The organism is Clostridium uliginosum (assembly GCF_900112485.1).
In the GTDB taxonomy this organism is placed as follows: domain Bacteria; phylum Bacillota; class Clostridia; order Clostridiales; family Clostridiaceae; genus Clostridium; species Clostridium uliginosum.
This window is the reverse complement of record NZ_FOMG01000003.1, coordinates 173,015-230,685: the sequence shown is the minus strand read 5'-3', so window position 1 is coordinate 230,685 and position 57,671 is coordinate 173,015. Positions and strand designations below refer to the sequence as shown.

Below are 57,671 nucleotides of genomic sequence, written 5' to 3'. Positions count from 1 at the left end.
CTCATTATTCTTTTTCAGAAACCTTAAATAATTCATCTCTTTTAGGTGGTTCTACATTTATTTCTTTTTGTCCATCAACTAGAATACCATCCTTTTTAGATATTTTTCCAATTATAGTTGCCTTGATTCCATTTTCATTAAGCTTTTCAATAAGTTTTTCTCCATTACTAGTTGTAATTAACATACTTCCAGATGAAATTAATCTTAATGGATCTATTTTAAATTCCTTTGCTAATTTTTTAGTTATCTCTAGCATTGGTATTCTATCTTTATATATCTTAAATCCTTTATCAGCTGCCATCGCTACTTCAAACAGTCCTCCAAGTAATCCGCCTTCTGTAATATCATGCATTGAATGTACTCCAAATAATCCAGATATTTGACCTTCTTTTAATACACTTATTCTATCTATTAGCGTTTTCCCAAATTCTAATTCTTTTTCTGATAAAACCCTCTTAGCACGCTCTTCATAATCATTTATCAAAATATAAGTTCCCTCTAAAGCTATATCTTTAGTAACTATTATTTCATCACCAAGTTGTGCACCTGCCGTCTTAATAGACTTTCCTATTAAGTTCTTTCCTATTGCTGTTATAGATATAACCATTTTATTAACAGCTGTAGTAACCTCTGTATGGCCTCCTATTATTTCTACTCCTATTTTAGCTGCTTCCTCATTAATTTCACTCATAACTTGATTTATTTCATCTAATGTTGAAGATGTAGGTGCTAAAATTGTAATCATTATAGCTATTGGTTCTCCGCCGGCTGATGCAATATCGTTACAATTTATATGTACTGCAAGTTTTCCAACATTTTTACTTGCACCAGTTATTGGATCAGTAGAAAATATCCCCTCACAATTTCCAAAATCTATAATTGCACAATCTTCTCCAACATCATTTCTAACTTTTACTTCTTTTCTCTTAATTGTTTTATTATCTAATATTATTTTTCTTAAATCTTCGAAATCTAACTTTCCTTCCTTCATTAAAAAAATCTCCTTTTATTTAGATTTTATGCACTATTTTCTAATATAACTCATATTAATTAATAATGTTAAAATTTTATGAGAGGTGAATATCTTGAGATATATAGGACCATTTTTTAGGATGAACAGTCTTTCTCAAAAGGAAATTAGTAGTCAACTTTTTTATTTATCAAAAGAATCAGTAAAAACAATCGTACTAAATTCAAAATGTGGTCTCCTAATGCCTATTAGAGTTTCTAAAAAGTCTTCTTCTACAAATGATATTAGCATATTAAATAATTTTTCTCCACTACTATGCTTATATAAGAAATCATCCCCTATGTTTATCCATAGCAAAAGTTCGCATGGATTTGATGAATCAACATTTAAGAAAGAAATAAATCCATCTACAAATGCCCTGATGACATTGTGTCTCTTAGAGTTAAGTGATTATTACTCTAATTATGGTAAAGATAATAGAAATATTGTTTCTTTTCAAAAGCCATTTAAATATCTTTCAAAGCAACAATTAAAATTTTATTCTAAAAATTTAAGAAATAATGAAGGAGTTTTTGTTGATAAAAAAAATATATCTGATGCTAATTCTAAAGGATTTAATCTAATAGATAAAGATATAAAATTTAAATTTTCAGATCAAGCTTTTATGATGGATGCATATTACTTATATTCCTTTTATAACAAATCTGATGTTGACAGTGCTGAATATAAAAATTTTGCTTATGAAATTCTAGATATGTTTAAGGAATATAAAGAATCTTTATACGATTTATCATTTAGTGAAAACTTAAGTATATTATTAGCTCTAAATATTTTCTATAAACATTCAAATAATAATGATGCCAAAGATCTTATTTTGAATTTAAGCGATTTCCTTACAAATAAATTTATGATGAAAGATTATTATGTAAATTCATTAGAGGATTGCAGTTTATTTGCTATATGCTTAATGGAATCTTATAAACATACAAAAATAATTTCTTTTAAAGAAACAAGTAAAGAAATTAATGATAAATTAATAAATATATATGATAAAGATAAAAATATATTTATAAAATTATATGATAAGAAAGATAGTAAATACTCTTGTTTGGAAATTAATTTTTATATTTTATCCCTAATTTTATATTCAAATGAAGAAGATAAAAATTCAGAGTTGAAACCTATCATATCCAGCATTTACAAAAAATTTTTTATAAACAGTGGATTTTTAACAAGTTGGCCTGAAGCTCCTACCTTAGACGAAGTAGAGAGATACAGAAAATTAAGTTTACATTCTGAAGATATGTTAGAAGAAACTTACTTTAGAATGCCTAACTTACCAACACCTAATAGTACTGGCTTAGCTCCTATATTTGTAAAAACTTTAAACTACTCTAAGAAAAAAGATACATTTAGCATTCCTAAAAATTCTTTTGAGAGTAATAAAAATATGCTTAGTTTCTTTCTTATACTTTACTTTCTTAAAGACGATGTGGAAAAAGAAATGGGCTTTGTAAAATTAAATAAAATTGAGGACCCTTGCCTTAGAAAAATAGATATCATTATGCCTGAACATAATGATGACAATATATTAGATACTCAAAATCCCGATAAACAAACACCTATAAACGAAGAATTAAATGAAGATATAACTGATTTATGTATAAATCAAAATTCCAATTTAAAATCTGATGATAAGCCCAGTTCTTCAAATATTACAAATAATATTAAATCCAAAAAATCTTTTAAGGCAAAATCTCATAATAATAAGAACAATTAGAGTTATTTTGAGTTTCTCATTAAATTATAAGGCACATAAAATAAAAGAAATAGCCAATGCTCTTTTCCTAGAGCATTGGCTATTTCTATAAATCATATTCTTATTTTATAGAAACAAAATCTATATTCCCATTACCATCTAATTTTATATTAGATATATTATTTGAAAATGCTATATTTTCATTATAAAACACTAATGGAAGTATTCTATAATTTTCAAACAAGTTACTCTCTATATTTTCATATATATTATTTTTTAAATTATAATTTTGATTCAATAATTTTTCTTTTTCAGACTCAGATAAATAATTATTAAGTTGTGAGTAAAATTCTTTTTTATTTAATGTATTAGCATCATTATTAATTAAAATCATATCATATCGCTTTTGTAATTCTTGATCTTCAAATTCCTCATCTTTTACCAAACTATATTTTATAAATATCCCTGTATTATTCTTAAACCAATTTTCAATACATCTACATAATTCTCTATTATCATTATTGTCTTTACATAGCAATGTTAGAATTTTAGCATTATTCCACTCTTCTTCTTTATTACTTATAACTTTTCTTGATTGAAGTTTAGTTAAGTCATTCTTATCTTCTCTAAAGTAACTTCCTTCTGCTAATTCAAATCTTTTATCATTTAGACTTTCATAGTCTTCTAAAGCCTTAGATACATTTTTGTATATATATCTTCTTCCTTGTAACGGTATAGTATCATTTTTATTATTAATAACTAAATATGCCCCCATTGTTTTTGGTACCGTTATTAATTTTCCTTCTGAATTTAATTTATTGAGTTCACTTTGAGGCGGATCTACAACAATATCTCTTTCTCCTATTTCAAATGAAGCCATAGATAATTCCACACTATTATCTTTTATTATGTTTATATTACTTATAGAATTGTTATTATTGTGTATGTTTTTTTTAAGTTTTATTTGCTGATCATCAAAAGAAGATATTATATAATCTCCACTATAAACTAATTTGTTATAATTATTTTTTATATTACTCCACATTATTAGATACTTTCTAATCCTATATTGTGGATTACTTAACTCATTTAAAAAATTATCATTTTTTTTATTTAATCTTATTATTACTCCATTATCTTTTATTGTTATTGCAACACCTTTTTCAAAAGTTGTTTTTTCCTCTTTAAAATCCTTTGCCCCATAAACATCTAACAATGCTGATATATTTTCCTCATCTTCTTCTTTCAACAGTTCCTTGAAGAATGTGACTACATCATTTGGTGTTATTTTTGTACCATCACTCCAAAAAATATCATCTTTAAGTTTAAACTCATACTCTATACCATCTTTACTTTGATTTATTTCATTTGCCAAAGAAGGCATTATTTTATTATCTATATCTTTTGATACGAGTCCCTTGCTTACTGAACATATAACATCCTCATCCCGTTTAGTTAATGTTGTTGTATTTTTTAAGTCTGTTGGAATTTTGCTAATTCCATAGGTTATTCCATGCTCTAAATCTTTATTTGATATACTATTTTTATCTATTTCTACAAATCCTAATAAAAAAGCAACTACTATAAAAGTTAAAGAAATAGGTATTAAATACTTTTTCACTTAAGCTCCTCCCTTCTCTTTAGTCCTTAGGCACATGAAAGAAAATAATAGACCAAAGATGCATCGTATATTTTGTCTTAAGATAAGTTCAACTAAATTCATCTGGAGTGTAAAGTTTCACTTTATGTCAGACAATGAGGCAAGTTCTGTTAATAGTGAGCTATTAGCTGAATTTGCCGACGTGAGTAGAGAATCCAAATCTATGATTTTGTGTGAATCACTTACTCAGCGAGTGTATACGAGTCGAGCTTCCTTATAATGCAAAATAGACATGCATACTGGTCTATTATTTTTTTGAATGTGCCTTATATTTAAATTATTAACACCATAATGTTTTTATAATCATTAATGTGAATAGTTTTTATGATATACAACACTTATTGTGATATAATTTAAATATATTTTTTAGGGAGGGTTTTTAATGCAATTTTTAACTGGTGCATTTTTAGTAGTATCAATACTATTTATGTGTGTGTTTATGTTTATAGGAATTTGGTTATTTATAGTTGCTCTTAAATCTCATCGTCAATTACGTTATCATAACTATATATTGGAAAAAATTTGTCAAAGGCTTACTTCTTTATGCGATAAAATATCTGTAAAGGATTTAAAAAATGATAATTATGATTATTTAATTGATGATGAAAATCACACTGAAATGGTTGAAGATGCTTCTTATGATAATATATCCGATTTTGAAAAAGCAGAAAAATTTAAATAAAAGCAACCTTATTATGAATACATATTCATAATAAGGTTGCTTTTAGGCATACTGGTCTATTACTTTTTTAAATGTACCTTTAATATAAAATCTTCTATTTTACTAAATTAACTATAAAAAATATCAAAGAAACTGATATAGTAAAACTAAAAACAGAATATATTATTCTTTTTCTACCTGTTTCATTAAGTATAAATCTGAGTGTCAGCATTGCCATAGTTATAGAAATTCCTAACTGTAATGGTAAATAAGAATTAAAGATTTGACCAACATAGTAAAATTGGTAACTTGTTAAAAATGTACATATAATTAAAATGCTTGTTAAAAATCCGCATATTAAACTTAGCCAATTTACTATTGTCTTCATCAAATTTCACTCCTTAATATTTCTTGAAATTCTTCCTCTGAAAGAATCTTAACGCCTAACTCTTGTGCTTTAACTAATTTTGATCCTGCAGCTTCTCCTGCAATCACATAATCAGTCTTTTTACTAACGCTTCCAGAAACTTTAGCTCCTAGTTCTTCAAGTTTAGCTTTTATCTCACTTCTAGAATAATCTTTTAAAAATCCTGTTGCAACAACAGTTTTACCTTGAAAAGCACTCTCTATTGTTTTCTTTTCAGAAAAAACAGGATTCACCCCTAAATTTAATAATTCTTGAATAGTTTGTAATACTTTTTCTTCCTTAAAAAACTCAATTACATCTTTTGCAACAATATCACCCACATCTTGAATTAAAACAAGTTCCTCAAAACTAGCATTTTTTAATCCTTCTATGGATTTAAAGCTATTAACCAAGTCTTTTGCTGTCTTTACTCCAACATTAGGAATTCCTAATCCATATATAAAAGCATACAATTTACAATTCTTACTTTCTTCAATAGCATTAAGTACATTTTCTGCTTTTTTCTCTCCAAACTTATCTAAATCCATTAATTCTTCTTTATTTAACTTATATAAATCTGAAATAGATTTAATATTTAGCTTTTCAAATAATTGCTCTGCAGTTTTTTCTGAAAATCCTGCTATATTCATTGCATCTCGTGAAGCATAATGCACTATGGTTTTAACTAGTTGTGGCTTACAAGAAAGTGTGTTTTCACAAAAATAATGAGCACCTTCTAAAATCACATGACTTCCACAAGCTGGACAAACAGTTGGTGGTTTTATCTCTACTGAATTTTCTAATGTTTCTTCTACTGTACCCATTATTTCAGGTATTACATCATTAGATCTTCTGACAAATACATCTGCACCTATCCTAACGCCTTTTCTTTCAATATCATCCATATTATTTAGTGTAGCTCTTTTTACTGTAACACCAGCAAGTTCTACTGGTTCTAAAATTGCTGTTGGTCCGATTCTTCCACTTCTGCCTACATTCCATTCAACATCTAAAAGTTTAGTTGTTGCCTCTTGAGCTTCAAACTTATATGCAATAGCCCACTTAGGAAATTTAACTGTATATCCTAAAAGTTCTCTAGTTCTGATATCATCTATAGCAAGCACCAATCCATCAATATCATAATTTAAATCAAATCTTATCTTTTCTATATATTCTATTTCTTTTTTTATATCATCAATAGATACACATAATTTTATATAATCATCAACTGGCAATCCTTTTCTCTTTATGAACTCCATCATATCTAAATAACTTTTAAACGGATTCCCTTCTTTATATCCTACATCATAGAAAAATGCCGAGAGGTTCCTCCTAGCTGTTTCTTTTACATTAAGATTTCTTAAAGCTCCAGCAGCTCCATTTCTTAAATTCTTTAAAGGTACATTTGAATTTTCGTTATATTCCTTTAAAGCTTCTTGAGTCATAACAGCTTCTCCATGAACCTCAAATACATCATCTAATTCTTGAATTTTTAGTGGAATTGATTTTATAGTCTTAACCTGTGCTGTTACATTTTCCCCGGTTTCCCCTGTTCCTCTTGTAGCACCAACTTCAAGCATACCTTCTTTATTGTAAGTTAAGTTAATTGTCAAACCATCAAACTTTTTAGTAGCCACATATTTTAAATCAGGAATATCTTCCCCTTGACTTCTCATTTCTTGAACGAACTTTACATTTCTATTATGCCAATCTTTTATTTCTTGTAAACTTTGAGCTTTATCTAAACTCCAAAGTTTTGCTTTATGCGTGTACTTATTAAAGCCATTTAAAACCACATCACCTATTCTTAGTGTAGGTGAATAAGGTAACACATATCCTGTTTCCTTTTCTAAATCTTGCAGTTCATAATATTCTTTATCATAATCCTTATCACTAACAGAAGGATTATCAAGCACATAATAATCATATGAATATTTATTTAATTTTTCAACTAGCTCTTTTATTCTTTCTACCTTATCCACAGTATCTACATCTCCTAAACTTAAACATTATCAAATCGCTTAACTATATCATCTTAAGCTTTGCAAATGACAGCAATAAATTTTTAACACCTTGTTTATCAAACGCAACAGTTAATTTCTTATCATTTTCAACATCTTGAACACTTACAATTGTACCCACACCAAAACTTTCGTGTTCCACTTTTCTTCCAAGAGTAGCTTCATTATTAGTTATATACCTTTCAATCTTGTCACTATTACTTATATTACTAATAGTTCCATGTTCTTTGGCAAAACTATTTCCACCGTTAATATTGTTTCTTAAACTATGTGGATTAATATAAGAATTGCTTTTAGATACATTAGGTTTATTCTTTGAAGTCATCTTATTTCCACTTACATACTCTTTTAACCCTGGCTTTATTTCATTTATAAAATCAGACTGAGCATAAGCAACTGTCCTACCAAATACTCTTCTTACCTCTGCTGAAGTCATAAATAAATTTTCTTTTGCTCTAGTTATTCCTACATAACATAGTCTTCTTGATTCTTCCATTTCAGATTCTTTTTCAAACGACATATTTCCCGGGAAAATACCATTTTCCATTCCAACCATAAATACTACTGGAAACTCAAGTCCCTTTGCACTATGAACAGTCATTAAAACTATAGTATCCTCCTGTTCTTCAATTTTATCAGTATCTTGAACTAGGGATACTTTTTCTAAATATGCTGATAACGACTTATCCTCACTACTCTTTTCAAAATCAACAGCATCAGATACTAATTCTTTTAAATTTTCAATTCTACTTTTATCTTCAATCTCTTTAGAGCCTTCTAATTGTTTCATATATTCAGTATCTTTTAATATTGATTGAATTAATACAGATACCTCCACTGTTTCACTTAGAGTCATTAAATCTTCCATTAAAGTAGTAAATACTTCTAGGTTAGAAACATTTCTTGGTGTTAATGTAGGAATAGTTCTAACTTCTGATAGTGCATCCCACATATTTAGTTCATAATTATTAGCAAATTCTTGAATCTTTAATACTGTTGCATCTCCAATACTTCTCTTAGGAACATTTATTATTCTTTTAAGACTTACATCATCTTGCGGATTAACAAGTACTTTTAAATATGCTAATATATCTTTTATTTCTTTTCTGTCATAAAACTTTGTTCCACCTACTATCTTATATGGAATAGCTTTTCTTCTTAAGCTTTCTTCAAATATACGCGACTGAGCATTAGTTCTGTAAAGAATGGCGAAATCTTTAAATTGTTTATCTTCTTTATCTTTTATATCTAATATTTGTTTCCCTACAAAATCTCCTTCATCACTATCTGAATAAGCTCTATACACTTTTATTTTACTACCTGGTTCTTGTTCAGTTCTAAGAACTTTACTTTTTCTATTTGCATTATTAACAATAACTACATTAGCAGCATCTAATATGTTACCCTTCGATCTATAATTTTGCTCTAATTTAATAACCTTAGCTCCTGGATAATCTTTTTCAAAATCTAATATGTTTTGAATATCTGCACCTCTCCATTGATAAATGCATTGATCATCATCTCCAACAACACAAATATTTTTATATTTACTAGCAAGTAATTTAACTAATTCATATTGAGCTCCATTAGTATCTTGGTACTCATCTACCATAATATATTTGAACTTATTTTGATAAAAATCCAAAACACTCTCATTAGTTTTAAAAAGTTCAACTGCTTTAAAAATTAGATCATCAAAATCAAGGGCATTATTTTCTTTAAGTCTCTTTTGATACATCTCATAAACATCAGCTATCTTTTTTTCTCTAAAATTAGCTTCATTTTCTCGCATAAAACTTTGAGCTGTTTTCATAGAATCCTTAGCTTTTCCTATTTTGCTTAATATTTCTTGTTCTGTTATATCCTTATCATTAATATTTAATAACTTCATACAATCTTTTACTAATACTTTTTGATCTGAACTATCATATATTGTAAAGTTACTCTTATATCCTATCTTATCTATTTCTCGTCTTAATATTCTAACACAAGTTGAGTGGAAAGTTGATATCCACATACTCTCAGCTCTATCTCCAATAAGAGATCTAACTCTATCCTTCATTTCTTTTGCGGCTTTATTGGTAAATGTAATAGCTAATATATTGTATGGTGCGATTGCTAAGTCTTCTATCATATGTGCCATTCTGTAAGTTAATACCCTAGTCTTACCAGATCCAGCACCAGCTAATATTAATAGTTGACCATCTACTGTTATTGCACCCTCATATTGTTCTTTATTAAGTAATGACTTTAACTCCATTTAGTTAGTCTCCTTTCTTAATCTTTAAATATTATAACATAGTAAGCTTATTATTTAATGTAGAAATTTATCCAATAGCTATCATACTTGCTCTCTAATTTTATTCTAAAAGTCACTTAAGACATTTTCATTTGCAATACTATTATTGCCCTTAGCAACTAAATATATTGGATTTTTTTACTTATGTAATTATTATTACCATTTAAGTACATAAAAACACAAATATAAAAAATGAATGGATTAAATCATAATTTAAAATTAATGATTTAATCCATTCATTCTTATTGAAATTTCTAATTCATTTCATAAATTTACCTATTTAGTACTCTATTTTATAAATTATTGACTTCTAAAATTTAGGTAAACATTTTCATTTGAAAACAAAAAAACGCAACCCTTGGGGCTAGGTTGCGCTTTAGCAATAAGCAATAAGCAATAAATAAAAAGGGGGCTATATAATTCCTTTTATTTATCCTTGCAAAATTATTATAGGATATTCTCATTCAAAATGCAAGTAATTTCACTAAAATTATTTAGTTGAAAATATGAAATGAATGATTTTATTGCAAAAAGATTTAATGTTCGTTAATAGCTCTTTAAAAGTGCTAATTCATTCTCTGTTAATTCTCTATATTCGCCTTCCTCTAATTCAATATCTAATGGAAGGCCTCCAAATTCTTCTCTTTTTAAATATACAACTTGTTTATTCAATGCTTCAAACATTCTTTTAATTTGATGAAACTTTCCTTCTTGAATAGTAATTTTCACTTCCGATTCTTCTTCCGCACTAGATATAATATCTAATTTTGCTTCTAAACATTTATATCCATCATCTAAAACTATACCTTCTTTAAATGCTTTTTGATCATTCTCGTCTACGTTCTTATTAATTTTTGCATAATACACCTTATCCACATGCCATTTAGGTGCTATTAGTCTATGGTTTAAGTCACCATCATTAGTTAATAATAATAACCCTACAGTATCTTTATCTAGTCTGCCTACAGGAAAAGGATTAAACGCTTGATGATCTACCTCTAATAAATCAATTACTGTCTCATCTCTTGAATCATGAGTTGCAGATATTACTCCAGCTGGCTTATTCATCATTAAATATATGTATTTACGATATAATATTTCTTCACCATTGATTTTAATACTAACATTCTCCGGATCAACATTTATTCCATTGTCTTTAACAATTACACCATCAACTTCTATTAATCCCTTTTTCACAAATGCCTTTACTTCTTTTCTACTACCATAACCTAAATTTGCAATTATTTTATCTAATCTTTCCATATGTTCACCTCTATAAATGATTTTTAATATTTTTCTAATTAATATATATGTTCTAATTAAGTTAATACATTTATAAACTTTTATTTAATTTTTATAATAAATCATATCTTTAATTAACAATATCTTCTTAGAATCATATATATCATAAATTTTCTATATAAGTTCCTCACTATAGTAGTTAAATCATAGTATTTATAAGTGTTCTAATATTTATATTAATGAACAAACTTTATTGGAACTTATATACTTTAACTTTTCATATGCCTTACTTAATATTTATATCTCTTTATTATTTGGCTATGTTTTAACAGAGTGTTGATATTGTTATATAATAGCAAACTGACATTGAAATTTATATAACAACATCAACACGGTTTTAAAACATAGCGTATTATTTAATTATAATATAGTATAAATTAAAAAAGTATAAAATGTATCTAACATTTTATACCTCTTAAATTTATATTTGTCAAGAATCTCTATCCTAATTTAATAGTTAAGAAAAATAACAAAATAGTACTTTTATATTAAGCTTATTATTTTATTATAAAAATCTTATATACCATTTTTATAATATGACATTACTTTAGGAACGTAATCTTGAGTTTCCTTTGGCATCTTATATAAATTTTCTGCTGAAGAAACTCCTCTTTTCTGCATTGTTCCTGGTCCAGCATTATAAGCCATAAGTGCCATCGCTATATCACCATTATATTTATCTATATATCCTTTTAATTGTTTTACTCCGCCTTGAACGTTTTGCTCTATATCATAAGCATCATTAACTCCATCTTCTTTACAATTTTCAGGCATCAATTGCATAAGTCCCATAGCACCTGCACCTGATGTAACAGTAGGATTAAAATCTGACTCCTGCTTAATGATTCCTAAAATCAAATTGGAATTTACACCATATCTTTTTGATGCTTCGTCTACTGCAGAATATATTTTTTTCATTGTATCATCATTAGTTTGTGAAGCTAAACTTGATATAGACGTATTGTTAATTGAATTTGAATTGTCATTTAAAATCATTTGCATATAATCTAATCTTTGACCTGGTGTAGTTTGTGTATTTTGTAAACTTTGCATTCCTTGTAACTTTTCGTTACCTTCAGATGTTTTCTTGGAATTGTCCATTAAAGCTTTCATCACTAATGCAAATTGTAACCCATCCTCACTATTGTTATCATCTGAATAACTTTTATTCGATTCTAATGCTAAAAGTTGATCTTTTGACATTGTACTTAAACTATCTATTCCCATAATGTTCCTCCATTTTTTTTATCTTATGCATTTAAAATAGTACTACTGAATAATTAACAATGTATATTTCTTAATCAGCTCTAACTTAGAGTATAGAGCTTATTTTAAATGCTTCATAAAACATCTCCAATAAATAACTGTCCGTCTTCTTGTCTTTTTTGTACTATACTGCTTCAGAAAAAGTGATTAATAACAGCAATATTAACTAGCTTCTCTTCCTTATCTAGTTAAAAAATCCTAAGAATCTTTGACTAGTTATTTATTTTTCAATATCTAATTAATTTTCGTATTATTTTATGAAAGCTTAATCTACTACTTTAAAAATAATTTCATCATAATCTTCATAACTTACTTTTTTATAATAACTTTTTGCTAATGCTAATATTTTATATTTACCTCTTACAAATGGTATAAAACTATAATATTGCTTTTTGCTGTAGGACTGTACTTTCCTCCAGTTACCATTCTCCATTAAATAAAATTCGTAACAAACATCTTTTCCGCCAGAATTTTTTACCTCAAATGTTACTTCTTCATTTATTTTCCCTTCAGGCTTATTTATTATTATTTTAGTATTTATAACCGGAGAAGCTTCACTTATATATAAATTCAGTTCTTTTTTAGAATCATATTCTTCTGTACATTTAACATTTTTTGCATAAACTTCTATTTTATATTTTCCTGATATCTTAGGAATAAATCTTAATTTCTTATTCTTTAAAAACTCTGTTTCTTCTACTGTATGACCATTAATTTTTGTTACATATTTCACTAAAACACTTTTAGTATTTTGAATAATAGATTCAAATTCTATACTATCTCCAACCACATAATTTTCTTTACAAGGTAAAATTATATAATCTATTTCTCCTGGCAAATACTCTCTTACCTTTAAATATACAAAAGTATGTGCATCATAAGATTTATCCGAATATCTATCTTTAACATTAATTTCTATTTCATAATCGCCTTTTTCCTCTGGAATAAAATTAACCCAATTAGCTTTACTATATACTGCATTTTCAACTTTCTTCTTATCTTTATATACTATAAATGAATAATTAAGTCTTGTCCCACCTTCTGCGGTTACCATTATGTTAACTTGTTCTCCAATTATAATAGTTCTTTCTTTATCAACTACTACATCTAATATTTTTACAGGTTTATCTCCCTTTTTTTCTATATTAAAATCAATTTTTTCAAAGCATTCATATTCCCCTTGATAAGATGCATCTTTAACAAATACTGTTACTTCATAATTTCCAGCTTCATTTGTATTCCATAAATATTCATCATTTCTAATAAATCCACTATCTTCTTCATGTGAACCTTTAACTTTATATCTATATACTAAATTACTGCCACCTTCTGCTACTATTTTAAATTTTATATCCGTACCAACAACTTGAGGTGAATTTAAATCTGCTGAAAATCCTTTAATTTTAATATCTTTATAGGATTTAACCTTATACAATATAACTGCCCTATCATCATATTCTTTATCAGAAAATATATCCTTTACAAAACATAAAATTTTATATTCTCCTGATTTTTCCTCTTTGTAAGTAACATTTTCCTTAGTAGAATAATCCTGTATACAAGTAGCTTTACCTTCTTTAGATATCTTATAAAATTTATATAAAATAGTTCTATTAGTTGGTCCCTCTGTTTCTACGTAAAATCTTAAATCCTCTCCGATAATCAAGTTATTATTTGTACACTTAAAATTTGTTATTTCTAATTTTTCAATATCACTAACATTTATTTTTATAGTTATATAATCATCAAAATTTTCATTCGAATTTGGTTTTTTACACTCTATTAAAAATTCCTTTTCTCCAGCATTATTTGCTGTATATAACAATGTATTGTCCTTAGTATAGTCTATAATAGGATCCCACCCCTGATATCCCTTTACATAGAATCTATAAAGAAGATCCTCTTCTGTTGCTTTTACCTTTATTGAACATTTGTCACCTATCATTAAATCATTCTTATCAACTGATACATTCTCTATAAATTTTATTGGATTTTTATTACTTATCAAATAATTTTCTTTAGCTAGATAATCAAAAGACTTTTTCCCATTCTTTTCTCTTGCTTGTACCATAATTATATATTCCCCTTCACTTTTTGGCTTCCAAAGGCACTTATTGTCATCAGAAAAATCTTGTATAGTATTCCATATACCATTTGAACCAATAATAAATTTATATTCTATATCAGCTGTTTTTTTATTTATTTCGCTTAAAATACTTATTTCTGTTCCTTTATTTTGCGGTTTTTCCTTGTCAAATATAATATCCACATCTTTCAACTGAAGTTCTTGCATCATACCTAAAGCCCCTCTCATTATATATTCTCTAATTACATTATACATTTATACCAAATATTGTAAATAACTTCAGTTGATTTTTATTTAAATTATATCATAATTATATAATCTAACTCATAAAATGGTTAAAAAAAATAGAGGTATTTTTTAATTATCCTCTATCTATATTTAGGTTAACTTCATCAATTAATCTTATTAAATTTTTCTCTAATCTTAAATTATCCTCTTCTGTCCTTTTTTTGGGATTCGAGGTTTTTCCTCCACCTCTTCTAATTTTTTGTGATATATGCCTTTCTTCTAGTAGTCTATCAATATTTTTTTCATCATATATAAAACCTTTTGGACTTATCACCTTTGCTTTTTTGGATAAACATATTGCAGCTACTCCATAATCCTGAGATATAATTATATCTCCTGCTTTAGTTGCATTCATTACATACATATCTACACTTTGAAATCCACTGTCTACAATTTTAATTTCTGAATAGTCACTTTGAAGAAAATGATGAATATCACAATAAATTATTACTGAAAGTTTATTTTGTTTAGCTATACTTTCAATTATGGAGATGCCTGGACAGGCATCTCCATCAATTATAATTTTCATTTATTATAGTCTCTTCTCTAATTCACCTTTAATATCTTCATATCCAGGTTTTCCAAGAAGCGCAAACATATTTTTCTTATATGCTTCTACTCCTGGTTGATCAAATGGATTTATTCCTAATAAATATCCACTAATTCCACAAGCTTTTTCAAAGAAATAAACCATATGTCCAAAATAGTATGGTGAAAGTTCTGGTACATTTACTACCATGTTAGGTACTCCACCATCATTATGCGCTAACAAAGTTCCTTGGAATGCTTTGTTATTTACAAAGTCCATAGTCTTTCCTGCTAAGAAGTTTAATCCATCTAAATCTCCTTCACTGAAATCTATAGTAATTTCTTTTCTAGCTTTTTCAACATTAACAACTGTTTCAAAAAGATTTCTTCTACCATCTTGAATATATTGTCCCATAGAATGAAGATCAGTACTAAAATCAACTGCTGCTGGGAATAATCCTTTATTATCTTTTCCTTCAGATTCTCCGTATAATTGTTTCCACCATTCATTAAAGTAATGAAGTGATGGTTCATAATTAACTAATACTTCAATTGCTTTTCCTTTATTGTATAAAATGTTTCTAGTTGCTGCATATTTATAACAATCATTTTCTTTAAGTGATGGATTTGAATATGCTTCTCTTGCATCAGCAGCACCTTGCATCATTTCGTCTATATCTATACCAGCTGCAGCTATTGGTAACAATCCAACTGGTGTTAATACTGTGAATCTTCCACCAACATCATCAGGAATTGTGAAAGTTTCATATCCCTCAGTATCTGCTAAACTCTTTAAAGCTCCTCTTGCCTTATCAGTTGTTGCATATATTCTCTTTCTAGCTTCGTCTACGCCATATTTCTTTTCTAAATATGCCTTAAATACTCTAAATGCAATTGCAGGTTCTGTAGTAGTACCTGATTTTGAAATTACATTTACACTAACATCTTTTCCTTCAATAACTTCTAAAAGCTCTGCCATATATGTTGAACTTATATTATTGCCTGCATAGAATACTTTTGGTGTTTTTCTTTTGTCATTATCTAAAATGTTATGAAAATTACTTGTTAACATTTCTACTGCTGCTCTAGCTCCAAGATAAGATCCACCTATTCCTATAACTATTAAGACATCTGAATCTGATTTGATTTTTTCTGCCGCCTTTTTAATTCTTGCGAATTCCTCTTTATCATAATCTACTGGAAGGTCGATCCATCCTAAGAAATCTTTTCCTTGACCTGTTTTATTATGAAGTCTATCATGTGAATCCTTTACCATTCCCTCCATATAATCCAGTTCATATTCTTTTATAAATGCTTCTGTTTTACTTAAATCTAATGTTAATCCTCTTTTCATGACTACTACCTCCATATATTAATTACGTAAATTTGCAACTATAATTATATCATATTTTTATTTCTTTTTATTAAACATTTATATCATTATTTTAAATTTGTAGCTTTACACTAATATTATGTACTTATTTTGTAATAAAAGGTAGATATTAATACAAAAGTATCTACCTTTTATTACAAAATAAACCCATATTCTTGCTTTATTATAAAACTATACTCTTTTTTATCTCCTAAATTTTTAACATCTAAATATATATTATTTTTTCTTCCTAACTTCAGTTATATTCATACATTACAAATTCATTTAATTTATTTTAGATATACTTAAGAGTCCCTATTAATATAGGAACTCTTAAGTATATCTAAACATTATGTTAGGCACATTCAAATCATATTCGTTATCTTATTTATGTTATCCTCTTGTTTTTCCACCTGCAATATTATAAGTAACTCCATGAATATAACTTGCTCTTTCAGATCCTAAGTAACAAACTAAGTCAGCTACTTCTGCTAATTTTCCTGATCTTCCAAGTGGTGTAGTTGAAGTTTTACTATATCCAGCTCTTAAATCATCAACAGTAATTCCACGAGTATAAGCTAACGCTGTTTCATATTCTATAGTTCTTAATCCTGTTGCTTCTAATATTCCTGGTGCTACTCCTATAACTCTAACTCCTTGTTTTCCTAATTCTTTTGACCAAGATCTTGTAAAAGAGTTAACTGCATTTTTAGTAGCGGCATAAATACTTTGTCCTTCTGATCCTTCAAGTCCACTTTCTGATGACATGTTTATTATTACGCCTGATCCTTCTTTAACCATTTCTCTTCCTACTTCTTGAGTGCAAAAGAATACACCTTTTATATTAACATTTACTATTTTATCAAAAACTTTTTCATCTAATTCATATTTTCCATTTGCATCTTTTGGATCTACTAATAATCTAGGAATATTTATTCCAGCATTATTTACTAAAATATCTATTTTGCCAAAGTTTTCTTTTGCCTTTGAAACCATTTCTTTAACACTACTAATACTTGTTACATCTGTATTAACATATAACATCTTTCCGCAATTATCTTGTAGACACATTTCAGGTTGATTTGGATTCATATCACATACAACTACGTTAGCTCCATTATTTAAAAACTCTTGTGCAACTGACTTTCCTATTCCTGATGCACCACCTGTAACTATTGCTGTTTTTCCTTCTAAATTTAACCATGACTTTGTCATTTTTTATACCTCCCTAAATAAATCCAATCTGTTAAGTTATATAAACATCACTATTATCAATCTAAGTAAATACACCACTTTTCAAACAAGTGAGTAATTCTATAAAATACTAAGCTGTTTTTATGTCAGTTTAACAGATTGTATAGTGTTTTTAGTCAATTGACTAATTAACTAAAAACACTTATAATCATCTTAATTATTATTTTTTAAAATTATTTTTTTAAAATTATTTTCTAATTATTTTTATAATTGTACCAACGCCAATTGGTGCAATTTCTTTTTTTTCTAAATATAAAGTTCCGGCTACTTTAGCTTCTTCTTCTCCTAGAAAATTATAGGTTATATGTCCTAAATCTTTTAAGTTTTGGTTTACTAATTCACCTACTGCTTTCACTTCATAAGTAACATCATCTATACAAAGTATATCTTTAGCTTTAATTTCTTCTACTAAATTATTTTCACTGTGAATAAAACAATAATCTATTAATTCTTGAGGTGCATTTTGCTTAAAAGTTATAAACATATTTGCTTCAAAAAATTCTTTAGCTTTTGTACCGATATTTTCTATTCTAGTGCTATAAATCGTATTCATAAAACTGTCCCCTTTTACTTAAATTGTCTCTTTTTTAGCTTAATTTTATATTATTTAGCATATAATCCAAAACTAACAAACCAAGCTACTACAACTGTTGGTGCACCTGTTAAAAATCTTGAATATAAAACTGATGGAACTCCTACTTGTACAGTGTCTGGTTCTGCTTCTGCAAGTCCTAATCCAACTGGGATAAAATCTGCTGCTGCTTGTGCATTTATAGCAAATAGTGCAGGTAAAGCTAAGTGTGGTGGTATATTTCCTTTACCAATTTCAGTACCTATTAATACTCCAACTATTTGAGCTATAACAGCACCAGGTCCTAAGAATGGTGAAAGTAATGGGAAAGAACATATAAGTGATAATACAACTAAGCCTCCAACATTTCCAATTAACGGTGTAAGTAGATTGGCAATCCAAGCACCAATTCCTGATTCATTTATAATACCTATCATTACAGCAACGAATGCCATGAATGGTAATATTGTATGAATTACTGTATCAATAGTATCTCTTCCTGCTTGGAATAATGTACTACTAACATTTCCTATTGCTATACCTATTTTTCCTACAAGCCCTCCGGTTTGTTGACTAATCTTTTTACTTGTATCGTAACTCATTAGTTTACCTCCTTATTATAATAAATAATTCTTATTCTGTTATTTCTACAACATCTTTAGGTTTTACTGCAGAAACATATATGTCTTCTTTTATAAACATTGCTAAAGGTCCACTTCTACCTGTTTTCATAATATTTACTGTTGGAATTTTCTTTTGAGGGTAAATTCCACATCTTAATGTTCCTCCGCAGTTAATTATTACGCAAGCAATTTCGTCATCTCTAACTCCATGTGTAAATCCATCGATTAATTCACATCCTGTTAATTCTGCTATTCTCACTGCTGTTTCTGGTTGTGCTCCTCCAGTGATATATACAACTTTGTTCTTCTTTTCTGTAGGTTCTATCAATAATGGGCCACCCCATCCGCCTGATCCTTTATTAATCTTAACTTTATTGTATCCCATAACTGTCAACTCCTTAATTAATTATTTTTATGTACTTTAATTCTCTTAATTATCCTAATTTTACTTCAGTATTTAATTTAATTCCTTGTTGCTTTTCTACATATGAAGTTGTAAAATCTGTTATCCATCCTCTAAAGAAATTTGTAATCATACCTACAAATAAATATCTAATAGCTAAGTCTGTAGTAGAAAAACCTAATGTTGTAATACCTGATGCTATTCCTAAGAATACAAACAATTCACCTGGATTAATGTGTGGAAATAATCCATTCATTGTGTGACAAGTGAAACTTGCTGCTGAATAATAACTTGGTTTATATTTTTCTGGCATAAACTTTCCTAATGATAATGTCATTGGATTAGCAAATACGAATGTACCTATAACTGGTAGTAGCAAATATCTTGTTATTGGATTTTTTGCACATTTCATTGCTAAACTTTCTACCTTTTCGTCTCCGATAAATTTTATGATTGCGTTCATTGTTACAAGCAATGCAATTAATAATGGCACTATACCTGTTACAAAACCTACGAATTGATTACCACCTGCTCTAAATAGATTCATAAACGAATCTGCACCTTTAGCTAATAATTCTAACATGTGTGTCATTAAAAAGACCTCCTTATTTTATATTAAAGATATTAAACAACCACTTCTAGATTTTCTTTTTGTTTATTCACCTCCTCAATCTTAAAAGTATTATAATTTTTTACGGCATCTAAGATTGCCTTTTTAAGTGGTTTATTAAATTCTTTTAAATCGTTTTCCTTTAGTTGTCCTATGTACTTATCTTCTAATCCATTAAAATTTTTAACTCTTGCAGTAACTGTTACTCCCTGCATCTTTCTTGATTCTACAATTAATCCATCGTCTTTAATTCTAATTAATACTATAGTTCCTGAGCTAAGTCTTCCTTTTTTTCTACCTATTGCTACTTTTCCTAATCTCCTAAGCTCTATATAATTTTTATTAAAATCTTTAATTTGTAGTAGTCCAAAGATAAAATTAAGTATCCAAACAGTAATTCCTATTAATATTAAAAATGTAACTGAATCCATAAATTATCTCCTCCCTAAAACTTTTTCAAATTCTTCATATTGTTTAGTTTTAATTAGTTTTTGCACTACTTTTTTATTACTTGATAAATCTATTATTTCTTGATATGTTTTAACAATCATCTCTTGACTATACTTACTTTCTGATGGAATTACCATTAGTATTATTAATCCAACTTCTTTACCATCAACTACAATTAATTCATTTAATATTCCATATGCAACTATTACATTATTTACTTTTTCATCTACAGCATGTGGTAAAGCTATATATCCTCCAAATGCTGTTGTAGATTTTTTTTCTCTATCTATAACTCTATTTTTAAAAGCTTTTGATACAATATTTTCTTCTATTAAACTATCTAGCATACGCTCCAAATTTTTCATAAAACTAGTTTCTTTCAAATAAAATACCAATTGCTCATCTAACATGCTGTTTAAAATATATTGTTCTGTGTTGTTTATGTACTTATTTTCTTTATTTAAAAATACTTGACTTTCAATTTCTCCTTTTAACTGACTTTCATCGAAAATCGAAGTAATTTTTACTATTGGCACAGTTGTATGTATTTTTAGATCTACAGTAGTAAATATCATATTATAATTTTCAGCTATTTCTTCTGTTAAATCTAAATCTGAAAAAGATTTAAAATTAATATCTTCTCCAATTATTTTTTTTAATTTCATAATTAACAATTGTGCTGTTCCAAGTCCTGTACTGCAAACAACTGCAGCATTACTTATTTTAATGAAGTTGTTACTAGCTCTTTCTATATAAGTACCAAAATGCAATGCTAAGTATCCAATTTCATCTTCTACTACTTCAACCTTATATTTTTCTTCTATTACCATAGCTGCTATTTTTGCAACTTCATATGGTAACTTGTATTTTTCCTTTATTTCTTTTAACATAGGATTTTTATATTTAATATTTAACACAAGTCTATTTAGTGCATAATATAAATGATATTCTAATCCTTGAATTAATTTTTCATCCTCTTCTAAGCTTAAACCTGTAGATTCAAAAACTTTTTCAAAAATTTCTTTTCTTAAGGATGTTATATTTTCTCCAATTGTTAAATTTCTTAATACTTCATGATATAAAGGTGCATTTCTTCCTAGTAAAGGCATTACAATGAATATTATTTCTAAATCATCTATTATTATACCTTTTACCTTTTCAATTATACTTTTTATAATTTTTCCAATATAATATTCTTCAGATTCCATAATTATTTTGTATTGTTGCTGAAGCGAACTTATTTTATTGTTATTTTTAATTCTTAATAACATAACAGTTATATATCTAATCAAGTTATTTATTAAATCTTCAGTAATACTAAATCTATTATTTTTAAGCTTTTCTATTATTTCATCTTGAAGTTTAATTATATTTTCCTTATCAATAACATTATGACTTTCTAATAAAATTATTGCATCATTATATGTTGTACATATATGTTCAAGTATAATTAACCTTAAATTAATTTCATCTCCTTCAATTTTTATTCCTGAGTTTGTTTTTCGTTTTAACACTAATCCATACTCATCTAATTTCTTATCTACCTTCTTTAGATCTTTAACTAAAGTTGTTCTTCCTACATTCATTTCTTCTGCCAAATCATCTATTGTCACAATTTCATTAAGCCCTACTAACCTATTGATTAAATAATCAATTCTTTCTTCCGGGTTATTTAATTGAGAAAATTTTTGTTTTTGTCTTCTATTTGAATCTAGTATTTCTTTGAATTTTTCTTTATTTTTTACATTAAGCTTATACTCAGAATTATTAGTTCGTACTATTTCAACTATATTGCTAGGTATCTCTTCTTGCAATTGTTTAATATAAGTTCTAATACTTCTAGTACTAACCCCTAACTCGTCCGAAAAATCTTCTAAAACAACTCCTTTATTGTTATTTAACATTTCAAGTATAATGAATAGTCTTCTTTCTAATGATCTTGTAACCATTTTCAGTTCCTCTTTTCATCCTACAACCATATCTTAATACAATTGCATTGTTTATTTAATGTATCCTTTTTCATAACGTGTTTGAAAAAACATGTACTAATTTATGAAAACGCTTAATATCACTGTTGTTCATAAATTAAATTTAACTAATACAATCAAAAAAAATTATTAGTTCTTTACTTAAAGATAATATATTTCAACATATTTTTCAAATTTATTTTTGGATTTTATAATCTTATAGTTACAATATCTCGTATATTTTTACTTATTTGTCTTAAAATGTAATATTTTAGAATGTTGTCTTATCTATATTAACAAAATATATTATCATTATTTTATAATTACTATTTTCTGTTTCATCATAATACAAATTCTTCAACTTCACACTTTAGGTATCTTCAAAAAAGCTAAAAAAATTAAAAAGAAGGATCTTATAATTACAGATCCTTCTTTTTATATTCTATTATTAATTTATCTACAGCAATTGCATTTTCTGCAACAGCATTTACATTTCCTGCAACAGCATTTATTTCTTTTATTTATAAAATCTAAAACTTCTTGCTTTGCTTTTTCATATCCCTTTTCATATCCCTTTTTACATCCATCACAAAATCCTTTTTCATATCCCTTTTTATATCCTTTTTCATATTCTTTTTTACAATTAGGCTTGTTACCTTGTTCTCCACAGTTACATTCAAAAGAAGCTAATTCATCATCATCACAAATATCTTCAGTATTATACATTAATTCCTCTTCATTTTCATTGTAATAAATATCCTTCATCTTTTTCTCTCCTTTTGTTAAAAAGTTTTTATATTATATAGTATGATAATACTTAACTATTGGTTATTAAAATAATTATAATCAATAAAAAAGATAGCTATAATACATCAACTTTTGCTGATATATTATAACTATCTTTTAGTCGTTTTTTATTTACTTATCTTTAAATAACTTAGTTGTAATATGATATTAATTTTATTCCCACTCAATAGTTGCTGGTGGTTTAGATGTTATATCATAAACAATTCTGTTTACTCCATTAACTTCGTTTACTATTCTTCTACTTACTAAATCTAATAGTTCATATGGAATCCTTGCCCATTCTGAAGTCATTGCATCATTTGAAGTAACTGCTCTTAAAGCAATTGTATGGCAGTATGTTCTTTCATCACCCATAACCCCAACTGATCTTATGTTTGGTAAACAAGCAAAGTATTGCCATATAGTTTCATCAAGGTTTGCATTTGCAACTTCTTCTCTAAATATTGAATCAGCTTCTCTTACTATTTCAAGCTTTTCTTCAGTGATTTCACCTAATACTCTTATAGCAAGACCTGGTCCTGGAAATGGTTGTCTCCAAACTAATTTATGAGGAATTCCAAGTTCTTCTCCCACTGCTCTAACTTCATCTTTAAATAATTCTCTTAATGGTTCTATTAGTGAGAATTCCATATCTTCCGGAAGTCCACCAACATTATGATGTGATTTTATTGTAGCAGAAGTCTTAGTTCCACTTTCTACAACATCTGGATAAATTGTTCCTTGAACAAGGTAATCAATTTCCCCTAATTTATTAGCTTCTTCTTCAAATACTCTTATAAATTCTTCACCTATGATTTTTCTCTTCGTTTCAGGATCTGATACTCCAGCAAGTTTTCCAAGGAATCTATCAGCAACATTAACTCTCTTAATGTTCATGTCAAATTCTTTCTTGAATACTCTTTCAACAGTATCTCCTTCATCTTTTCTAAGCAAACCATGATCAACAAATATACAAGTTAAATTATGACCAATAGCTTTATGTACAATCATAGCTGCAACTGATGAATCAACTCCACCAGATAAAGCACATAATACTTTTTTATCTCCAACTAATTCTTTAATTTCTTTTATCTTATCTTGTGCAAAAGAAGCCATAGTCCAACTATTTTTTAATCCACAAATATTATGTACAAAATTTTGTAACATTTTTTGTCCAAATTCAGTATGTTCAACTTCTGGATGGAATTGAACTCCATAAAGTTTTTGTTCTTCATTTTCCATAGCTGCAATAGGACAAACTTCTGTACGTGCTGTTACTTTAAATCCTTTTGGTGTTTCTTGTATAGAATCAGTATGACTCATCAAAGCAATTCCATCAGTTTCAATTCCATCAAATAATTTAGATGACTTATCTAAAGTTATATTCGTCTTACCATATTCTCTTACTGGTGCTGTTGCAACTTTTCCACCTAGCACGTGCGCTATCAATTGATCTCCATAGCATATTCCAAGTATAGGTACTCCTAAATCAAATATTTCTTTATCTATAGTTGGAGAATCTTCTCCATAAACGCTATTTTGTCCTCCAGTAAATATTATTCCTTTAGGATTTTTATTCTTTATTTGTTCAATAGTATAATCATATGGAATTATCTCACAGTATACTCCACATTCTCTTACTCTTCTTGCTATTAATTGATTATATTGTCCACCGAAATCAACAACCAAAACTAATTCTCTCTTCATGCTTTCCTCCTAAAATTGTTCTTATAATGCATATTCAAATAAATAACAAGTCAGTATACGTTGCATCTTTGACTTGTTATTTTCTTTGCATATGCCTAATTTCTATTATCAACTAAATAAAGCTTTTTATCAATAAATTAAGGGTAATTTCTGTTGTAAAATTTATAATAATAACATAATAAAAAATTTTAGTTAATACTTATTTATGTCTTATTTATGTTTTACTGAAACTTACCCTTAAATTTTAAATGCTAAATTTTGAAATTATTATTGTCCTACACTATAATTTGGAGCTTCTTTAGTTATGTTTATATCATGTGGATGACTTTCTCTAAATCCAGATGCAGTTTGAACAACAAATTTAGCTGTTTCATATAATGTATCTAAATCTTTTGATCCTAAATAGCCCATTCCAGACTTAATACCACCTAATAGTTGGAATATAGTATCTGAAACATATCCTTTATATGCTACTCTTCCTTCAACACCTTCTGGTACTAACTTTTTATTTCCTTCTTGGAAATATCTATCTTTAGAACCGCATGCCATAGCTGCTAAAGAACCCATTCCTCTATATACTTTATAACTTCTTCCTTGATATATTTCCATTTCCCCTGGTGCTTCTTCACAGCCTGCAAACAATGATCCCATCATTGCAACTGATGCCCCTGCTGCTAATGCTTTTACTACATCTCCTGAGTACTTAAGTCCACCATCAGCAATTATTGGAACTCCATGCTTTCTTCCAACTTCTGCACAATCCATAACAGCTGTTAATTGTGGTACTCCAACTCCAGCAACTACTCTTGTAGTACAAATTGAACCTGGTCCAATACCAACTTTAACGCAATCTGCGCCAGCTTTAATTAAATCTTCTGTTGCCTCTGCTGTAGCAACATTTCCTGCTATTACTTGAAGCTCTGGATATGTTGTTTTTATTTTTGAAACAGCCTCTAAGACTCCTCTTGAATGTCCATGAGCTGTATCAACAGTAACAACATCGACATTAGCCTTAACTAATGCACTAACTCTTTCCATCATATCTCCTGTAACTCCAACAGTAGCTCCGCATAACAATCTTCCTCTTTCATCTTTTGCTGCGTTAGGAAATTGTTTAGCTTTTTCAATATCTTTAATTGTTATTAATCCCTTTAAGTTACCTTCTCCATCGATTAATGGTAATTTTTCTATTTTATGCTTCTTTAATATTTCTTTTGCTTGTTCAATTGAAGTATTTTCTGGCGCTGTAATTAAATTTTCTTTTGTCATAACATCTGATATTTTCTTTTGAAAATCAGTTTCAAAAGTTATATCTCTATTTGTAAGTATTCCAACTAATTTACCATTTTCAGTAATAGGAACTCCTGATATTCTATATTGAGCCATTAACTCCTCTGCATCTTGCAATATATGATCTTTAGATAAGAATATTGGGTCTGTAATTACTCCATTTTCTTGTCTTTTAACTTTATCAACTTCTTTAGCTTGTTGTTCAATTGTCATATTTTTATGAATAGTTCCAATTCCACCTTCTCTTGCAACTGCAATAGCCATCTTAGATTCAGTTACTGTATCCATAGCAGCACTCATTAAAGGTATGTTTAATGATATTTTCTTAGTTAATTTTGTTTTTACACTTACCTCTCTAGGTAATATTTCTGATTTGTTTGGTACTAATAATACATCATCAAATGTATATGCTGTTTTAATTATTTTAGCCATATTAATTCCCCCTTGAATTATTTCTTTCATTTTATAATTTGTTTTGATTTATTTCTTGCATTTTTCATGCTAATTTTATGTATAAAAAAAACACATTACCCTTCCAAGTGAAGTTAATATATCAATATAATTAATCTTATATCTTATACTAAATTCACTCATAGTCGGAAATTTAAGGTTTCCGGTAGATACTCCCTGCCATATTCAGAGGATATATGAGTTTTTAATGTGCTCTATCTTTGAATTAAAACTATTATAATGTATGTAATACTTAAAGTCAATAAATTTGAAATTAAAGTTGCAAAAAATGAAATTATGAATACTTTTATTATTGACTACTTTCTTGCTTCGTTTCTATATTTCCAATATTTACTTTTTCTGTACTTGCAGTCTTTAACTTTTCTATACTTCCAACCTTTAATTTTTCTGTATCTTTCTCAATATCAAACTCAGCTCCATTTAAAATATCATAACAATCTTGAACTGTAGTATTATCATTTAAATTAACTAAATTAACGCCAACTAAATATTTTGATATGCCTTTTGTATCTTTAGCAACCATAATAGTTGTAGTGTTAACTAAATTAGAGTTTTGCTTTACATTATAAGATTCAACTGCCATAATAACCTTTCTGCACTGGTCTATAACTTTAGTTTTTTTAGCTTCTTTTACATATCCAGTTACTCTAGGAATTATAGCTGTTGCTAAAATAGCTATAATTGCCATTACCGCTATTAACTCTATCAATGTGAATCCCTTCTTTTTATTTCTATTATTAATAGAAACTTTTTTATACTTATTTAATACTTTTTTATTACTCAATATAACACCTACAAACTTTTATATTTTAGACGCTGTTTTAAAACCGTGTTGATATTATTCTATATTGTAAAATGGGCTAAGAAATTGAATATAGGAAACTCGACTCATATTCATTCGCTGAGTAAGCTCGAGCAAAAAAATATAACAATATCAACACTATTCTAAAACATAGTCCTATTTTATTACTATTTAAATTATTGCTATTTAAATTTTTTATATACATTTTATGAAACTATTTTTTAAGATTTAAACCTATTTATTATATTGATATAATAAAAATAAATATATACTATTTAATTATCTTTTACTTTTCATACAAAAAGCTAAAATAGAAGACCGCCAATATTGGCGGTCTTCATTGTAGCTTTTTGTTTAGGTGCATTCAAAAAATAACAAGTCAGTATGCTAGTCTATTTCGTGTCATACTTCATCGGTAATATTAGTCCATAGACTACTATGAACTAATATTACCTCCTTGTCTGACACGAAATATACATCGCATCTTTGACTTGTTATTTTCTTTTATGTGTCTTAGTTTTTAATACATTCCATCCATTCCCATTCCTGGTGCTGGCATTGGAGATTCCTTTTGAGGAATATCAACAACTGCTGCTTCTGTTGTTAAGAATGTTGATGATACTGATGCTGCATTTTGTAAAGCTGATCTTGTAACCTTAGTTGGATCAACAATACCTGTTTTTATCATATTAACATATTGGCCATGTAAAGCATCATATCCTATTCCAACTTCACTATTTTTAACTTTTTCTATTATTACTGAACCTTCAGCTCCAGCATTAGTTGCTATTTGTCTTACAGGTTCTTCTAAAGCTTTTACTATTATATTTATACCAAGTTGTGTATCTTCAACGTCTGAAGTTAATTTTGCAACTTCATTAATTGCATTAATATAAGCTGTTCCGCCCCCTGGTACTATTCCTTCTTCAACAGCAGCCTTAGTTGCAGCTAAAGCATCTTCTATTCTAAGCTTTCTTTCTTTTAATTCTGTTTCTGTTGCAGCTCCAACCTTGATTACTGCAACTCCACCAGCAAGTTTAGCTAATCTTTCTTGTAACTTTTCTTTATCGAACTCTGAAGTTGTTTCATCTAATTGAGTTTTTATTTGATTAACTCTATCTTTTATATCTGAAGAGTTACCTTTTCCATTAACTATAACAGTGTTTTCTTTAGTTACCTTAACACTATCTGCTTGACCTAGCATATCAAGTGTAACTTCTTTTAAATCTCTTCCTAGTTCTTCTGCTATAACAACTCCACCTGTTAATACAGCAATATCTTGTAACATTTCTTTTCTTCTATCTCCAAACCCTGGTGCTTTTACAGCTACACAAGTAAATGTTCCTCTTAATTTGTTAACAACTAATGTTGCCATTGCTTCCCCTTCAATGTCTTCAGCAATAATTAATAACTTCTTACCGGCTTGAACTATTTGTTCAAGTATTGGTAATATTTCTTGAATATTTGTAATTTTCTTATCAGTTATTAAAATATAAGGATTATCTAAAAGTGCTTCCATCTTTTCTGTATCTGTAGACATGTAAGGTGATACATATCCTCTATCAAATTGCATTCCTTCAACTACATCTAATTCTGTTCCCATAGATTTTGATTCTTCTATTGTAATAACGCCCTCATTACCTACTTTTTCCATAGCATCTGCAATTAACTTACCAATTTCTTCATCAGAAGCTGAAATAGCAGCAACTCTAGCTATATCTTCTTTTCCTTCTACTGGTTTAGATATCTTTTTAATTTCTTCAACAGCTTTATCTACTGCCATTTTAATACCATTTCTAATCAACATAGGATTAGCTCCAGCAGTAACATTTTTTAATCCTTCTCTTATTATAGCTTGAGCCAACAAAGTCGCTGTTGTAGTACCATCTCCAGCTACATCATTAGTCTTTGTAGCAACTTCTTTAACTAATTGAGCTCCCATATTTTCATATGGATCTTCTAATTCTATTTCTCTTGCAATTGAAACACCATCATTTGTAATTAATGGTGAGCCAAATTTTTTATCTAAAACAACGTTTCTTCCTTTAGGTCCTAATGTAACCTTAACTGTATCTGCTAGTTTATCTACACCAACTTGCATAGATCTTCTTGAATCTTCTCCGAATTTTAACATTTTAGCCATTTATAACACCCTCCTATTCAACTATCGCTAATATATCTTCTTGTTTTAATATAGTATACTCTTCTCCATCTACCTTTACCTCAGTACCAGCATATCTAGAATATAAAACTTTATCTCCTATTTTAACTTCCATTTCTATTCTAGTTCCATCGACAATAGATCCTGGTCCTACTGCTACAACCTCAGCTTCTTGTGGTACTTCTTTTGCACTTCCAGTTAAAACTATTCCGCTTTTAGTTTTTTCTTCTGCTTCTAACTTTTTAATTACAACTCTTTCTCCAAGTGGTTTGATTTTCATAAAAAAATCCCTCCTATATATTAATTTATTTATTTTTATTTTATGTATTAGCACTCATCTTCATTGAGTGCTAATACAATTATTATAATATCCTTTATGCCCATATAATTCAAATATTTTTTCTAATATTATATTGCTTTATTACTTTAATATTACTGATTATATCTATTTATCTCTTCAATGCTTATTTTTTCTTTATTTTTCATTTTTTATTTATTGAATAATTATGTTGCTTAAACATTATTATATATATGTTCTAATTAATCTAGTTCACATTTTTATGTCTTACTATTTAAGATATAACATATTTTTTTAATTTAGATGAACTTTTTTTGTAAACCTTGTATAATTATTTAACACCTAAGGAAGCTTCAAAAAATAATTAGTCAATATGATTGTCTATTTTGCGTCATCTTTAACTAGTTATTTATTTTCAGCTCCCTAAATTATCATAAAAATTTAATACAATATCATATATTAATTATTTTTTACTATAATTGATAATTATATTCCATATCGCTTACATTATTTCCTTCAAATCTTCTAACAATTCTTTTTTATCCTTAGCCGCTTTATCAAAATAATATTCATTACTTATTTTATATGAATCAAAGTCCTTTTTTATATCAGGATTATTAACACCGTTTATTGTAGAAACTGCCATTGAAAAATCCTTTAATGCATTTCCTGCCTCTTTAGTTGTACAATAATTTATAAACGCTTTTGCGGCTTTATCATTTGCACCATTTTTTATTTTGGCTACAGGACATATAGTCCATCCAGTACTTTGAGGAACAATAGATTCTATTTTAAATCCCGAATTTTTTACTATTAACTGTTGATTTGTAAAATTAACAGTTAATAAATACTCTCCTACCCCTACCTTTTTAGCTGGAGTAAATCCACTATCAGTAAACTGTCCCACATTACTCTTCAGCTTTTTAAAAAAGTCTAAAGCCTTTTCCTTACCCATAGTTTGTACTAAATATGATAAAAAAGTATATCCAGTACCTGAAGTTCTAGGATCAGGAAGAACGATTTCACCCTTAAATCTAGGATTAACTAAGTCTTCTATGGTAGTTGGTTTCTTAACATCTTTAAATTCTTTATTCCATCTTTCTTCATTTATACCTATTGAAAGAGCTTCAACATATAATCCTATCCAATATCCTTCACTATCTCTATATTCCATAGGAATTCTATCACAATCTTTAAGTGTATATTTGTCTAAACAGTTATTCATTTTTAATGATTCAACAGCATCTGCTGTTCCTCCTAAAAATATATCAGCTTTTTCAAGATTTCCTTCTTTAATAATTTTTTCTGCGCCCTCTTCTGTTGGAAACCTTAAGAATGAATAGTTGCACCCTGTTTTCTCCTTAAAGCCTTCCAGTAAAACTTTAGCCTCATCTTCATTAAAAGCAACATAAACAACTAAATTTTCATCTTTAAGGTTTGGTAACTGTTTATCAGAATCACATAAACTATTTGAACACCCAACAAAAACAAAAACTATAAGTAAAATACCTATTCCTAATTTACTAATTTTCCTTTTGAACATACTAATTCCCTCCATATGTAAGTCTATTGATTAAACAGGTTATTACACAAATCATTTAAATTACCTTGCATATAAAAAGAATTTACTATTTCATCTCCATAATCTCTAATTACTACATAATCGTTTTCATAAATATCAATACTAATTATATCATAACTATTTTTTTCATATTCTGATGAATTATCAGGAGTTGTAACTAAATCTTCTCTATATATTCTAATATGATAATTTAAATTTCCCTTATCAGATATAGCTTTTTCTAATTTTTTATTATCAGTTATTTTTTGTAATTCCATAACTTTATTTTTAATTAAAGTCTTATCATTGCTTCCACATTTTTTAGTATTGTTGTCTATATCTACAATTGTTATCTTATTTTTATCATTTATAAGTTCTGATAGTACTGATGGAGTACAAAAAATATTATTAATATAATTTCTCAGTCTATTTGTATACGCTGAGCTATCATCTCCACCGTAGTAAATATCATTTATTCTCAGGTTATTATTTAAATATAATGTACCCTTTTTACCATCTAGGTAATAAATCGTACCAGTAATTTCATTAGAGGAATTTTCTATTTTTGAATTATAAAAATTTTTGCTTCTTGGCATAGAATCAACAATACTCCAAAATTCTTTTAATATATTACTAGAACTTATAGTAACTTTCCCCCTCCTTTTACTATAAAAGTCTATCTTCACAGGAATTGAATTAGATGAATATTGTAATACTTGCTCTTTATCCTCTATGACAACCAATTTGTTGTACATGGTTTTATTTAAATAAACCCCCATGATTCCTATTAGTATAAATAATATAATGCATATATTTATGATCTTTTTATACTTAAAATTTGTCATAGGTGCAATTCACCATCCCTTTATTATGTAAATAAATTATTTTTAAAATATAACATTTAGTTTTTATATTTATTTAAGTATTTTTAAATGTTAATATAACTTTTGTTCCATTTAAACTTTCTATTTCTATATTTCCACATTGTCTTTCCATAATTTCTTTACAAATAGATAATCCAAGCCCACTACCACCATACTTTTTTTGCAAACTTTTATGAGCTGTATAAAAATTCTTAAATATATTTTTCAAATCTTCTTTTGGAATGCCTTGTCCATTATCAGAAATATATATCTTTACATCATCTTTATTAAAATTCATACTTATAGTTATTTCGCTACACTCACTATACTTAATTGCATTATCTAATATATTAAGTAGTACTTGTTCAGTTTTTTCCTTATCCATATTAATATTTTTAGAAACCAAATTCACTTGAACTTCTATTCCAAATTTCTTCATTCTAGGATATAAAGTCATTACAGAATTTTCAACTATAGATTTAATATCTACATTTTCTTTTTTTATTTCTAACTCATTTTTATTAAGTCTTGATAATTCTAATAATTGTTCTACAAGTTTCAATAGTCTATTGCTACTTTTTGTTATATATGTAACGCATTGTTCTGTATCCTTCTTATTTTCTACTCTTAAAAGCAAATCAGAATATCCAAGAATAGCAGCTAACGGTGTTTTAAATTCGTGAGTAACATTATCTAAAAATCTCTTTTGATTTTTCTTTTCTTCTTTTAGTTTATCAATCATATTTTCTATATTATTAGACATTATATTAAATGATTTAGCTAAATCCTCTATTTCATCTCCACTATTTATATCAATCTTCTTTGAAAAATCGCCATAAGAAACCGTCCTTGCAATATCCTTTAAACTAACTACAGGTCTTACTATTCTATTTGAAAATGTGTTACTCATAATAGTAGAAAATAAAATTGAAATTATAGCAAAAAAAGTCATACTTACAATAGTATTCATTATAATATCGTTTTCTTTATCTAGCTTATAAACATATCTTATACATCCAATAGTGCTATCATTATAATAGATAGGGTTTGAAAATAGTATATATGAATCACTTTCAACCTTTTTTATTATGTATGATTTAGTTCCCTTTAATGACATAAGTACATCTTCATCTCTTTTTATATCCGGATAATTTTCAGAATCTCCTATTAGTGAAGCATTATTGTATAATTGTACTCTTACTTTACAGTTATTAGCTAAGTAGGTAGCAATAAAAGGACTCATTTCGTTTAAAACCTTTTCTACATGAATATCATCTTCATTTTGTAAATAATTCATAACAAAAGCTTGGCTACTATAGCTTTCTTTTTTAAGCATATCTATAGAATTATTAATAATTCTACTATATAAATTATATATTGTTACTACATATATTCCCACTATAGCTATTACTAAAACAGTAATGTTCATGAGTAATATCTTTCTTTTGATTCCAAATTTCATAATATTATACCTCGAATCTATATCCTACTCCATATATAGTTTTAATTGAATCTTCATGTAATAATAACTTATTTCTAATTCTTTTAATATGAATATCCACAGCTCTTGTATTTCCAGAAAAATCATATCCCCATATTTTATCTAAAAGCTCTTCCCTTGTAAAAACTTTATATGAATTTTCTACCATTAAAAGTATTATCTCAAATTCTATATGAGTGAAAATGATTTCACATGAATCAACAAAGACTCGCCTTTCTGGTATTATTATTTTTATGAAGTCCTTTTCTATAACATCACTATTTTTTTTATTTTTTTCCATATCACTTATAATCTTAGCTTTATTTATTCTTCTTGATATAACCCTTATTCTTAAGATTAATTCTCTACTATCAAAAGGTTTTGTTATATAATCATCTGCCCCCAGTTGAAGCCCTAATAATTTATTATTTAATTGATCTTTTGCACTAAGAATAATAATTGGGATTTCACTATTCAATCTTTGGATTTCATGTATAACTTCAAAACCATCTTTATCTGGAAGCATTAAATCTAATACAACTAAATCAGGTGATTCATTTTTAAATAAATTTATAGCATCAACTCCACACTCAGCAGTTATTACTTCATAATTTTCAAACATAAGATTGATTTTTACTAAATTTAATATGCTCTCTTCATCATCTACTACTAAAATTTTCATATTCAATCTCCTCTTTAGATTTAACTCTAATGTAATAATACACTTTTTTATAGATCAAAGTGTAAAAGCATTAATATTTTTATATTTATTTTTCCATATGCTAATTAATTATTATTGTATCTATTCTTTTATAAAATAAAGAGGTCGTAAAACCGACCTCTTTATTTTCTTGCATGTTCCTAAGTATATTTAAACTTATCTTTCTAAATTTATATCTTCATATTCCTTTATTTTTTCATTTGATAAAACTGTCTTCATTGTTGATTGTTGATTAATTTTTGTAAATGGTGCCTTAGCCTTAATTGCTGGTGCAATTTTAGCAGCTCCATTAATACATCCACCTTCACACATCATACCTTCAATAAAGTTTCCTTGTAACTTTCCTATTTTAGCCATAGTCATAGTTTTCTTTATCTCAGCCCCACCAGAAACTTTAATAGGTTTAAAGTCTGCTTCAATGCCTTTATCTTTAACATAATTTTCTATAGCACCAGTTAATCCACCACCAGCACCAAATCCTCTAGCAAATATTGAAGCTTGATCAACAACTATATCATCACAATCATTAGGGTCTATACCAAATCCCTCAAATAAAGCTAATAATTCTTCAAAAGTTAATACATAATCAACCGCATCCTTTATTGATTCTCTTAATGCTTCTGTCTTTTTAGCAGTACATGGTCCTACAAATATTACTTTTGCATCTTTATCATTAGCTTTTATATATCGTGCTGTTGCAACCATTGGTGAAACAGTTCCTGATATCCTTACTGCTTGATCTGGCACTATTTTTTCGATGTAACTTAGAAATCCTGGACAACATGAATTTGTCATGTATGGATCACCATTCTCCATTCTTTCTACAAATTCATTACTTTCATGTACGGTAACAGCATCAGCTCCACAAGCTGCTTCAATCATGTCAGTAAATCCTATTGCTTTAATTGCATTCTTAACTTGTCCATAAGTTGTCTTCATTCCAAATTGTCCAGTTATTGCTGGTGCAACTACTGCATATACCTTTTGTTCGCTAGTTATTTGCTTTACAACTTTAACCAATGAGCTCTTATCTTCTATAGCTCCAAACGGACATGCTGCCATACAAGCTCCACAATTAACACATTTATCTTCCTTTATCATAGCTCTTTTATCTTCATTTATATCCAATGCACCTGTTGGACAAGACTTTTTACAAGGTCTCATATCTTCTGCTATAGCATCATAAGGACATGCCTTTTTACACATTCCACATTCTTTGCATTTGTCTGGATCAATATGTGCTTTACCATTAACATAAGTAATAGCGCCAAAATTACACACACTTTGACATTTATGAGCTATACAATTTCTACATGCATCAGTAACTTCAAACTTCTTTGTTGGACACATGTCACAGGCATTCTTTATAACATACAATATTTGTTTTTCTTCTTCTATATCAATTAATTCATCTGCATTTTCGCCATTTGGGAAAAATCCTGCAGCTAATTTTGATCTTTCTAATAATATATTTCTTTCGCGCACAACACTATCTCTATATGTAGGTTCTTCTCCCTTAATCATATCATATGGTATTTTTTGTAGTTCCTCTTTGGTTACTTTATCTTCTTTCGCTAATTTAACAATGTTAGTTAATACATCATGTTTTAATTTTACAAGTTGATTTTCAAATTTGAACATCTCTTTACACTCTCCCACCAAATTTATTGTTTTATACTTGTCATGATGAAATAATTATATCATATTAATAATATAATTATAGTAATAATGATATTGTTCTAATTTTCTGAATTTAATTTAAACAAATACAACTTAATAAACTGTGAGTTGAACTTTTAAAATTAAATCTATTATACTTATTGTTATTAGTCATTAATTATTCATAAGATATATTATAATTTATACTTTTATATTATTTTCTCTTGCATAATAAAATAAATATTGTTGCGCAAAACCAGATAAATCTCCAAACTTATTTCTTCCAAAAATCCTAATCTTATTTAATGATCCCTCTTCTGCTCCATAAAAATGTATCATAGCGCGTTTTACCCATACATCTACCGGAAACGCTGAAGATTTCCCCATAGAAAACAACATTATACAATCAGCTACTTTTGCACCAACTCCTTTAAACTCTTGAAGAGCTATGTGACATTCATCATCATTTAAACTTTTGATATAATTTAAGTCATATTTCATAAAAGATTTTTCCTCATTGTTATCTAAACATTGTATTTCTTTTGTTGCACTATATAAATTTTGAATCGTATCTATTATGTATTTACTTCTAAATGAAGCTCCTGTTTCTTGGATTTCTTCTAAAGTAGCATCTTTTATTTGATCTATTGTTGGGAATGCATAATAAGTATTTCCTTTAAAATCAATTTTATTTCCCCATTTAGTTGATATTTTATTTACAGTCTTTTTTATTGATGGAATATTATTTCTTGCTGAAATAATAAAACTAATCAGTATTTCAAATGGATCTTGATTTAAAACTCTAACCCCATATCCAAATTCAATACTTTGTCTAAGTAAATTATCTTTTGATAATTCTTTCTTTACAGCTGAATAATCTCTTTTTAAATCAAAATAATTTAACCAAATATTATTAAAATCTTCTTCAGAAGTATTATAAATTATTATATTGTTTCCATCAGCTTTTAGTTCTATTAATTTTCCAAAGGCAATAACAATAAAGTTATCTTCTGCTATTTCTTCAAATCTAAAAATTTGACCACATTCAAATATTTGTTTTAGCTTAAAATTCTTAACTTCTTTAATAACTATATAATTTTCAAAAACTTCGATTTTATTATAATCCATACTACCATCCTTTTCCTTTTTGAATAATTTTCTCTAACACTTCTGATGCTGTTTCTACCATTACTATACAACCATCTTCAGACTTTCTATATTGTTTCCTTAATTCAATGCAATTATTACTACCAAGTCTTTCTTTAAATATTTTTATGAATTCTCTAGTCATATCTCTAACAGCTGGAGTCTTATGTCCACTTACTTCTGTAAACATAATTCCAATCACTGCTATTGACCCAGATATTACTCCACATACATCTCCAACTGCCATCCCACCGCCAAAGGCTGCCATTGTTTTCAACGTTTCATGTGATAGTTTTAAATCATATTCTTCATTGGCCGCATAAATTAAACATTCAGCACAATTTAAATCATATTCATCATTCCAATATTTTTTCACCATTTCTTTTAACATCTTGACACCCACTTTACTAAAAATAATTCTTTCTTAATATATTATATCACTTTGTTTATTAGTCCATAACTTATTAAGCATGACATAATTAAAATAAATACTTTATACCATATATAAAATTATGACATGAACAAATATGATATAAAAAAGGTTCCAGTAATAACTTACTGAAACCTTTTAGACCTATTAAAAAAAATAATTTATATTAAATTAAAAATCGATTTCTCTTCCATAATATGCGCATTCAAATATTTTCTTCATCTCATCCTTATTTAATTGTCTTGGATTAGATCCAGTACAAGCATCTTGAAGTGCTCTTTCTGAAATTAAGTCAACCTTTGAATTAAATTCTTTTTCATCAATACCATATTCTTTTAATGTACCTGGTATTGACATTTTCTTATTTAATTCTTTAACTAAGTTTATTAATGATTCAACTAATTCATCATTATTACTTCCAGCTAAGCCAAGTTGTTTTGCTATTTTTGCATATCTATCTGCACATGTTTTCTTGTTAAACTTTATTACATGTGGTAAATATATAGCATTTGCACATCCATGAGGAATATGGAATACTGCTCCTGTTTTATGAGCCATACTATGACTTATTCCTAACAATGCATTAGAGAACGCCATTCCTGCTAAACATTGAGCATAATGCATTTGTTCTCTTGCATCAATATCTCCTTCATATGACTTAATTAGAAATTCATTAATCATTTCAATAGCTTGTACAGCTAAAGGATCACTAAATGGTGAATGTAATGTTGCTACATAAGCTTCAATCGCGTGAGTTAACGCATCCATTCCTGTATGGGCTGTTAACTTTGCTGGCATTGTTTCAGCTAACTCTGAATCTACTATAGCCACATCTGGAGTTATATTAAAATCTGCTAAAGGATACTTTATTTCAGTCTTATAATCTGTAATTACAGAAAAAGCTGTTACCTCTGTTGCTGTTCCACTTGTTGATGGAATTGCTAGAAATTTAGCTTTACTTCTTAATTCTGGTATTGTAAATGGATCCTTGATATCATCAAAAGTTTTTTCAGGATGCTCATAGAATACCCACATTGCTTTTGCTGCATCTATCGGAGATCCACCACCCATAGCTATAATCCAATCAGGTTTAAAATCTTTCATTACTTCAGCACCTTTAAATACTGTTTCAACTGACGGATCTGGTTCTATTCCTTCGATTAATTTTACTTCTATACCAGCTTCCTTTAAATATGACAGAGCTTTATCAACAAATCTAAATCTCTTCATTGAACCGCCACCAAGTACTAATACTGCTCTTTCACCTTTAATGTTTTTTAATTGTTCCATTGATCCTTTTCCATAATAGATATCTCTTGGCAATGTAAATCTCATCATAATTTTAATAACCCTCCTAAAATATTTTTTTGTAACACATATGTTTTAATAAACTTTGTTCATTAAAATAGTAATTGTTTATAACTACTGTAATTCTTTACAATTGTTGTAATTCAAAATATATAATACTATTAATAACATTTATATTACTACATATACTATTTCTACAAGCATATTGGTAATACCTTTCTTTTTTTAGAAAAACTCTAAAAATGTTAAAAACTCCCAAAAGCAAATTGCTTTTGGGAGTTTTTATTTCACCTACAATTATCTTGAATAATCGTAGAATCCTTTTCCTGATTTTCTTCCTAACCATCCAGCTCTTACATACTTTCTTAATAAGCTGTGAGCTCTGTACTTAGTATCTCCTGTTTCATTATATAAAACATCCATGATAGCTAAGCAAACGTCTAATCCAATAAGATCTCCTAATGCTAAAGGTCCCATTGGGTGATTAGCGCCATATTTCATAGCTGTATCTATATCTTCAACTGAAGCGATTCCTTCTGCATATATTCCGATAGCTTCATTAATCATTGGGATAAGAATTCTGTTTACTACGAATCCTGGAGCTTCTGCAACTTCTACAGGGTTCTTTTCAATAGCAACTGATAATTCTTTAACTTTATCAAAAGTTTCTTGTGATGTAGCCATTCCTCTGATAACTTCAACTAACTTCATTACTGGAGCTGGGTTAAAGAAATGCATTCCTATAACCTTATCTGCTCTCTTTGTAGCTGAAGCAACTTCTGTTATTGATAATGAAGAAGTATTTGATGCTAATATAGTTGATTCTTTACAGATACCATCTAATTCAGCAAATATTTCTCTCTTAATTTTCATGTTTTCAATAGCAGCTTCCACTACTAAATCACAGTCAGCAGCTAACTTCATATCAGTTGTTCCTGATATTCTTGAAAGAATTTCTTCTTTAACTTCTTCAGTCATCTTTCCTTTAGCAACTTGCTTAGTTAAACCTTTGTTGATTCCAGCTATTCCTCTTTCAACAAATTCATCTTTTATATCTCTTACAATTACTTCATAACCATGTTGTGCGAACGCTTGAACTATTCCAGCACCCATTGTTCCAGCACCAAGTACAAAAATCTTTTTCATCAATTATTCCCCCTTAAATTTTTTTATTTATAAGTATCCTTCATCAAAATATAAATCTTTTGATGAAGGATTAAAGTCTGCAATATTTAAATTATTCAGCACTCTTTATAGCTTTAGCTTGAGCTATTAATTCAGGTAAAACCTTAGTAACATCTCCAACTATAGCGTAATCTGCAACTTTCATCATTGGTGCAGTTTCATCTTTGTTTATTGCTATAATCATATCTGAGTCTTGCATACCAGCAACGTGTTGAATAGCTCCTGAAATACCGCAAGCTATATAGATTGATGGTCTTACTGTCTTACCAGTTTGACCAACTTGGTAATCTCTGTCTATCCATCCATTATCAATGGCAGCTCTTGATCCAGCTACAGTTCCTTCTAAAGCTTCTGCTAATTCTGCTAGTAGTGCAAAGTTTTCTTTTGAACCCATTCCTCTACCACCAGCTACTAATACCTTAGCTTCTGAAATATCTACAACATCTTTGTGTGCCTTAATTATTTCTATAACCTTAGTTCTAACATCACTATCAGAAAGTTTAACTTCAACTTTTTCTACTTTACAGTTACTTCCGTCAGTGTTGATTTTTCCGAAAACTCCTGGTCTTACTGTAGCCATTTGTGGTCTATGTTCTGGACAAGCAATTGTAGCCATTAAGTTACCACCAAATGCTGGTCTAGTAGCTAATAAAGCTCCTTCTGCAACTTCAACATCTAATGATGTACAGTCAGCAGTTAATCCAGTTGATAATCTAGCTGCAACTCTTGGACCTAAATCTCTTCCAATGAAAGTAGCTCCTATAAATAATATTCCTGGTTTTCTATCATTTGCTAAATCGCAAATAACTTTTGTATAAGCATCAGTAGTATAGTGTTCTAAGTTTTTATCATCTGCAACTAAAACTTCATCTGCACCATGTTCTGCTAATGTTTTAGATAATCCTTGAATATTATTTCCTAGTAATAAAGCTGTTAACTTAACTCCTAATTTATCTGCTATCTTTCTACCTTCACCAAGTAATTCTAAAGATACTTTTTGTAATTCGCCTTCTCTTTGTTCTGCAAAGACCCAAACGCCTTTGTAATCAGTTATATTCATAATAAATTACCCTCCTATTATCCTAGATGTAGTGTTTCTCTTGTAATTTGCCTAACACATAACTTACTGCTTCTTTAGCTGGCTTGTTTACAACTTCGCCTGCTCCTTTAACTTCCTTAGTCATTGACTTTTTAACCTTAGTAGGTGAACCTTTAAGTCCTAATTCAGCCTTGTCTACATCTATATCGTCTGCACTCATAACTTTGATTTGATCATCGTTAGTTGAGAATATATTTGAAACATGCATATATCTTGCTTCATTTAATTCTTCAATTGCAGTTAATAGACATGGAGTTTTTATTTCAATCTTTTCATATCCATCTTCTAATGCTCTATTTACTAATAATGTTCCTGCTTCTTTTACTTCAACGCCTTGAACATAAGTAACTTGAGGTATGTTTAAATGTTCAGCTATTTCTGGTCCAACTTGAGCAGTATCTCCATCGATTGCTTGTCTTCCAGCAAATACTAAATCATAATCTAACTTAGATATTACTCCAGCTAAAGCTTTTGAAGTAGCTAAAGTATCCGCTCCACCTAATGCTCTGTCTGTTAAAAGGATAGCTTCATCAGCTCCCATACATAGTGCTTCTCTTAATGCAGCCTTAGCCATTGGAAGACCCATGCTAACAACTGTTACCTTTGCACCAATAGTTTCTTTTAATTGTAATGCACCTTCTAATGCATGCTTATCTTCTGGATTAATAATTGATGGAACACCATCTCTTATTAGTGTACCTGTTTTAGGATCAATCTTTACAACTGTAGTATCTGGAACTTGTTTTACACAAACTACTATATTCATTAATAAAAGCCTCCTATCTTAAAATGCTTCCTGCGATAACCATCTTTTGAACTTCTGAAGTTCCTTCATAAATTTCAGTTATCTTAGCATCTCTCATCATTCTTTCTACTGGATAATCCTTAGTGTAACCATATCCACCAAAGATTTGAACTGCCTTAGTTGTAACTTCCATTGCAACTTCTGCGGCAAATAATTTAGCTCTTGCAGCATCAACTGTGTATGGTTCTTTGTTTTGCTTCTTGCATGCAGCTTTATATACTAAATGTTTTGCAGCTTCTATCTTAACGTCCATTTCAGCAATATACCATTGTAAACCTTGTTGTGCTGATAATGCTCTTCCGAATTGTTTTCTTTCTTTCATGTAGTTAACTGCTTCTTCAAAAGCACCTTCTGCTATACCTAAAGCTTGAGCTGCTATACCAATTCTTCCTCCATCAAGAGTCTTCATTGCTATACCAAATCCCTTACCTTCTTTTCCAATCATGTTTTCTTTTGGTACTATACAATCTACCATTACAAGTTCAGTAGTTGAAGATCCTCTAATTCCCATCTTATCTTCAAGTTTACCTATTGAGAATCCTGGGAAATCCTTTTCTACTATAAATCCAGTGATTCCTTTAGTTCCTTGACTCTTATCTGTCATAGCAAATATTATGAAAGTTTCAGCAACTCCACCATTAGTTATGAAGATTTTTGATCCGTTTAATACATAGTGATCTCCGTCTAATACAGCTGTTGTTTGTTGTCCAGCAGCATCTGTTCCAGCACCTGGTTCAGTTAAACCAAAAGCACCAATTTTCTTGCCTTGGCAAAGTTCTGGTAAATATTTTTCTTTTTGAGCTGGAGTACCATGTTCATTGATTACTGATGCACATAATGAAGTATGAGCTGAAACTATAACACCTGTTGTAGCACATACTTTTGATAATTCTTCAACAGTTATTATGTATGAAAGAACATCTCCACCAGCACCTCCAAATTCTTTAGCAAATGGGATACCCATCATGCCTAGCTTAGCCATTTTTTGAACGTTTTCCATTGGGAATCTTTCAGTTTCATCGACTTCAGCAGCAATTGGTTTTACTTCGTTTTCTGCGAATTCTCTAACCATTTGTTGTACTAATTCTTGTTCTCTAGTTAATTGGAAATTCATTTAAATTACCCTCCTTATTGATTACACCCTATTGATGATTGATTATATATAAATCTGCAATAGATTTTCAACTTATATTTTATAAAAGATTATTTGTTCTTGAAGCTTTTTTCTCTTCTATCTAAGAATGCAGTCATTCCTTCAGTTTGATCTTCTGATGCAAAACACTTTCCAAAATCTTGTGCTTCAATTAACACAGCTTTATCTATGTCAACTTGCATTCCTCTATTAATTGCATCCTTACAAAGCTTAACAGCAATAGGAGCGTTAGCTATAATTTTATTTGCCATAGCTTTTGCTTCATCCATTAAGTTTTCTAGTGAAACTACTTTATTAGCTAATCCTATTCTAAGTGCTTCATCAGCTTTGATGATATCACAAGTATAGATTAGTTCTTTAGCTTTTCCAAGTCCTACTATTCTTGGTAATCTTTGAGTACCACCAAATCCTGGAGTTATTCCAAGTCCTGCTTCTGGTTGGCCAAATTTCGCCTTTTCAGAAACTATTCTTATATCACATGACATAGCTAATTCACATCCACCACCAAGTGCAAATCCTGATACAGCTGCAATAACTGGTTTATCTAAATTTTCTAATCTTCTAAAAACATTATTACCTAATATTCCAAATTCTTTACCTTGTTGTTCATTAAGCTCTTTCATTTCTGAAATATCTGCTCCAGCAACAAAAGATTTTTCTCCAGCACCAGTTAAGATAACTGCATATACATTACTATCTTTTTCTAAATCTTCTAATACACAATTTAAATCTGTTAATGTTTCTGAGTTCAATGCATTTAAAGCTTTTGGTCTATTGATTGTTACAATAGCTAAATGTCCTTCTTTTTCAAGAATCACATTTTTTAATTCCATGATTATAGTCCTCCTTTAAACTTAATTCTTTATTTATAAATTAATAATTAATAAAATTACATTCTTTCATTAATTAAATTTATTTCAACCACATATTGATTAATAAATTTATCACCTTAGGAATTTAATATGCAAACTTTTTCAAAGTATATATTTCATATGCTTTGCATATTTGAAATTAATGTAAGTACTTTCAAATTATAACGTTGAAAACAAAGTACTTTTTAGTTAATTGTTATAATATTAACAATTAACGTCAAAAAAATAATCGAAATTATCTTCCTTCAATTAAAATTATAATACTTAACCATATTATTTGCAATAAAATATTATATATTAACAGATTTTTTATACTATTCTTATAATTAACAATAATAGTATTATTAATTATAAGACTATTATTGTTGGTGTAATTGATAAATTAATGTTGATACACTTTCACTTAAATGAACATTTTCTACTTTAATTCCATCTGGAACACACAAATCTATTGGTGCAAAATTCCATATTCCTCTTATTCCTCCATGCACTAATTCATCTGAGACTTTTTGAGCACTTTTCTTAGGAACACATATTACTCCAATATCTATTGATTGACAATGTAAGAATTCGCCTAACTCATCAATATCCCTAATTTCAATATCTCTAATTCTCATTCCTACTAATTTAGGGTTAGCATCAAAGATTGCTGTAATCATAATTCCTAGTTTATCAAATCTACTATAATTAGCTATTGCTTGCCCTATATTTCCAGCTCCAACCAACACAGCATTATATTCTTCATCCAGTCCTAATATAGAATTAATTTGAATATATAATTCTCTAACATTATATCCATATCCTTGTTGACCAAAATCTCCAAAGCAATTTAAATCTTGTCTAATTTGAGATGCCGTAAATCCTATTTTTTCTCCTAATTCCTTTGAAGAAATTCTATCTACATCATTTTTCATAAGCTCATTAAGATACCTATGATATTTGGGTAATCTCTTTATAACTGCCATAGATATATTTTTATTTTTATCCATAATATTTTCTCCTTATTTAATACTTAATCTATTTTTTCACAATCTTAGTTTATTATTCTATAATAAATATTACTTAATTTTACTTTCTGATTTTATTAAATTAGTTTTTCTAATAATCCTAAATGTTCAACTAAAATTTGTATTCCCATTAAAATTAGAATTACTCCTCCAATAATCTCAGCTTTGTCTTTAAGTAATTCTCCAAATATTTTTCCAATATATACAGCTGCCCAACTGGTAATAAATGTAATTATTCCAATTAAGAAAACTGCTATAAGTATATTAACATTTAAAAATGCAAAACTAATTCCTACAGCTAAAGCATCTATACTAGTTGCAATAGCTAACATTAAAAATCTTTTACTAGAATGGATGTCAATATTATCATCATCTTTTCCATTTATAGATTCATAAATCATTTTCCCACCTATAATAGTTAATAAAATAAATGATATCCAATGATCCCATTGCTGTATATATTGATTAAATCCTATTCCTAAAATCCAACCAATTAAAGGCATTAATGCTTGAAATCCTCCAAAATACATTCCTGCTTTTAATGCAATTTTTCTTTTTTCTTCTTTTGTCACTTTAAGCCCCGTAGTAAGGGACACTGCAAAAGCATCCATAGCTAACCCTATAGATATAAATATGATTGATACAATTGACATTTATTTTCCTCCCTAGTTTATGATAATATAAAAAGCTACTTTTTTCTAGTTTTATCTGAAGTAATATCTTCTTATTTAAAATTATAGTATACTTTTTTAGTATTTTATTGTCAATATTGCCATAAATCTTTAACTTATGCATCTAAAAAATAAGATATGAATTTAAAAATCCAATTCATGAAATCTTATGAATTGGATTTTTTAACTTAGGCATCTCCAAATAAATAACTAGTTAGTCTTCTTGTCTTTTTTAACTATACTGCGTCAGCAAAGGCAGCTAATAACAATAATATTAACTGCCTTTACTTCTTTGTCTAGTTCAAAAAATTCTAAGAATCTTTTGCTCGTTATTTATTTTACAATGCCTTATTTATCTTTAAACTATATCTTAAGTGCCCTCATAGAATTTAATACTGCAATTAATGTAACTCCAACATCTGCAAATACGGCTTCCCACATTGTAGCTAATCCAAAAGTTCCAAGTATTAACACAATTATTTTAATTCCAAGTGAGAAAATAATATTTTGCCACAATATTTTATTAGTCTTTCTACCAGCCTTAATGGCATCTACTAAAGCTAGTGGGTTATCCTTCATTAATATGACATCTGCTGCTTCTATTGCTGCATCTGATCCAATTCCCCCCATAGCTACACCTATGTCTGCTCTTGCAAGTACTGGTGCATCGTTAATTCCATCTCCTACAAATATCAACTTACCATTTGACTTTTTTTCTTTAATTAAATTTTCCACCTGTACTACTTTATCTACTGGTAAAAGCTCACTCTTAAAATCATCTACTCCAAGATCTATTGCAACTTGTTCTGCTACTAATTTACTATCTCCTGTAAGCATAACTATTTTGTTTATACCTAAAGCTTTTAATTTTTTTATTGATTCCTTCGAATCATCCTTTACCTCATCCGCAATTACTATATTTCCATTGTATACCCCATTAATTGAAACATAAACAACTGTTCCTACTTTAGTTACTTTTTCACAATCAATATTTTTGTCTTTCATTAATTTGTAATTACCTAAAATCACTTCTTTGCCTTGAATCGTAGCCTTTATTCCATGACCTGATAATTCTTCATAATTACTAACTTCTTCTTTATTAATTTGTTTCTTATAAGCCTTTACTATTGATTGAGCTATTGGGTGGTTAGAAAAACTTTCTGCTAATGCTACAATCTTTAGTAATTCATCTTTATCTATATATAGTGAATTTATTTCAGTAACTTTAAATACTCCTTTAGTCAACGTTCCAGTCTTATCAAATACAACAGTATCTATTTTTTTAAGAGCTTCAAGATAATTTCCGCCTTTAACTAACACTCCCTTTTTAGATGCTCCTCCAATTCCTGCAAATAATCCTAAAGGTACAGAAACAACCAAAGCACATGGACAGGATATAACTAAAAAAATTAATGCCCTATAAATCCAATCAGAAAAAACTGCTCCTTTAACTATAATAGGAGGAATTATTGCAACAGCTAAAGCTAAAAATACGACTATAGGTGTATAAACCCTAGAAAATTTCGTAATAAACTGTTCTGTTGGAGCTTTTTTATTACTTGCATTTTCAACCATCTCTAAAATTCTAGAAATAGTAGATTCTCCAAAGCTTTTATTAACTTTAACTTTAATAACTGAATTTAAATTAATACTTCCAGACAAGATTTCATCATCTTTGTATACTTCTCTCGGCATAGATTCTCCTGTTAATGCAGATGTATCTATTGCACCTTCTCCTTCAAAAATTATTCCATCAAGTGCAACCCTCTCACCTGGCTTAATTATAATTATATCATTTACCTTAACTTCCTCTGGTGAGACTTTTCTTTCTCCACTTTTAGTTAAGAGATTTGCATACTCTGGTCTAATGTTCATAAGTGAAGTAATAGACTTCCTTGATTTATTAACAGCATAACCTTGAAATAATTCTCCAATCTTATAAAATATCATAACTCCTACAGCTTCAGGATATTGTCCTATAACTAAAGCCCCTAATGTAGCTATGCTCATTAAAAAATTCTCATCAAACACCTCTCCTCTTAAAATATTTTTAAAAGCAATTCTTAATACATTTTCTCCAATTAAAGCATAGCTTAAAATAAATAGACTTATATTCAAATAACTCTTTTCTTTGAAAAACATAGCTATGATATACAGTAAAATTCCTATAATTGCTAAACTATTTTTTTGTAAAAAATCTTTTTTTTCAAATGAATGCGAATGATTTTCATTTGAATGATTATTATTATCACTTGAGTGAGAATGTCCATGACTTTCATGTAGATGATAGTGCGTAGAACAACAATCCCCTTCTTTACATGAGCTTTTATACATTTTTAAATTATTGTTATTTTTTTTATATTTACTTACAACAACATCTGGCTCTAATTCTTTAACTATCTTTTTTATTTTATTAATAACTTCTTCTTCATTACTTTTTTCATTTATACTTATTATAATAATTCCAAGAGAAAAATTTATATTTGCTTCATTTATTTCTTTTAAAGCATTTACCTTAGCTTCTATTTTATTAGCGCAGTTAGCACAATTTAATCCTTTTAATAAGATCTTAATTTCATTTGTCAATTACATCATCTCCTACTCAATAATATGTTTAAATCCTTCATTGAATATATGTTTTATATGTTCATCTTCTAATGAATAATAAACAACCTTACCAGCTCTTCTAAACTTTACAAGCCTTGAAGCTTTTAAGGTCCTTAATTGATGAGACACTGCAGATTGAGTTATTCCTAAAACTGCTGCTAAATCACATACACACATATCTGATTCAAATAAAGCACATAGTATCTTTACCCTAGTAGAATCACCAAACGCTTTAAATAATTCTGCTAGGTCATATAGAATTTCATCTTGTGGCAGTAAATCCTTAACCTTTATTACTGTATCCTCGTGAATTGTATTGCAACTACAACTTTCAACATTTATATTTTCTTTAATCATAATACCCCTCCTTGAAACATATGTTCATCTGTTCATATGTTTAATTGTATTATATGCATTTTATTTTATTTATGCAACAAGTTTTAATAAATAAAATAAAAAAAATTCGCCTAAATTATTAAGACGAATTTTTTTACAAGTACTTAAGGCATATTGAAATAAATAACAAGTCAATATGCCTAAATTGCTTTAATTACTTTATTCTCATTTAAAAATACATTATTTAAAATCATATTTACTACACTGTCGCAAACATAATATGAGTAAGTCAAATCATTTTTATAATCTAATGATCCTTTATATTGTTCTTGTAAATCTAATATAAACTCTTTAACATTATTCACTGTTATGTTTGAAGTTATAATTCCTGTTGGTTTAAATTTTTTAGCTACCTTTGCTAAATCTTTTTCATACATCATATGATTTTTAACTTGACTCGTACTCTTAAATTCCCATCTATAGTAATGTGGAGCACAAAAATAATCACATAAAAAATGACATATAACTCCTAATTCTTCACTAAATTTATTAACAGAAAGTTTATAATAAATATCCTCTAGTGATAATGAAGCTAACTTTATTATTTTTGAAATTATAATATCTATACTTTCATTAAAATAATGTTTCATTAGTTTATATTTTGATACACAATCTGGCTTTATATTTCCCCATATAAATCTATAATCATTAATTAAGTAAACACTCTTACTATTTGCATAATTAAAAATATTTTCCCCAACAAGTTTATGAGTATTAATCATCAATTTAATACCACATCCTCTCAATATTCTCATCTCATATACTTTTAATACCCTTATCAAAAAAATAATATATATTAATTAAGAGATATTATGAATCACTTATTAATATATATTTATAATAATATTATATTCATATTTTTACAATAATTTTATTGCAATTATTTTATGGTAATTATATTAAGATACATTATTTAAGTTAAATATATGTATTCTAAAAAATTTTATTCACATTAATTTACTTTATGCTTTCGCACTGTTTTAAATATATGTTGATATTGCTACATATTGTTCAGCATGCTAAAGAATTGGACTTAAGGACATCTAACTAATTAAGTTATATATTAAAAATATTATATTTATATGGTTAATATCTAAATAAATAATAGATATACTGAATAAATTCAAATGAACAATGATTTTTAGAATATATATAGCTTAATTATTTCCACTCTCCTGTATTCCTCTTCTAAGAAAAATAAGAGTGCTAAAAAGTATAAACTACAACTGAATAATAGTTCATATTATACTTTTTTAACGCTCTTTCATTTGCGTATATTGTTATAATTAAAACATTTTTCACAGAAACTTTTTATATTCATTTTCATCACTTAACTTATTTAATAAATGCTTTATTTCTTGATCTTTATTTTTATCCATTACAAGTATTACATCTCCTGCATCTACTATTACCAAATCCTTTACTCCAAATCCAATTACTAAATTTTTTCCTCCAAAAACAGAACAATTCTCACATTCTTCAACATATACATTTTTAGATATATTGTTATTTCTATATATCTCCAAAAATCTACTTAATGCACTGAAACTTCCGATATCATCCCAATTAAAATCACACTTTATTACATATGCTTTTCTTGTTTTTTGCATAACTCCAAAATCTATAGATATTCCATCAATAAGATCATACTGTTCTTTAGTAACCTCTTCCTCATCATCTTCTCCAATATGCTTATATATTTCCATCAAAGGCTTGTGCATCTTTGGAAGATATTTTTCTATTTCTCTTAATATAACATCAGCTCTAAAAACAAACATTCCGGAATTCCATAAATAAGTGCCCTTTAACATGAAATCCTTTGCTACCTCTAAATTAGGTTTTTCAGTAAATCTAGCTATTCTATAAGTGGATATATTACCACTAGTCCTATCGCCCATTTCAATATACCCATAGCCTGTTTCTGGACGAGTTGGTTCTATACCTAAAGTTACTATGCACCTTCTTCTGTTTGCCATTTCTACGGCTTGACATAAAGTATCAGTATATTGTTTTTCCCCTTGAATATAATGATCTGATGGTAATACTACCATTACTGCATCAGCATCTTGCTTTAATAGTTTAACTGCTGAAAGACCTATGCAAGTAGCAGTTTCTTTATTCGCAGGTTCTATAAAAATATTGTCTTTATTAATTTCTACAAGTTCTTCTTTTATCTTATTTTCATAATCTTTATTAGTTACAACATAAATATTGTCTTTATCTATTAAAGGCTTCACTCTATCTACCGTATTAACTAAAAAACTCTTGTTATTAATAACCTTTAAAAATTGTTTTGGTTGATTGGCTCTTGAGAGAGGATATAGTCTACTGCCTTTACCTCCAGCTAAAATCAGCCCGTATATCACGCGTTTTCAACTCCATGTAATGATATTAATTTAATATATGTAGAAATATTAACATTTGTGAAAAAACAATCTATTACATATATTATTTTCTTCATAAATATCAATATTAGGCATTATAAAATAAATAACTAGTCAAATATTCTTAAGATTTTTTGAACTAGACAAGGAAGTAACGTCAGTTAATACTACTATTATTAACTAACTTTGCTGACTCAGTGTAGTACAAAAAAGATAAGAAAACTGACTAGTTATTTATTTAGAAATGCCTTATGCTATCCAAGCACCATGTTCATTTAAAGTATAACCATTAACTTTAGTACTTGTAGCCATAATTCCATTTGACCAACAATAATACCAATTACCTTTATCATATATCCATCCAATTTGCATTTTACCGTCTCGTCCTAAATAATACCAATTATCATTGTCTTTAAACCAATTAGTAGCATTTTCTCCTGAATTCCTCTTAAAATACCATGAATTATTTTGATTATACCAATGTCCACCATTATAATATTCTGAAATATCACTCTCTTTATCATTATTATAATCAATGTATGCCATTGAAGAACTATAATAACTATAATTAGCTGATGGATACTTTGTCCTATCCCAGCTAAAACCATTGCTTGCTAAAAAGTTATCACTTATAAGCAAATACTTATCTCTAATTATACTATCATTATTGGTTATATCTAAATGATACCAATTTCCATTAATTTTAACTAAATTCCAGCCATGAGGGCCACCATTAATAGTTCCAACTACAATTCTACATTCTATTCCGGCAAGTTTAAACATTTTATACGCTGTCATGGCGTAACCTTGACATATGGTTGTCCCTGTTGTTAATGCAGAATATACATTATCTGATTTAAGGCTATAATCATATTTATATATTTTTACTATGTAATCATTTATTGTTTTTACCTTATCAATATCACTCATATTAGGATCAATCATATTGTTTACTATTCTTTTCAATTCTGAATCTATGTAATTTTCTTGTTCTTTTGTTGTTCTATAAGTTACTTCAGCTATATATTCTGAATTTCTTTTTAATATTTTAAATTTATCAATAGATCTTTCTAAATAATCATCATTTTCAGACGCACTTTTTAATAAATCCATAGTATCATTCCCATCATAAGAAAATTCAAAATTTTCATCCCAATTCTGTAAATGATTATACATACTGTTTTCTAAATCTTGTGCATCATAAAAGCTTTCACTTGCAAATGCAGGTAATGTTGTGATTAATGTTATGTTTGTTATTACTATTAGTACAAGTGCTATATTTCTTATCATTTTTTTCACTTTAAAACACCTTCTTTCTCTGTATATTATTATATCGTCTGTAAAATCAAAACTGTATAGGTTTCAATTAAATTTATGAGTGTAATTATATTCCAGCATCTAATATAAATAGATTTCTAAGTCTCAGTTGGGTTTTAGACTCTATCTGAAACTTAGAAATCGTTATATAATGAGCATTCAGCTTTTATCTCCCACTTATAGAAGTAGGAGTGTTACGGGTGATAACTATCGGATAAATGTAGATTATTTAGGCATATTCTAAAAAAATAACTAATCAATATGTTAGTATATCTTGTACCATGCCTTGTCCATATAATTCCCTTATAGTTAATACTATAAAAGTACTACCTCTCTTGGTATAGCACAAAATATACATCACATAATCGACTGTTATTTTCTTTAATATGCCTTATTAGTTTTTCCACAACATTTTTTAAATTTCTTACCACTACCACATATGCAAAGATCATTTCTACCTACAGACTTTTCTGTTTTTACAGTAGTTATATTTCCTCTTCTTTCATTAATACTAGCACCTTTATACTTCCAAATTCTAATATTACTAATAAACTTACTAATAACATTACTCATGTAATCTTTAATATTCTTATTACTTTCATCCATTAATTCTAACATTCCACTTATAGTTTCTTTTAGTTCATTTTCTTGAATATCTAAAGCTAAATCTTTCATAATATTTATTACCATATCTTTAGTAATTTCAAATGTGTTTGTAAACTCTTTATAAAATGCTTTTCCAAATTTAGTTTTATAAAGCCAATCTTCATATAACATGCTAATCAACTCTTCCTTTGTAATCCTAGCATATTCTAAATTCTCGTCTTTATCTATAGTATCTACTAATTCCTTGTAATTCTCTATTTGATTATTTATAAAAAACATTTCCTCTTGTCTATATTCATTATAATAATATTGTCCTTCTCTTATCAATTCTTCTACTTGATAATTTTCTAAATGATTGATAGTATATCTTTTAAATATTTCTTTAATATCATTTATTTTAACAACACCATATGCTTTATTCATTCCTCTATAAAGACTTAGTACTTCACTATTACCTTTTATTATATTTCTATATTCCAATGTATTTTTTTCTTTAATTAAATTTTGTAGTACTTCCGGCATTAAAAATACTGCTTTTCCATCCTTTAGAGATGGAAAAATAATTCCTCGTCGCATAAAATATGCACTTTTCTTTATCTCATCTTCATCAATTTCATCAAAAATTTTTATACCACCATTATCAACATAACTCTTCAAAATTTTATATCTTTCTTCTTCAAAAAAAATCATTTGTTTTTCAATTAATGTTTTATATTCACTAAGAACTTTATCAATTAAGCTATCTTTATTTAAAGTTGATATTTTAATCATTCCAAGATTTTTAGCTATAGTATATGTTGACTCTTTAGATAGACAATTTAATAATTCTTTTATATCAAAGGAATATATACCTTTAATAAACATCCTATCCATTTTGTTTGCGAACTTATCAAATAGGTCCTCAACCATATCTTCGTATAAATCGGGTGAATCATCAATCAAATCTTCTTTGTATTTATTTTCACCTAATTCCTCATTTTTATTTTTTTCTTTATTAGAATAATACTGTTTTTCACTCAAGTAACCATTTCTCCTTTTTTATATGTAATTTTATCACTAAGATATATCTCCAAAACTGATTTTATATACACATTACATTTAAGTCAACTAACATTTATATTTTTATGTTTCACTATTGTAAATACTATTTTGTTTAACTTATCCACATATAATTTAAAATTTTATTATTTATTGTGGATAACTTCTATTTTTTATGAATAACTATCTCTTAAAATTGTCTTGTTTTATTATTATAATAACTCCTTGTAATAGTTAAATTTATGGATCTCATTATAAGCTATATACGTCATCTCCAAATAAATAGCTAAAGTAAGAATATATAATATACAATTGCGAAGTAGCCATTGAAAATTTGTGCTTACTATTTTAACTGGCACAACGGGTTATAATAATATAAACAATCAAAAAAATATCATATAAAAAAGAATGTTCTAATTTTATATTAACTAAAACATTCTTTTACCATACTTTCTATTTGTTTTAATGGCTATGTTTTAAAATAGTGTTGATATTTTAATATAATAAGACTAAATATCTGATGTTCTATAAATAATAATTCACATTATTCTTACAGAAAGTTAATTATTTTATCTTTATTCTTAATAATCTCATCATATCCATTATCATAAATTTCTTTTAATCTAAGCCTATCTCTTTCAAAACGACCTATATTCATATCTACAGTTGGACGAATAACCAGTGCTTGTCCTTTATCTTCTAATTCTTTACAATAATCAAGCTGTTTATTATATATAATATATCTATTTTTTAATACATTAGCTAATTTAGGATACTTCTTCTTATAAACTTTATAAGCTATATTATTAGTTTTTGATTCTTTTTTTCTATATCCATAATTTCTTGTTAATATTATTATATTTTTATCATTACCATCACTTATTGATTTGGCAACAGGTATAGGATCCAAAAGACCACCATCAGCATAATAACTATCTTTTATCTTTACAAATGGAAATAACATTGGTATTGAGCAACTAGCTCTTAATATTAAATTTTTCTCATCTAAACTATCTTGGTCAAAATAATCAACTTTTCCAGTTTCGATATTAAATCCTCCTGCAAGTACTTTCCCATCAAATTCATTAAAAGATTTATAATCAAAAGGACAAAGTTTATTGGGTATTTCATCAAAAACAAAATCCATATCCATTAAAGATCTGAATTTAATTAAGTTTCCATATCCAATATATCTTTTATTATCAATAAACCTATTCATAATTTCTAAATTTCTTCCTCTTTGCTTTGAAACAAAAGAATATCCATTAGTAACTCCTGCAGATACTCCAACTATATATTTTATCTCAGCTTCTATATCTATTAATGCATCTAAAACCCCTGCTGTAAAAAGACCTCTAAATGCTCCTCCCTCTAGTACAAGTCCTGTCATAATTCTATATCCTCACTTACATCTCTTTTAATATATGGCTATAATTTAACTATATTATACCGAAAATAGTATACAAAATTCCAGTAATTACTTTATTATCTTTTAAAATTTGGCTATGTTTTAGAATAGTGTTGATATTGTTATATTAATCCACTTTAAAAATATTTAAGGTTTTCCTTTATATATTATTCTATATTATACAAATAAAACTACCATTTTAGATAGTCTTATTTATTAATATATTTTCAGAATATTAATAATGATTTACAAGAAAAAACTAATAATCCTGCAAATAAAACATAAGCTAAACATACTTTTATAGTTGAATTAAATATCTTTCCTTCACTACCTGCAAGTCCTGTAGCAGCAGTTGCTACAGCTATGCTTTGAGGCGAAATCATTTTTCCTGCTGTTCCCCCCATTACATTACTTGCTGCAAGCCAATATGGATTTATGCCAATCGACTTTGCAGCCTCCACTTGAAGACCTCCAAATAAAACATTTGCTGAAGTGTCACTTCCTGTTACAAATGTTCCAAGTGCTCCTATAATAGGGGATATAAATGGATAAAATCTACCAGTTACAAGTACCAGAACACCTGCTATTGATTTAATGATTCCACTATACCCCATTATTTTTGCCAAAACTACAATGGAAATTATAGTAATTACTGATTTAGACATTTGTTTAAGGGTTTTAAATAAAATACTTGTTATCTCTTTAAATTTAACACCTTGAATGATTCCTCCAATATAAGTAGCTATTATAATCAAAGTTCCAGGACTTACAAGCCAAGAAAATATATATGGCTTTGCATTTACGCCTTTATAAATATAAACAGATGTTTTCACTGCTGCTAATGGCTCATATATAACAGGAAATAAAGGTGAACATAGAATTATAAACAAAAACAAAAGTATAAAAGGAGTCCATGCTAAAAGAGCCTTTTTAGGTGAAATCTCCTCTCCTTTATAAACAGTTTTAACTGCGTATTGAGGATCTTTTGTGTTCCTATAGAACTTATTGGCTATAACAATAGTCAAGCCCATAGATACAGCTCCTCCTATAACTCCAGGCAATTCAGCACCCATATACTTTGCAACAAATATTTGTGGCAATGCAAATCCTAATCCAGATACTAACGTGATTCCGAATATACCTTTTATAGCCTTTGAACTTTTTCCTGTTATTATAACTAATGCAAATGGTATTATCAGTATCATTATAAATAACTGAAGTGTTATAACATATGACAACTGCCTTACGTCTAAATTAGTAACCTCGGCTAAGGTGGTTACTGGTAAGCCTATAGCTCCAAATGCTGTAGGTGTAGTATTTGCTATTAAACAAATAATAGCTGCAAATACTGGCTCAAAGCCTAATGCTGCAAGAATACTAGCTGGTATTGCAATAGCAGTACCAAATCCCGAAATTGCTTCAAGAAACCCACCAAATCCCCAAGATAATATTAATACTAAAATTCTTTTATCATTAGTTACACTGGTCATCATTTTTTTTATAGTTTCCATACTCCCAGTATGTACAGACAAATTATATGTAAAAACAGCTGCTATGATAATTATAACTATTGGCCATAACGCTAATGCTACTCCCTCTAATCCTGATGTAACTGCTTCTTTAATACTCATTTTCCACACAAATATTGAAAGTAAAAATGTAATTAAAAGTGCGATAGGACATGCTTTATATCCTGGTATTTTTAATTTACCTAAAGAAATCATAATCCATATAATGGGTATGCAAGCTATCAAAAAATATAAATACACTATTGACTCCTCCAATTTGAGTAATATATCACACATATTTTAACTTAATCTCATTTTTACAATAAAAAAAGTTTATTATATTTAGTTTATACACAAGTAGTTCCTCTTATACTAAAAGGTACTGTTAATATTTACATTAACAGTACCTTAATGATGAGGTCTTATTTTCTTTAAT

At 28.0% G+C, this 57,671-nt stretch carries 46 protein-coding genes, 1 pseudogene and 1 riboswitch; of the genes and pseudogenes, 2 read left to right on the top strand and 45 right to left on the bottom strand.

What is annotated here, in order from left to right:
- Positions 1–4: 4 nt before the first annotated feature.
- Positions 5–991 (bottom strand): AIR synthase family protein, encoded by a 987-nt coding sequence (locus tag BM027_RS03795; RefSeq protein ID WP_090088930.1) that lies wholly within the window; start codon positions 989–991, stop codon positions 5–7.
- 94 nt (positions 992–1,085) lie between these two features.
- Between BM027_RS03795 and BM027_RS03790 the strand changes: the two genes are divergently transcribed.
- Positions 1,086–2,750 (top strand): hypothetical protein, encoded by a 1,665-nt coding sequence (locus BM027_RS03790; RefSeq protein WP_090088929.1) that lies wholly within the window; start codon positions 1,086–1,088, stop codon positions 2,748–2,750.
- A 100-nt stretch (positions 2,751–2,850) separates the two neighbouring features.
- Here the strand turns inward: BM027_RS03790 and BM027_RS03785 are convergent, their stop codons facing one another.
- Positions 2,851–4,350 carry an ABC transporter substrate-binding protein gene (locus BM027_RS03785; protein ID WP_090088927.1) on the bottom strand — a complete coding sequence of 500 codons (1,500 nt, stop codon included), beginning with the start codon at positions 4,348–4,350 and terminating at the stop codon, positions 2,851–2,853.
- A gap of 421 nt (positions 4,351–4,771) precedes the next feature.
- Here BM027_RS03785 and BM027_RS03780 point away from each other — a divergent pair, with 421 nt between their 5' ends.
- A complete protein-coding gene (locus BM027_RS03780; RefSeq protein WP_090088926.1) occupies positions 4,772–5,071 on the top strand; it encodes a hypothetical protein in 300 nt (99 codons plus the stop codon).
- A 94-nt stretch (positions 5,072–5,165) separates the two neighbouring features.
- Here the strand turns inward: BM027_RS03780 and BM027_RS03775 are convergent, their stop codons facing one another.
- From BM027_RS03775 to BM027_RS03560, 43 genes and pseudogenes are all read right to left on the bottom strand, one after another.
- A complete protein-coding gene (locus BM027_RS03775) occupies positions 5,166–5,438 on the bottom strand; it encodes a hypothetical protein (RefSeq protein ID WP_090088924.1) in 273 nt (90 codons plus the stop codon).
- Positions 5,438–7,438, bottom strand: a complete 2,001-nt coding sequence (gene ligA / locus BM027_RS03770; RefSeq protein ID WP_090088922.1) for an NAD-dependent DNA ligase LigA — start codon at positions 7,436–7,438, stop codon at positions 5,438–5,440. The genes BM027_RS03775 and ligA overlap by 1 nt, the downstream gene beginning before the upstream one ends.
- A gap of 43 nt (positions 7,439–7,481) precedes the next feature.
- Positions 7,482–9,737, bottom strand: a complete 2,256-nt coding sequence (pcrA, locus tag BM027_RS03765) for a DNA helicase PcrA (RefSeq protein ID WP_090088920.1) — start codon at positions 9,735–9,737, stop codon at positions 7,482–7,484.
- A 585-nt stretch (positions 9,738–10,322) separates the two neighbouring features.
- A complete protein-coding gene (locus BM027_RS03760; RefSeq protein ID WP_090088918.1) occupies positions 10,323–11,039 on the bottom strand; it encodes a pseudouridine synthase in 717 nt (238 codons plus the stop codon).
- Positions 11,040–11,594: 555 nt separating this feature from the next.
- Positions 11,595–12,305: a lytic transglycosylase domain-containing protein gene (locus BM027_RS03755; RefSeq protein WP_090088911.1), complete on the bottom strand. Its 711-nt coding sequence runs from the start codon at positions 12,303–12,305 to the stop codon at positions 11,595–11,597.
- Between the two features lie 304 nt (positions 12,306–12,609).
- Positions 12,610–14,637, bottom strand: a complete 2,028-nt coding sequence (locus BM027_RS03750) for a triple tyrosine motif-containing protein (RefSeq protein WP_090088947.1) — start codon at positions 14,635–14,637, stop codon at positions 12,610–12,612.
- Positions 14,638–14,791: 154 nt separating this feature from the next.
- The gene (locus BM027_RS03745) at positions 14,792–15,247 is read right to left on the bottom strand and encodes a YaiI/YqxD family protein (RefSeq protein WP_090088902.1); all 456 of its coding nucleotides are present in this window, start codon (positions 15,245–15,247) and stop codon (positions 14,792–14,794) included.
- A gap of 3 nt (positions 15,248–15,250) precedes the next feature.
- The gene (locus BM027_RS03740; RefSeq protein WP_090088900.1) at positions 15,251–16,600 is read right to left on the bottom strand and encodes a glucose-6-phosphate isomerase; all 1,350 of its coding nucleotides are present in this window, start codon (positions 16,598–16,600) and stop codon (positions 15,251–15,253) included.
- 411 nt (positions 16,601–17,011) lie between these two features.
- On the bottom strand, positions 17,012–17,833 hold the full coding sequence (locus BM027_RS03735; RefSeq protein ID WP_090088899.1) for an SDR family oxidoreductase: 822 nt from the start codon (positions 17,831–17,833) through the stop codon (positions 17,012–17,014).
- A gap of 226 nt (positions 17,834–18,059) precedes the next feature.
- Positions 18,060–18,425 carry a PTS glucitol/sorbitol transporter subunit IIA gene (locus tag BM027_RS03730; RefSeq protein WP_090088897.1) on the bottom strand — a complete coding sequence of 122 codons (366 nt, stop codon included), beginning with the start codon at positions 18,423–18,425 and terminating at the stop codon, positions 18,060–18,062.
- Positions 18,426–18,475: 50 nt separating this feature from the next.
- Positions 18,476–19,451, bottom strand: a pseudogene (gene srlE / locus BM027_RS18845) (PTS glucitol/sorbitol transporter subunit IIB).
- 49 nt (positions 19,452–19,500) lie between these two features.
- Positions 19,501–20,061 carry a PTS glucitol/sorbitol transporter subunit IIC gene (gene srlA / locus BM027_RS03715; RefSeq protein ID WP_090088890.1) on the bottom strand — a complete coding sequence of 187 codons (561 nt, stop codon included), beginning with the start codon at positions 20,059–20,061 and terminating at the stop codon, positions 19,501–19,503.
- Between the two features lie 32 nt (positions 20,062–20,093).
- Positions 20,094–20,510 carry a transcriptional regulator GutM gene (locus BM027_RS03710; protein ID WP_090088888.1) on the bottom strand — a complete coding sequence of 139 codons (417 nt, stop codon included), beginning with the start codon at positions 20,508–20,510 and terminating at the stop codon, positions 20,094–20,096.
- A 3-nt stretch (positions 20,511–20,513) separates the two neighbouring features.
- Positions 20,514–22,478, bottom strand: coding sequence for a BglG family transcription antiterminator (locus BM027_RS03705; RefSeq protein WP_090088886.1), 1,965 nt, complete (start codon positions 22,476–22,478; stop codon positions 20,514–20,516).
- Positions 22,479–22,949: 471 nt separating this feature from the next.
- Positions 22,950–23,261 (bottom strand): hypothetical protein, encoded by a 312-nt coding sequence (locus BM027_RS03700; RefSeq protein ID WP_090088885.1) that lies wholly within the window; start codon positions 23,259–23,261, stop codon positions 22,950–22,952.
- A 195-nt stretch (positions 23,262–23,456) separates the two neighbouring features.
- Positions 23,457–24,989: a glutamine-hydrolyzing GMP synthase gene (gene guaA / locus BM027_RS03695; protein WP_090088882.1), complete on the bottom strand. Its 1,533-nt coding sequence runs from the start codon at positions 24,987–24,989 to the stop codon at positions 23,457–23,459.
- A 267-nt stretch (positions 24,990–25,256) separates the two neighbouring features.
- Positions 25,257–26,711 carry an IMP dehydrogenase gene (guaB, locus tag BM027_RS03690; RefSeq protein WP_090088879.1) on the bottom strand — a complete coding sequence of 485 codons (1,455 nt, stop codon included), beginning with the start codon at positions 26,709–26,711 and terminating at the stop codon, positions 25,257–25,259.
- A gap of 141 nt (positions 26,712–26,852) precedes the next feature.
- Positions 26,853–26,950, bottom strand: a riboswitch (purine riboswitch).
- Positions 26,951–27,039: 89 nt separating this feature from the next.
- On the bottom strand, positions 27,040–27,534 hold the full coding sequence (locus tag BM027_RS03685; RefSeq protein ID WP_341465518.1) for a type II secretion system protein: 495 nt from the start codon (positions 27,532–27,534) through the stop codon (positions 27,040–27,042).
- Between the two features lie 538 nt (positions 27,535–28,072).
- Positions 28,073–29,695, bottom strand: a complete 1,623-nt coding sequence (gene groL, locus BM027_RS03680) for a chaperonin GroEL (protein ID WP_090088878.1) — start codon at positions 29,693–29,695, stop codon at positions 28,073–28,075.
- A gap of 13 nt (positions 29,696–29,708) precedes the next feature.
- Positions 29,709–29,993, bottom strand: coding sequence for a co-chaperone GroES (gene groES, locus BM027_RS03675; RefSeq protein ID WP_090088876.1), 285 nt, complete (start codon positions 29,991–29,993; stop codon positions 29,709–29,711).
- A gap of 520 nt (positions 29,994–30,513) precedes the next feature.
- Positions 30,514–31,554, bottom strand: coding sequence for an ABC transporter substrate-binding protein (locus BM027_RS03670; RefSeq protein WP_090088874.1), 1,041 nt, complete (start codon positions 31,552–31,554; stop codon positions 30,514–30,516).
- A gap of 23 nt (positions 31,555–31,577) precedes the next feature.
- On the bottom strand, positions 31,578–32,417 hold the full coding sequence (locus tag BM027_RS03665; protein WP_090088872.1) for a DUF3919 family protein: 840 nt from the start codon (positions 32,415–32,417) through the stop codon (positions 31,578–31,580).
- A 73-nt stretch (positions 32,418–32,490) separates the two neighbouring features.
- Positions 32,491–33,897, bottom strand: coding sequence for a sensor histidine kinase (locus tag BM027_RS03660; protein WP_090088870.1), 1,407 nt, complete (start codon positions 33,895–33,897; stop codon positions 32,491–32,493).
- Positions 33,898–33,901: 4 nt separating this feature from the next.
- Entirely contained in the window at positions 33,902–34,597 is a 696-nt protein-coding gene (locus BM027_RS03655) for a response regulator transcription factor (protein ID WP_090088869.1), read from the bottom strand.
- Between the two features lie 195 nt (positions 34,598–34,792).
- Positions 34,793–36,277, bottom strand: coding sequence for a 4Fe-4S dicluster domain-containing protein (locus tag BM027_RS03650; RefSeq protein ID WP_090088867.1), 1,485 nt, complete (start codon positions 36,275–36,277; stop codon positions 34,793–34,795).
- Positions 36,278–36,496: 219 nt separating this feature from the next.
- Complete coding sequence (locus BM027_RS03645) at positions 36,497–37,423, bottom strand: DNA-3-methyladenine glycosylase family protein (RefSeq protein WP_090088865.1); 927 nt, start codon at positions 37,421–37,423, stop codon at positions 36,497–36,499.
- A gap of 1 nt (position 37,424) precedes the next feature.
- Positions 37,425–37,832: a C-GCAxxG-C-C family (seleno)protein gene (locus tag BM027_RS03640; protein ID WP_090088864.1), complete on the bottom strand. Its 408-nt coding sequence runs from the start codon at positions 37,830–37,832 to the stop codon at positions 37,425–37,427.
- A 210-nt stretch (positions 37,833–38,042) separates the two neighbouring features.
- Positions 38,043–39,209 carry an NADPH-dependent butanol dehydrogenase gene (locus tag BM027_RS03635; protein WP_090088862.1) on the bottom strand — a complete coding sequence of 389 codons (1,167 nt, stop codon included), beginning with the start codon at positions 39,207–39,209 and terminating at the stop codon, positions 38,043–38,045.
- Positions 39,210–39,476: 267 nt separating this feature from the next.
- Entirely contained in the window at positions 39,477–40,325 is an 849-nt protein-coding gene (locus BM027_RS03630; RefSeq protein ID WP_090088860.1) for a 3-hydroxybutyryl-CoA dehydrogenase, read from the bottom strand.
- Positions 40,326–40,416: 91 nt separating this feature from the next.
- The gene (locus BM027_RS03625) at positions 40,417–41,424 is read right to left on the bottom strand and encodes an electron transfer flavoprotein subunit alpha/FixB family protein (protein ID WP_090088859.1); all 1,008 of its coding nucleotides are present in this window, start codon (positions 41,422–41,424) and stop codon (positions 40,417–40,419) included.
- 22 nt (positions 41,425–41,446) lie between these two features.
- The gene (locus BM027_RS03620) at positions 41,447–42,229 is read right to left on the bottom strand and encodes an electron transfer flavoprotein subunit beta/FixA family protein (RefSeq protein WP_090088858.1); all 783 of its coding nucleotides are present in this window, start codon (positions 42,227–42,229) and stop codon (positions 41,447–41,449) included.
- Between the two features lie 13 nt (positions 42,230–42,242).
- Positions 42,243–43,382, bottom strand: a complete 1,140-nt coding sequence (locus BM027_RS03615) for an acyl-CoA dehydrogenase (RefSeq protein WP_090088856.1) — start codon at positions 43,380–43,382, stop codon at positions 42,243–42,245.
- A gap of 89 nt (positions 43,383–43,471) precedes the next feature.
- Positions 43,472–44,254 (bottom strand): short-chain-enoyl-CoA hydratase, encoded by a 783-nt coding sequence (locus BM027_RS03610; protein ID WP_090088855.1) that lies wholly within the window; start codon positions 44,252–44,254, stop codon positions 43,472–43,474.
- 398 nt (positions 44,255–44,652) lie between these two features.
- Entirely contained in the window at positions 44,653–45,282 is a 630-nt protein-coding gene (locus BM027_RS03605; RefSeq protein WP_090088853.1) for a redox-sensing transcriptional repressor Rex, read from the bottom strand.
- A gap of 95 nt (positions 45,283–45,377) precedes the next feature.
- Positions 45,378–45,953: a manganese efflux pump MntP gene (locus BM027_RS03600; protein WP_090088851.1), complete on the bottom strand. Its 576-nt coding sequence runs from the start codon at positions 45,951–45,953 to the stop codon at positions 45,378–45,380.
- A gap of 381 nt (positions 45,954–46,334) precedes the next feature.
- Entirely contained in the window at positions 46,335–48,557 is a 2,223-nt protein-coding gene (locus tag BM027_RS03595) for a heavy metal translocating P-type ATPase (RefSeq protein WP_090088850.1), read from the bottom strand.
- Between the two features lie 12 nt (positions 48,558–48,569).
- Positions 48,570–48,935 (bottom strand): ArsR/SmtB family transcription factor, encoded by a 366-nt coding sequence (locus tag BM027_RS03590; protein ID WP_090088848.1) that lies wholly within the window; start codon positions 48,933–48,935, stop codon positions 48,570–48,572.
- Positions 48,936–49,114: 179 nt separating this feature from the next.
- Positions 49,115–49,696 carry a zinc dependent phospholipase C family protein gene (locus BM027_RS03585; RefSeq protein WP_090088944.1) on the bottom strand — a complete coding sequence of 194 codons (582 nt, stop codon included), beginning with the start codon at positions 49,694–49,696 and terminating at the stop codon, positions 49,115–49,117.
- A 576-nt stretch (positions 49,697–50,272) separates the two neighbouring features.
- Positions 50,273–51,340 (bottom strand): mannose-1-phosphate guanylyltransferase, encoded by a 1,068-nt coding sequence (locus BM027_RS03580; RefSeq protein ID WP_090088846.1) that lies wholly within the window; start codon positions 51,338–51,340, stop codon positions 50,273–50,275.
- 267 nt (positions 51,341–51,607) lie between these two features.
- Entirely contained in the window at positions 51,608–52,648 is a 1,041-nt protein-coding gene (locus tag BM027_RS03575; protein ID WP_242943275.1) for a transglutaminase domain-containing protein, read from the bottom strand.
- 408 nt (positions 52,649–53,056) lie between these two features.
- Positions 53,057–54,301: an SEC-C metal-binding domain-containing protein gene (locus tag BM027_RS03570; RefSeq protein ID WP_090088844.1), complete on the bottom strand. Its 1,245-nt coding sequence runs from the start codon at positions 54,299–54,301 to the stop codon at positions 53,057–53,059.
- A gap of 568 nt (positions 54,302–54,869) precedes the next feature.
- A complete protein-coding gene (locus BM027_RS03565) occupies positions 54,870–55,709 on the bottom strand; it encodes a patatin-like phospholipase family protein (RefSeq protein ID WP_090088843.1) in 840 nt (279 codons plus the stop codon).
- Positions 55,710–55,954: 245 nt separating this feature from the next.
- Positions 55,955–57,532 carry an L-lactate permease gene (locus BM027_RS03560; protein ID WP_090088842.1) on the bottom strand — a complete coding sequence of 526 codons (1,578 nt, stop codon included), beginning with the start codon at positions 57,530–57,532 and terminating at the stop codon, positions 55,955–55,957.
- Positions 57,533–57,671: the final 139 nt, after the last annotated feature.

Excerpts from the sequence above, each read along its gene's own strand:
- groL (WP_090088878.1), bottom strand. The coding sequence starts at position 29,695 with ATGGCTAAAATGTTAAAATTCGGAGAAGATTCAAGAAGATCTATGCAA.
- BM027_RS03745 (WP_090088902.1), bottom strand. The coding sequence starts at position 15,247 with ATGAAAATTATAATTGATGGAGATGCCTGTCCAGGCATCTCCATAATT.
- BM027_RS03740 (WP_090088900.1), bottom strand. The coding sequence starts at position 16,600 with ATGAAAAGAGGATTAACATTAGATTTAAGTAAAACAGAAGCATTTATA.
- BM027_RS03620 (WP_090088858.1), bottom strand. The coding sequence starts at position 42,229 with ATGAATATAGTAGTTTGTGTAAAACAAGTTCCAGATACTACAGTTGTA.
- BM027_RS03650 (WP_090088867.1), bottom strand. The coding sequence starts at position 36,277 with ATGTTCAAATTTGAAAATCAACTTGTAAAATTAAAACATGATGTATTA.
- BM027_RS03615 (WP_090088856.1), bottom strand. The coding sequence starts at position 43,382 with ATGAATTTCCAATTAACTAGAGAACAAGAATTAGTACAACAAATGGTT.
- BM027_RS03645 (WP_090088865.1), bottom strand. The coding sequence starts at position 37,423 with ATGGATTATAATAAAATCGAAGTTTTTGAAAATTATATAGTTATTAAA.
- BM027_RS03710 (WP_090088888.1), bottom strand. The coding sequence starts at position 20,510 with ATGGATTCAGTTACATTTTTAATATTAATAGGAATTACTGTTTGGATA.
- BM027_RS03575 (WP_242943275.1), bottom strand. The coding sequence starts at position 52,648 with ATGATAAGAAATATAGCACTTGTACTAATAGTAATAACAAACATAACA.
- BM027_RS03780 (WP_090088926.1), top strand. The coding sequence starts at position 4,772 with ATGCAATTTTTAACTGGTGCATTTTTAGTAGTATCAATACTATTTATG.
- BM027_RS03630 (WP_090088860.1), bottom strand. The coding sequence starts at position 40,325 with ATGAAAAAGATTTTTGTACTTGGTGCTGGAACAATGGGTGCTGGAATA.
- BM027_RS03660 (WP_090088870.1), bottom strand. The coding sequence starts at position 33,897 with ATGAAATTTGGAATCAAAAGAAAGATATTACTCATGAACATTACTGTT.
- BM027_RS03730 (WP_090088897.1), bottom strand. The coding sequence starts at position 18,425 with ATGAATACGATTTATAGCACTAGAATAGAAAATATCGGTACAAAAGCT.
- BM027_RS03600 (WP_090088851.1), bottom strand. The coding sequence starts at position 45,953 with ATGTCAATTGTATCAATCATATTTATATCTATAGGGTTAGCTATGGAT.
- BM027_RS03560 (WP_090088842.1), bottom strand. The coding sequence starts at position 57,532 with ATGTGTGATATATTACTCAAATTGGAGGAGTCAATAGTGTATTTATAT.
- BM027_RS03700 (WP_090088885.1), bottom strand. The coding sequence starts at position 23,261 with ATGAAGGATATTTATTACAATGAAAATGAAGAGGAATTAATGTATAAT.
- BM027_RS03670 (WP_090088874.1), bottom strand. The coding sequence starts at position 31,554 with ATGTTCAAAAGGAAAATTAGTAAATTAGGAATAGGTATTTTACTTATA.
- guaA (WP_090088882.1), bottom strand. The coding sequence starts at position 24,989 with ATGAAGAGAGAATTAGTTTTGGTTGTTGATTTCGGTGGACAATATAAT.
- BM027_RS03735 (WP_090088899.1), bottom strand. The coding sequence starts at position 17,833 with ATGACAAAGTCATGGTTAAATTTAGAAGGAAAAACAGCAATAGTTACA.
- BM027_RS03565 (WP_090088843.1), bottom strand. The coding sequence starts at position 55,709 with ATGACAGGACTTGTACTAGAGGGAGGAGCATTTAGAGGTCTTTTTACA.
- groES (WP_090088876.1), bottom strand. The coding sequence starts at position 29,993 with ATGAAAATCAAACCACTTGGAGAAAGAGTTGTAATTAAAAAGTTAGAA.
- BM027_RS03590 (WP_090088848.1), bottom strand. The coding sequence starts at position 48,935 with ATGATTAAAGAAAATATAAATGTTGAAAGTTGTAGTTGCAATACAATT.
- srlA (WP_090088890.1), bottom strand. The coding sequence starts at position 20,061 with ATGACACACATGTTAGAATTATTAGCTAAAGGTGCAGATTCGTTTATG.
- BM027_RS03635 (WP_090088862.1), bottom strand. The coding sequence starts at position 39,209 with ATGATGAGATTTACATTGCCAAGAGATATCTATTATGGAAAAGGATCA.
- guaB (WP_090088879.1), bottom strand. The coding sequence starts at position 26,711 with ATGGCTAAAATAATTAAAACAGCATATACATTTGATGATGTATTATTA.
- BM027_RS03755 (WP_090088911.1), bottom strand. The coding sequence starts at position 12,305 with ATGGGAATAGATAGTTTAAGTACAATGTCAAAAGATCAACTTTTAGCA.
- BM027_RS03775 (WP_090088924.1), bottom strand. The coding sequence starts at position 5,438 with ATGAAGACAATAGTAAATTGGCTAAGTTTAATATGCGGATTTTTAACA.
- BM027_RS03655 (WP_090088869.1), bottom strand. The coding sequence starts at position 34,597 with ATGAAAATTTTAGTAGTAGATGATGAAGAGAGCATATTAAATTTAGTA.
- BM027_RS03610 (WP_090088855.1), bottom strand. The coding sequence starts at position 44,254 with ATGGAATTAAAAAATGTGATTCTTGAAAAAGAAGGACATTTAGCTATT.
- BM027_RS03750 (WP_090088947.1), bottom strand. The coding sequence starts at position 14,637 with ATGCAAGAACTTCAGTTGAAAGATGTGGATATTATATTTGACAAGGAA.
- BM027_RS03585 (WP_090088944.1), bottom strand. The coding sequence starts at position 49,696 with ATGATTAATACTCATAAACTTGTTGGGGAAAATATTTTTAATTATGCA.
- BM027_RS03665 (WP_090088872.1), bottom strand. The coding sequence starts at position 32,417 with ATGACAAATTTTAAGTATAAAAAGATCATAAATATATGCATTATATTA.
- BM027_RS03795 (WP_090088930.1), bottom strand. The coding sequence starts at position 991 with ATGAAGGAAGGAAAGTTAGATTTCGAAGATTTAAGAAAAATAATATTA.
- BM027_RS03705 (WP_090088886.1), bottom strand. The coding sequence starts at position 22,478 with ATGGTTACAAGATCATTAGAAAGAAGACTATTCATTATACTTGAAATG.
- BM027_RS03640 (WP_090088864.1), bottom strand. The coding sequence starts at position 37,832 with ATGTTAAAAGAAATGGTGAAAAAATATTGGAATGATGAATATGATTTA.
- BM027_RS03625 (WP_090088859.1), bottom strand. The coding sequence starts at position 41,424 with ATGAATATAACTGATTACAAAGGCGTTTGGGTCTTTGCAGAACAAAGA.
- pcrA (WP_090088920.1), bottom strand. The coding sequence starts at position 9,737 with ATGGAGTTAAAGTCATTACTTAATAAAGAACAATATGAGGGTGCAATA.
- BM027_RS03760 (WP_090088918.1), bottom strand. The coding sequence starts at position 11,039 with ATGGAAAGATTAGATAAAATAATTGCAAATTTAGGTTATGGTAGTAGA.
- BM027_RS03605 (WP_090088853.1), bottom strand. The coding sequence starts at position 45,282 with ATGGATAAAAATAAAAATATATCTATGGCAGTTATAAAGAGATTACCC.